General features: G+C 71.8%; 53 protein-coding genes, 1 tRNA gene and 2 pseudogenes (1 of these 56 cut by a window edge). 14 read left to right on the top strand and 42 right to left on the bottom strand.

Annotation, left to right across the window (positions count from 1 at the left end; translation table 11 throughout):
- A protein-coding gene (locus tag H0H10_RS35200) for a GbsR/MarR family transcriptional regulator (protein WP_188185251.1) crosses the window boundary here: on the bottom strand, positions 1–298 show its 5' portion. The gene continues 209 nt to the left of window position 1, outside the view; the window shows 298 of its 507 coding nt (coding positions 1–298); its start codon is at positions 296–298; its stop codon lies off the left edge, out of view.
- A gap of 74 nt (positions 299–372) precedes the next feature.
- On the opposite strand from H0H10_RS35200, the gene H0H10_RS35195 reads away from it, so the two are divergent.
- From H0H10_RS35195 to H0H10_RS35185, 3 genes are all read left to right on the top strand, one after another.
- On the top strand, positions 373–1,281 hold the full coding sequence (locus H0H10_RS35195; RefSeq protein ID WP_188185250.1) for an ABC transporter ATP-binding protein: 909 nt from the start codon (positions 373–375) through the stop codon (positions 1,279–1,281).
- Positions 1,278–2,882, top strand: coding sequence for an ABC transporter permease (locus H0H10_RS35190; protein WP_188185249.1), 1,605 nt, complete (start codon positions 1,278–1,280; stop codon positions 2,880–2,882). Before H0H10_RS35195 ends, H0H10_RS35190 begins: the two co-directional genes overlap by 4 nt.
- A gap of 402 nt (positions 2,883–3,284) precedes the next feature.
- Positions 3,285–3,509, top strand: coding sequence for a hypothetical protein (locus H0H10_RS35185; protein WP_309141964.1), 225 nt, complete (start codon positions 3,285–3,287; stop codon positions 3,507–3,509).
- On the opposite strand, the gene H0H10_RS35180 is transcribed toward H0H10_RS35185, so the two are convergent.
- The 18 genes from H0H10_RS35180 to H0H10_RS35095 all read right to left on the bottom strand — a co-directional run bounded on the left by H0H10_RS35180 (position 3,489) and on the right by H0H10_RS35095 (position 22,587).
- Positions 3,489–4,712, bottom strand: coding sequence for a cytochrome P450 (locus H0H10_RS35180; RefSeq protein WP_188185248.1), 1,224 nt, complete (start codon positions 4,710–4,712; stop codon positions 3,489–3,491). The genes H0H10_RS35185 and H0H10_RS35180 overlap by 21 nt on opposite strands.
- Positions 4,713–4,771: 59 nt before the next feature.
- Positions 4,772–5,437 carry a response regulator gene (locus H0H10_RS35175; protein WP_188185247.1) on the bottom strand — a complete coding sequence of 222 codons (666 nt, stop codon included), beginning with the start codon at positions 5,435–5,437 and terminating at the stop codon, positions 4,772–4,774.
- Positions 5,434–6,786 (bottom strand): sensor histidine kinase, encoded by a 1,353-nt coding sequence (locus tag H0H10_RS35170; RefSeq protein ID WP_373566957.1) that lies wholly within the window; start codon positions 6,784–6,786, stop codon positions 5,434–5,436. The genes H0H10_RS35175 and H0H10_RS35170 overlap by 4 nt, the downstream gene beginning before the upstream one ends.
- A gap of 126 nt (positions 6,787–6,912) precedes the next feature.
- Entirely contained in the window at positions 6,913–7,587 is a 675-nt protein-coding gene (locus H0H10_RS35165; RefSeq protein WP_188185246.1) for a response regulator, read from the bottom strand.
- On the bottom strand, positions 7,584–8,927 hold the full coding sequence (locus tag H0H10_RS35160) for a sensor histidine kinase (protein WP_188185245.1): 1,344 nt from the start codon (positions 8,925–8,927) through the stop codon (positions 7,584–7,586). Before H0H10_RS35160 ends, H0H10_RS35165 begins: the two co-directional genes overlap by 4 nt.
- A complete protein-coding gene (locus tag H0H10_RS35155) occupies positions 8,927–10,135 on the bottom strand; it encodes an acyltransferase family protein (protein WP_309141963.1) in 1,209 nt (402 codons plus the stop codon). Before H0H10_RS35155 ends, H0H10_RS35160 begins: the two co-directional genes overlap by 1 nt.
- On the bottom strand, positions 10,128–11,117 hold the full coding sequence (locus H0H10_RS35150) for an alpha/beta hydrolase (RefSeq protein ID WP_188185244.1): 990 nt from the start codon (positions 11,115–11,117) through the stop codon (positions 10,128–10,130). Before H0H10_RS35150 ends, H0H10_RS35155 begins: the two co-directional genes overlap by 8 nt.
- Positions 11,118–11,415: 298 nt before the next feature.
- Positions 11,416–12,309, bottom strand: coding sequence for an alpha/beta hydrolase (locus tag H0H10_RS35145; RefSeq protein ID WP_188185243.1), 894 nt, complete (start codon positions 12,307–12,309; stop codon positions 11,416–11,418).
- Between the two features lie 158 nt (positions 12,310–12,467).
- On the bottom strand, positions 12,468–13,670 hold the full coding sequence (gene kynU / locus H0H10_RS35140; protein WP_188185242.1) for a kynureninase: 1,203 nt from the start codon (positions 13,668–13,670) through the stop codon (positions 12,468–12,470).
- The gene (locus H0H10_RS35135; RefSeq protein ID WP_188185241.1) at positions 13,663–14,493 is read right to left on the bottom strand and encodes a tryptophan 2,3-dioxygenase family protein; all 831 of its coding nucleotides are present in this window, start codon (positions 14,491–14,493) and stop codon (positions 13,663–13,665) included. Before H0H10_RS35135 ends, kynU begins: the two co-directional genes overlap by 8 nt.
- Before the next feature lie 145 nt (positions 14,494–14,638).
- Complete coding sequence (locus tag H0H10_RS35130; RefSeq protein ID WP_188185240.1) at positions 14,639–15,052, bottom strand: DUF3151 domain-containing protein; 414 nt, start codon at positions 15,050–15,052, stop codon at positions 14,639–14,641.
- Between the two features lie 308 nt (positions 15,053–15,360).
- Complete coding sequence (fbaA, locus tag H0H10_RS35125) at positions 15,361–16,392, bottom strand: class II fructose-bisphosphate aldolase (RefSeq protein ID WP_188185239.1); 1,032 nt, start codon at positions 16,390–16,392, stop codon at positions 15,361–15,363.
- A gap of 174 nt (positions 16,393–16,566) precedes the next feature.
- Entirely contained in the window at positions 16,567–17,115 is a 549-nt protein-coding gene (gene pyrE / locus H0H10_RS35120; RefSeq protein ID WP_188185238.1) for an orotate phosphoribosyltransferase, read from the bottom strand.
- Between the two features lie 20 nt (positions 17,116–17,135).
- A complete protein-coding gene (locus H0H10_RS35115; RefSeq protein WP_188185237.1) occupies positions 17,136–17,924 on the bottom strand; it encodes an aldose epimerase family protein in 789 nt (262 codons plus the stop codon).
- A 37-nt stretch (positions 17,925–17,961) separates the two neighbouring features.
- Positions 17,962–18,837: an SRPBCC domain-containing protein gene (locus tag H0H10_RS35110; RefSeq protein ID WP_188185236.1), complete on the bottom strand. Its 876-nt coding sequence runs from the start codon at positions 18,835–18,837 to the stop codon at positions 17,962–17,964.
- Positions 18,838–19,613: 776 nt separating this feature from the next.
- Positions 19,614–21,281, bottom strand: coding sequence for a polyamine aminopropyltransferase (locus H0H10_RS35105; RefSeq protein WP_188185235.1), 1,668 nt, complete (start codon positions 21,279–21,281; stop codon positions 19,614–19,616).
- An 88-nt stretch (positions 21,282–21,369) separates the two neighbouring features.
- The gene (locus H0H10_RS35100; protein ID WP_188185234.1) at positions 21,370–21,906 is read right to left on the bottom strand and encodes a DUF2617 family protein; all 537 of its coding nucleotides are present in this window, start codon (positions 21,904–21,906) and stop codon (positions 21,370–21,372) included.
- A 393-nt stretch (positions 21,907–22,299) separates the two neighbouring features.
- Positions 22,300–22,587: a hypothetical protein gene (locus H0H10_RS35095; protein WP_188185233.1), complete on the bottom strand. Its 288-nt coding sequence runs from the start codon at positions 22,585–22,587 to the stop codon at positions 22,300–22,302.
- A gap of 152 nt (positions 22,588–22,739) precedes the next feature.
- On the opposite strand from H0H10_RS35095, the gene H0H10_RS35090 reads away from it, so the two are divergent.
- A complete protein-coding gene (locus H0H10_RS35090) occupies positions 22,740–23,930 on the top strand; it encodes a pyridoxal phosphate-dependent aminotransferase (protein ID WP_188185232.1) in 1,191 nt (396 codons plus the stop codon).
- 142 nt (positions 23,931–24,072) lie between these two features.
- On the opposite strand, the gene H0H10_RS35085 is transcribed toward H0H10_RS35090, so the two are convergent.
- Positions 24,073–24,600, bottom strand: coding sequence for a YbjN domain-containing protein (locus H0H10_RS35085; RefSeq protein WP_188185231.1), 528 nt, complete (start codon positions 24,598–24,600; stop codon positions 24,073–24,075).
- A gap of 216 nt (positions 24,601–24,816) precedes the next feature.
- Between H0H10_RS35085 and H0H10_RS35080 the strand changes: the two genes are divergently transcribed.
- Entirely contained in the window at positions 24,817–25,251 is a 435-nt protein-coding gene (locus H0H10_RS35080; RefSeq protein WP_188185230.1) for a hypothetical protein, read from the top strand.
- A gap of 44 nt (positions 25,252–25,295) precedes the next feature.
- Here the strand turns inward: H0H10_RS35080 and clpB are convergent, their stop codons facing one another.
- Together clpB and H0H10_RS35070 are read right to left on the bottom strand one after the other, a co-directional pair.
- Positions 25,296–27,893, bottom strand: coding sequence for an ATP-dependent chaperone ClpB (clpB, locus tag H0H10_RS35075; RefSeq protein ID WP_188185229.1), 2,598 nt, complete (start codon positions 27,891–27,893; stop codon positions 25,296–25,298).
- A 281-nt stretch (positions 27,894–28,174) separates the two neighbouring features.
- Positions 28,175–28,510, bottom strand: a complete 336-nt coding sequence (locus H0H10_RS35070; protein WP_188185228.1) for a Rieske (2Fe-2S) protein — start codon at positions 28,508–28,510, stop codon at positions 28,175–28,177.
- 294 nt (positions 28,511–28,804) lie between these two features.
- Here H0H10_RS35070 and H0H10_RS35065 point away from each other — a divergent pair, with 294 nt between their 5' ends.
- Both H0H10_RS35065 and H0H10_RS35060 read left to right on the top strand, forming a co-directional pair.
- Positions 28,805–29,842, top strand: a complete 1,038-nt coding sequence (locus H0H10_RS35065) for a helix-turn-helix transcriptional regulator (RefSeq protein ID WP_188185227.1) — start codon at positions 28,805–28,807, stop codon at positions 29,840–29,842.
- On the top strand, positions 29,839–30,861 hold the full coding sequence (locus H0H10_RS35060) for a helix-turn-helix transcriptional regulator (RefSeq protein ID WP_309141962.1): 1,023 nt from the start codon (positions 29,839–29,841) through the stop codon (positions 30,859–30,861). The genes H0H10_RS35065 and H0H10_RS35060 overlap by 4 nt, the downstream gene beginning before the upstream one ends.
- On the opposite strand, the gene H0H10_RS35055 is transcribed toward H0H10_RS35060, so the two are convergent.
- The 7 genes from H0H10_RS35055 to H0H10_RS41350 form a co-directional block, all read right to left on the bottom strand.
- Entirely contained in the window at positions 30,824–31,858 is a 1,035-nt protein-coding gene (locus H0H10_RS35055) for a helix-turn-helix transcriptional regulator (RefSeq protein ID WP_188185226.1), read from the bottom strand. The genes H0H10_RS35060 and H0H10_RS35055 overlap by 38 nt on opposite strands.
- Positions 31,859–32,032: 174 nt before the next feature.
- Positions 32,033–33,151 carry a substrate-binding domain-containing protein gene (locus H0H10_RS35050; RefSeq protein ID WP_309141961.1) on the bottom strand — a complete coding sequence of 373 codons (1,119 nt, stop codon included), beginning with the start codon at positions 33,149–33,151 and terminating at the stop codon, positions 32,033–32,035.
- A gap of 259 nt (positions 33,152–33,410) precedes the next feature.
- Complete coding sequence (locus H0H10_RS35045) at positions 33,411–33,866, bottom strand: heat shock protein transcriptional repressor HspR (RefSeq protein WP_188185224.1); 456 nt, start codon at positions 33,864–33,866, stop codon at positions 33,411–33,413.
- A gap of 5 nt (positions 33,867–33,871) precedes the next feature.
- Entirely contained in the window at positions 33,872–35,053 is a 1,182-nt protein-coding gene (gene dnaJ, locus H0H10_RS35040) for a molecular chaperone DnaJ (RefSeq protein WP_188185223.1), read from the bottom strand.
- Positions 35,054–35,089: 36 nt separating this feature from the next.
- Positions 35,090–35,749: a nucleotide exchange factor GrpE gene (gene grpE / locus H0H10_RS35035; RefSeq protein ID WP_188185222.1), complete on the bottom strand. Its 660-nt coding sequence runs from the start codon at positions 35,747–35,749 to the stop codon at positions 35,090–35,092.
- Positions 35,746–37,593 carry a molecular chaperone DnaK gene (gene dnaK / locus H0H10_RS35030; RefSeq protein WP_188185221.1) on the bottom strand — a complete coding sequence of 616 codons (1,848 nt, stop codon included), beginning with the start codon at positions 37,591–37,593 and terminating at the stop codon, positions 35,746–35,748. The genes grpE and dnaK overlap by 4 nt, the downstream gene beginning before the upstream one ends.
- A gap of 94 nt (positions 37,594–37,687) precedes the next feature.
- Complete coding sequence (locus H0H10_RS41350; protein ID WP_373566956.1) at positions 37,688–39,805, bottom strand: hypothetical protein; 2,118 nt, start codon at positions 39,803–39,805, stop codon at positions 37,688–37,690.
- A 257-nt stretch (positions 39,806–40,062) separates the two neighbouring features.
- Here H0H10_RS41350 and H0H10_RS35020 point away from each other — a divergent pair, with 257 nt between their 5' ends.
- The 5 genes from H0H10_RS35020 to H0H10_RS35000 all read left to right on the top strand — a co-directional run bounded on the left by H0H10_RS35020 (position 40,063) and on the right by H0H10_RS35000 (position 47,047).
- Entirely contained in the window at positions 40,063–42,345 is a 2,283-nt protein-coding gene (locus H0H10_RS35020; RefSeq protein WP_188185220.1) for a (Fe-S)-binding protein, read from the top strand.
- Between the two features lie 151 nt (positions 42,346–42,496).
- On the top strand, positions 42,497–43,792 hold the full coding sequence (locus H0H10_RS35015; protein ID WP_223180915.1) for an FG-GAP repeat domain-containing protein: 1,296 nt from the start codon (positions 42,497–42,499) through the stop codon (positions 43,790–43,792).
- A 60-nt stretch (positions 43,793–43,852) separates the two neighbouring features.
- Positions 43,853–44,905, top strand: a complete 1,053-nt coding sequence (locus tag H0H10_RS35010; protein ID WP_188185219.1) for a Yip1 family protein — start codon at positions 43,853–43,855, stop codon at positions 44,903–44,905.
- Between the two features lie 220 nt (positions 44,906–45,125).
- Positions 45,126–46,547 carry a recombinase family protein gene (locus H0H10_RS35005; protein ID WP_309141960.1) on the top strand — a complete coding sequence of 474 codons (1,422 nt, stop codon included), beginning with the start codon at positions 45,126–45,128 and terminating at the stop codon, positions 46,545–46,547.
- An 80-nt stretch (positions 46,548–46,627) separates the two neighbouring features.
- Complete coding sequence (locus H0H10_RS35000; RefSeq protein ID WP_188185217.1) at positions 46,628–47,047, top strand: hypothetical protein; 420 nt, start codon at positions 46,628–46,630, stop codon at positions 47,045–47,047.
- 866 nt (positions 47,048–47,913) lie between these two features.
- Here the strand turns inward: H0H10_RS35000 and H0H10_RS34995 are convergent.
- Positions 47,914–48,114, bottom strand: a pseudogene (locus H0H10_RS34995) (DnaA ATPase domain-containing protein); the annotation flags it as partial.
- Between H0H10_RS34995 and H0H10_RS34990 the strand changes: the two are divergent.
- On the top strand, positions 48,101–48,403 hold the full coding sequence (locus tag H0H10_RS34990) for a hypothetical protein (RefSeq protein WP_188185216.1): 303 nt from the start codon (positions 48,101–48,103) through the stop codon (positions 48,401–48,403). The pseudogene H0H10_RS34995 and the gene H0H10_RS34990 overlap by 14 nt on opposite strands.
- 84 nt (positions 48,404–48,487) lie before the next feature.
- Here H0H10_RS34990 and H0H10_RS34985 read toward each other — a convergent pair whose 3' ends face one another.
- Together H0H10_RS34985 and dcd are read right to left on the bottom strand one after the other, a co-directional pair.
- Positions 48,488–48,997 carry a phosphoribosyltransferase gene (locus H0H10_RS34985; RefSeq protein ID WP_188185215.1) on the bottom strand — a complete coding sequence of 170 codons (510 nt, stop codon included), beginning with the start codon at positions 48,995–48,997 and terminating at the stop codon, positions 48,488–48,490.
- 36 nt (positions 48,998–49,033) lie between these two features.
- The gene (dcd, locus tag H0H10_RS34980) at positions 49,034–49,609 is read right to left on the bottom strand and encodes a dCTP deaminase (RefSeq protein WP_188185214.1); all 576 of its coding nucleotides are present in this window, start codon (positions 49,607–49,609) and stop codon (positions 49,034–49,036) included.
- 530 nt (positions 49,610–50,139) lie between these two features.
- On the opposite strand from dcd, the gene H0H10_RS34975 reads away from it, so the two are divergent.
- A tRNA-Gly gene (locus H0H10_RS34975) sits at positions 50,140–50,213 on the top strand.
- A gap of 49 nt (positions 50,214–50,262) precedes the next feature.
- On the opposite strand, the gene H0H10_RS34970 is transcribed toward H0H10_RS34975, so the two are convergent.
- From H0H10_RS34970 to H0H10_RS34925, 10 genes and pseudogenes are all read right to left on the bottom strand, one after another.
- Entirely contained in the window at positions 50,263–51,432 is a 1,170-nt protein-coding gene (locus H0H10_RS34970; protein ID WP_188185213.1) for a tyrosine-type recombinase/integrase, read from the bottom strand.
- Positions 51,432–51,644 carry a helix-turn-helix domain-containing protein gene (locus tag H0H10_RS34965; RefSeq protein WP_188185212.1) on the bottom strand — a complete coding sequence of 71 codons (213 nt, stop codon included), beginning with the start codon at positions 51,642–51,644 and terminating at the stop codon, positions 51,432–51,434. Before H0H10_RS34965 ends, H0H10_RS34970 begins: the two co-directional genes overlap by 1 nt.
- Positions 51,641–52,942 carry a replication initiator gene (locus H0H10_RS34960; protein WP_188185211.1) on the bottom strand — a complete coding sequence of 434 codons (1,302 nt, stop codon included), beginning with the start codon at positions 52,940–52,942 and terminating at the stop codon, positions 51,641–51,643. The genes H0H10_RS34965 and H0H10_RS34960 overlap by 4 nt, the downstream gene beginning before the upstream one ends.
- Positions 52,943–53,072: 130 nt before the next feature.
- Positions 53,073–53,330 (bottom strand): SpdD protein, encoded by a 258-nt coding sequence (locus H0H10_RS34955; RefSeq protein ID WP_188185122.1) that lies wholly within the window; start codon positions 53,328–53,330, stop codon positions 53,073–53,075.
- Positions 53,331–53,344: 14 nt separating this feature from the next.
- Positions 53,345–53,539: a hypothetical protein gene (locus tag H0H10_RS34950; protein WP_023588145.1), complete on the bottom strand. Its 195-nt coding sequence runs from the start codon at positions 53,537–53,539 to the stop codon at positions 53,345–53,347.
- A 10-nt stretch (positions 53,540–53,549) separates the two neighbouring features.
- Complete coding sequence (locus H0H10_RS34945; protein WP_188185121.1) at positions 53,550–53,741, bottom strand: mobile element transfer protein; 192 nt, start codon at positions 53,739–53,741, stop codon at positions 53,550–53,552.
- Complete coding sequence (locus H0H10_RS34940; RefSeq protein ID WP_019527053.1) at positions 53,741–53,932, bottom strand: RING finger protein; 192 nt, start codon at positions 53,930–53,932, stop codon at positions 53,741–53,743. Before H0H10_RS34940 ends, H0H10_RS34945 begins: the two co-directional genes overlap by 1 nt.
- Positions 53,933–53,950: 18 nt before the next feature.
- Positions 53,951–54,579 (bottom strand): annotated as a pseudogene (locus tag H0H10_RS34935) (DUF2637 domain-containing protein).
- A gap of 81 nt (positions 54,580–54,660) precedes the next feature.
- Positions 54,661–56,034: an FtsK/SpoIIIE domain-containing protein gene (locus H0H10_RS34930; protein WP_188185120.1), complete on the bottom strand. Its 1,374-nt coding sequence runs from the start codon at positions 56,032–56,034 to the stop codon at positions 54,661–54,663.
- A gap of 5 nt (positions 56,035–56,039) precedes the next feature.
- The coding region (locus H0H10_RS34925) for an SCO3933 family regulatory protein (protein WP_188185119.1) at positions 56,040–56,362 on the bottom strand (323 nt) is incomplete at its 5' end.

Below are 56,362 nucleotides of genomic sequence, written 5' to 3'. Positions count from 1 at the left end.
GGTTGCTGTGCACCCGGTACCGCTCGCGCCGCGAGCCGGGTTCCCGTTCCCGCGCCACCATGTGCTGCTGGGCGAGGTAGCGCACGGCTCCGGAGACGGCGGCGGGGCTGACCTGGAGTTGTTCGCCGAGCTGGGCGGAGGTCAGCGAGCCCGAGTCGGAGGCCAGCAGCGCGGCGAAGACCCGGGCCGGCATCCGCTGCATCCCCGCCTCGACGAGCTGTGCCGCGAAGCCCTCCACGAACTTCGACACCGCCTCGGGGTCGCGCTCCGGTCCTGCTGCTTCCGCTCGTTCCGTCATGGTCCGATCATCCCTCACACCCTTGACGCTTTCTTAACTTCACAAATTTCTGAAAGTAGCGTACGTTCCAAAGCATGACGAAGGCAATCAGCGTCTCCGGCCTCCACAAGTCGTTCGGAGGCACGCACGCGCTCGACGGCCTCGACCTGGACGTCGAGTCCGGCGAGGTGCACGGCTTCCTCGGTCCCAACGGCGCCGGGAAGTCCACCACCATCCGCGTCCTGCTCGGCCTGCTGCGCGCCGACTCGGGCGCCGCCCACGTACTCGGCCGGGACCCCTGGACGGACGCGGTGGAGGTGCACCGCCGGATCGCGTACGTCCCCGGCGATGTGACCCTGTGGCGCAACCTCTCCGGCGGCGAGGTCATCGACCTCTACAGCCGCCTGCGCGGCGGCCTGGACGCCCGGCGCCGGGCGGAACTGATCGAGCGGTTCGAGCTGGACCCGACCAAGAAGGGCCGGACGTACTCCAAGGGCAACCGGCAGAAGGTCGCCCTCGTCGCCGCGTTCGCCTCCGACGTCGACCTGCTGATCCTCGACGAGCCGACGAGCGGTCTCGACCCGCTGATGGAAGAGGTCTTCCAGCGGTGTGTGGCCGAGGAGCGGGAGCGCGGGCGGACCGTCCTGCTCTCCTCCCACATCCTCAGCGAGGTCGAGGAACTGTGCGACCGGGTCAGCATCATCCGCAAGGGACGCACGGTCGAGAGCGGTTCGCTGGCCGACCTGCGCCATCTGACGCGGACCAGCGTGACGGCCGAGCTCGCCGGTCCGCCCGACGGGCTGGCCCGGCTGCCCGGCGTGCACGACCTCGACCTCCAGGGCAACCGCGTACGGCTCCAGGTCGACACCGACAAGCTGGACGCGGTGCTCAGGTCCCTGAGCGAGGCGGGCGTGCGGTCGCTGACCTCGACACCGCCGACGCTGGAGGAGCTGTTCCTGCGGCACTACCAGAACGAGGGCGCCGAGGAGGTGGCGTCGCTGTGACCGCCACGGCCTTCGCGGTACGGTCGGGCGGCTCCCGCCAGCTGGCCGGCACCGGCACGCTGCTGCGCTTCGCCCTGCGCCGGGACCGGGTGATGATCCCGGTCTGGGTCGCGGTGAACGCACTCATGGTGCTCTCCATGCCGAACACCCTCAAGGGCCTGTACGGCACGGCGGCCGAGCGCGCCGACCTGATGCGGCAGATGGAGACCAACTCCTCCCTGCGGGCCATGGTCGGCCCCGTCTTCGACGACTCCCTCGGCGCGCTCACGGCCTGGCGCGTCGGCGTGTACGCCGCGGCGCTCGCCGCCGTGATGAGCCTGCTGATCGTCGTACGCCACACCCGGGACGAGGAGGAGAGCGGCCGGCAGGAACTGGTCGCCTCCGGGATGGTCGGCCGGCGGGCCTCGCTGACGGCCGCCCTGCTGACGGCGGCGGTCGCCGACGGCGTACTGGCGCTGCTGGTGGTCGCCGGGCTCGCCGGTCAGGGGGCGGCCGGCGCGCTGGCCCTCGGGCTGGGCGTCGCGGGCGTCGGGATGGTCTTCGCCACCATGGCGGCGATCGTCGCCCAGCTGACGGAGAGCGCACGGCTGGCAAGGGGACTGACGGCGGCCGTGCTGGGTGCGGCGTTCGTGCTGCGGGCGGCCGGGGACTCCGCGACGACCGACGGCTCGTCCGTGCTGACCTGGGTGTCGCCGCTGGGCTGGCTGGAGAACCTGCGGGCGTTCGCCGCCGAGCGATGGTGGGTGCTGCTGCTGATCGCCGGGGCGGCGCTGGCGCAGGGCGCGGTGGCGTACGAGCTCGCCGGGCGGCGGGACATCGGCATGAGCTTCCTGCCGACCCGGCCCGGACCGGCCGCCGGGCGGCTGGGCACGGCCGGTGCGCTGGCCTGGCGGCTGCAGCGCGGTAGCGTGCTCGGCTGGAGCATCGGCTTCTTCCTCGCCGGGGTGGTCTACGGCGGGATGACCGAGGGTGCGGCCGATCTGGTCGGTGACAACGAGCAGGCCCGGGAGATCATCGAGCGGATGGGCGGGCAGGCCAGGCTGACCGATGCGTTCGTGTCGGCGATGGTCGGGATGCTCGGGCTGATCGCCGCGCTGTACGTGGTGGCGTCGGTGCTGCGGCTGAACGGGGAGGAGACCTCGGGGCGGGCGGAGCCGGTGCTGGCGGCGGCCGTCGGGCGGCTGCGGTGGGCGGCCGGGCACCTGGTGATCGCCTTCGGCGGCGCGGCGCTGATCATGCTGCTCGCGGGGGCCGGGTTCGCGGCCGGGTACGGCCGGGACGCCGGGGCGATCCTCGGGGCGTGCCTGGTGCAGCTGCCCGCGGTGTGGGTGATCGGCGGGGCGGCCGTGCTGCTGCACGGGGTGCTGCCCCGGGCCGCGGTGGCGGCGTGGGGTGTGGCCGGGGCGGTGCTGCTGCTCGGGTGGGTCGGGCCGGCGCTGGACGTGCCGCAGGCGGTGCTGGACGTCTCGCCCTTCGGGCACCTGCCGAAGCTGCCGGGCGGGGAGATGAGCTGGTCACCGGTGCTGGTCCTGACGGGGCTTGCCGTGGTGCTGGTCGGGGCGGGGCTGGCCGGGCTGCGGCGACGTGACATGACGACGTGAGCGTCCGCGGGGGCGGTGGCGGGGCGGTGACGCAACCCGGCGCCACCCGAGGCGAGGGCGAGGGCGGGGCGGGTGACGCGGCCCGGCGCCGGCGGGGTGCCGCCCGTGCCCACCCTTGCCGCCCCTGGGGGTACCTCCCAGGCCGTTCAGGCACTGGGGGGAGGCACGACCGCCCGCGGTCACGGCGGCTGCGGCGGCGCAGGCGCGTCCCCGGCGGCTGCGAACGGGTGCCGTGGAAACGGCGTCCGCGGCGACGAGCTCCGCGGCGTCAGGAGAATGCGGCGGACGTGGCAACACAGCCGTGCGCTGCGGTTACGGCCGCGCGTGCCGGAAACCGGGGATCGGGTCGTCGGCGTCCTGGGCGGTATGGGGCGGGACGTGGTGACGTGTGGAGGGTGTGTCGTGTCGGCCGTGGGGGCTGCCGGGGCAGTGCTCTGGTGGGGGTCCTCGTCACGGACGCAGCGGCATCTGGGCAACGGGTTCGAGGGCGAGGGCATCGACCTCGGGGCCGTCTTCGTCGAGCTGCCCCTCGTCTTCCTCGCCGGAGCCCTTCTGCCCGCCGTCGTATGGGGTCTGGGCGCCGCTCTGTCGGCACGCAGGCGGCGGTCAGGCCACCTCCACCGATAGACCCGTCAGCCCCCTGATCACGAAGTTCGGCTTCCGTACCGGCTCCGCCGCCAGGCGCAAGGTCGGGGCCTTGCGCAGTAGGGACGTCATGGACGCGGCCAGCTCGATGCGGGCCAGCGGGGCGCCGATGCAGTAGTGGATGCCGGCGCTGAAGGAGATGTGGGGGTTGTCCCGGCGGGTGAGGTCGAGGCGGTCGGGGGACGTGAAGACCGCCGGGTCGTGGTTGGCGGAGCCGAAGAGCAGGGCGAGTTCCGCGCCGCGCGGGATCACCGTGCCGTCGATCTCGATCTCGTCCAGCACCCAGCGTTCGAAGAGCTGGAGCGGGGTGTCGTAGCGCATCAGCTCCTCCACGGCGGAGGGGACGAGGGAGTGGTCCGCGCGGAGGGCGGCCAGCTGGCCGGGGTTGCGGAACAGCGCCCACCAGCCGTTGACCGTGGCGTTCACCGTGGCCTCGTGGCCCGCGTTGAGCAGGAGCACGCAAGTGGAGATCATCTCCTGCTCGGTGAGGCGGTCGTCGTCCTCGTCGTGGGCCGCGATCAGGCCCGAGATCAGATCGTCGCCGGGGGCCTTGCGGCGCCGGGCGATCAGCTCGCGGAGGTAGTCCGAGAACTCGACCGAGGCGCGGACCGCCTTCGCCGCCGTCTCCTTTGACGGGTTCAGCTCGTACATCCCGCAGATGTCCGCCGACCAGGGGCGCAGCGGGGCCCGGTCGGACTCCGGGATGCCCAGCATCTCGGCGATCACCGCGACCGGAAGCGGCTCGGCCACGTCCGTCAGCAGGTCGCCGCCGCCCGCCGCCACCAGCCGGGACACCAGATCGTCCGCCAGCCCGTGCACATACGGCCGCAGCCGCTCCACCGTGCGCGGCGTGAACGCCTTCGACACCAGTCGCCGGATGCGGGTGTGGTCCGGCGGCTCCAGGTCCAGCATCCCGTGGTCGTTGAGCGTGTGGAACGGCTCGTGCTCCGGCGGCGGTGCCGTCCGCCCGAACTCCTCGTGCGAGAAGCGGTGCTGGTACGTCCGCCCCAGCCGGCGGTCCCGCAGCAGCGCCGAGACGTCCGCGTGGTGCGGGACCAGCCACTGGTCCGTGGGCGCGTAGTGGAGCACCCGGCCCCTGGACCGCAGCTCGGCGTAGGCGGGGTACGGGTCCGCGAGGAACGCCGGGTCCCAGGGGTCGAAGGCGAGGTCGGAAGCGTCTGCCATGCAGGGACGCTAGCCCGGCACCACCGTCGTCGGCCAGGGGTCCACGGCCCACGGCCCGCTCAGGCCGGCGTCACCAGCCGCGCCTCGTACGCGAACACCGCCGCCTGCGTGCGGTCCCTGAGCCCCAGCTTCACCAGGACCCGGCTGACATGGGTCTTGATCGTCGACTCTGCGACCACCAGCCGCTCGGCGATCTCCGCGTTCGACAGGCCCTGCGCGATGAGCACCAGCACCTCCGTCTCCCGCTCGGTCAGATCGCCGTACGCCGCCTGCGCGGAGGACGGCAGGCGCGGGGCGTCGGACAGCTTCGAGAACTCGGTGATCAGCCGCTTGGTGACGGACGGCGCGAGCAGCGCCTCCCCCGCGGCCACCACCCGCACCCCGTCCGCCAGCTGACGGGCCGAGGCGTCCTTGAGGAGGAAGCCGGAGGCGCCCGCGCGCAGCGCCTGGTACACGTACTCGTCGAGGTCGAAGGTGGTCAGCACCAGCACCTTCGCCGCGCCGTCCGCGGCGACGATCTCCCGGGTCGCCTCGATGCCGTTCAGCTCGGGCATGCGGATGTCCATCAGGACGACGTCAGGGGCGAGTTCGCGGACCTTGGCGACCGCCTCCCGCCCGTTGACCGCCTCTCCGACGACCTCGATTCCCGGCATGGCGTTCAGCAGGACCGAGAAGCCCTCGCGCACCATCATCTGGTCGTCGGCGACCAGTACCCGGATGGTCATGCGTCACCTTCGAGCTGGGCCGCCGTGACCGGCAGGAACACGGAAACCTCGTAGCCCCCGTTGGCGACCGGACCGGCCGTCATCTCGCCGTTCAGCATCGACACCCGCTCCCGCATGCCCGTGATGCCGTGCCCGGCGCCGGGCGAGGGCTTCACCAGGGACGACGGCGGTATCGGACCGTTGACCACGCGCAGGCCCAGGCCGCCCAGGACGTAGGAGATCTCGACGCGGGCGGTCGCGCCGGGCGCGTGCCGCAGGGTGTTGCTCAGCGCCTCCTGCACGATCCGGTACGCCGACAGCTCCACACCGGGCGGCAGCTCGCGCACCGCGCCGGTCACCGCCTTGTCGACCGTCAGGCCCGCGTCGCGCACGTTGGCCAGCAGTGCGTCCAGGTCGGCGAGCGTGGGCTGCGGGGCGTCCGGGGCCTCGTAGTCCTCGGCGCGGACGACGCCGAGGACGCGGCGCAGTTCGGTGAGGGCGGCCACCGCGTTCTCCCGGATGGTGGCGAAGGCGCGCTCCAGCTCCTCCGGTGGATTCTCCACCCGGTAGGGCGCGGCCTCGGCCTGGATGGCGACCACCGACATGTGGTGGGCGACCACGTCGTGCAGCTCGCGGGCGATGGTGGTGCGCTCCTCCAGCAGCGTGCGCCGGGACCGCTCGTGCTCGGTGACCGTCCGCTGGGCGGTGACCTCCTGGCGGGCGTCGCGACGGACGTGCCAGACGGAGACCGTGAGCAGGGCGAGGGCCGAGAAGACCAGCATCGGAGCCGAGTTCGTGGTGTAGTGGCCGCCGCCCAGGACGGACTCGGTGAAGAATCCGTAGACCGCGGTCAGGGCCCACATCCACGCGGCCGTGCGCGGACGGGTGCGTATCGCCACGACGACCAGCACCGTCAGGTGGCAGATGAACGCCCCGGGCAGCCACGGCCAGTCGCCCCAGCTGCTGCCGAGCACCGCGGCCACCGGGGTCGCCGCCATGGACATCCAGAACGCGCCGACCGGCCGGACCAGCGTGGCCAGCACCGGGATCGCGCTCAGCAGGCCGGCCAGCGCCACGAAGGCGCCGCCGTAGACTCCGCTGGCCATGGAGCCGCCCCAGAAGGCCACCAGGGCGGCCGCCACGACCACCGCGTGCGGGAGGCGGCCCGCGTACGTCCGCAGCCGGCCGGGCAGGCGGCGGGTCATCGGGCCGTCCGTGGCCATGCGGGGCAGCGGGCGGTAGGCGAAGGCGTCGTGGAACAGGTCCTGGCGCAGCCCGCCGAGGGCGTCCATGGCCAGCCTGTACTCGGGGCTGCGGGGCGCGCCGGCGTCCGCAGGGGGCGGGGTCGGCATCTGTGTCGTCTCGGTCACGCTCGCAACGGTAGGTGCCGCCCGGGGGCACGGTCGTCACCAGTGAGAGGGGTCCTTCCGGGTCCGTCTCAAGTACTACGCGGGCTACGGACGGCCCCGTCCCGTCACCGTCCCGTCACCGCGGAGTCAGTACCCGGACGGCCGCACCAGCCCCGACTCGTAGGCGAACACCGCCGCCTGCGTCCGGTCCCTCAGCCCCAGCTTCACCAGGATCCGGCCCACGTGCGTCTTCACCGTCTGCTCGGCCACGAACAGGCGCTGGGCGATCTCCGCGTTCGACAGGCCCTGTGCGATCAGGGCCAGCACCTCGGTCTCCCGCTCGGTCAGATCGCCGACGCGCTCCTTCAGCGGGGCCCGCGGCCGGTCGTCGAGGCGGGAGAACTCGGCGATCAGCCGCCGGGTGATGCCCGGCGCGAGCAGCGCGTCCCCGGCCGCCACCACCCTGACCGCCTCGGCGAGCTGGTCGGCGGAGGCGTCCTTGAGCAGGAACCCGGACGCGCCGGCCCGCAGCGCCTCGTACACGTACTCGTCGAGATCGAAGGTGGTCAGCACCAGCACCCTGATCTCCGGAGTGGCCCGCGTGATGCGGCGGGTGGCCTCGATACCGCCCAGTTCGGGCATGCGGATGTCCATCAGCACGACGTCCGGGGCGAGCTCGGCGACGCGGGCCACGGCGTCCAGGCCGTCGACCGCCTGGCCGATCACCTCGATGTCGGGCTGGGTGTTCAGCAGCACGGTGAAACCCTGCCGGACCATCTGCTGATCGTCGGCGATCAGTACGCGGATGGGGCCTCTCGTCATGGGCTGTCGTCCTCGGGAACGTAGGGGTCGGAGTCCTGGGCGAAGCGATCGGGGCCGTCCGAGGGCAGGAACGCGCCCACCTGGAAGCCGCCGTCGGGGAGCGGGCGCGCCGTCAGGTGGCCGTCGAGCATCGCCACCCGCTCCCGCATGCCGAGCAGCCCGTGCCCCGCCCCCTGCGACGGCGGCGCGGGCCGCGCCGGGCGGGTGTTGAAGACGTCGACACGCAGACCGATCGGAAGGTACGTGAGGTGGACCCGGGCGCTCGCGCCGGGTGCGTGACGCAGGACGTTGCTCAGCGCCTCCTGCACGATCCGGTACGCCGACAGCTCCACGCCGGGCGGCAGCGGCCGGCGCACCCCGCTCACCTCCGTGGTGACGGTCAGCCCGGCGGCCCGGGTGTTCTCCACCAGCGCGTCCAGCCGGTCCAGGGTCGGCTGCGGGGCGTGCGGGGCGGTGCCGTCCGCGTCGGCGGTGGTGCCGGACGGCCCCGGTGCGTCGGGGTGCTCGGAGCGCAGCACGCCGAGCACCCGGCGCAGTTCGGTCAGTGCCTCCAGCGCGTTCTGTCTGATGCCCGCGAGGTTCTCCTTGAGCTCGTCGGGCGGGTTCTCGACGAGATGCGGGGCGACCTGGGCCTGGATGGAGATGACGGACATGTGGTGGGCGACCACGTCGTGCAGCTCGCGCGCGATGCGGCTGCGCTCCTCCAGCAGCGTGCGCCTGGCCCGCTCCTCGGCGGTGAGCGAGGTCTGCTGCACCAGCTCGGCGCGGGCCTCACGGCGTCCGCGCAGGGCGATACCGAGCAGCACCACCACCGCGAACAGGATGGCGGCGACCACACCGGTGGGCTGGTAGTTCAGCCCACCCACCAGGCCCTGGACGACGTACGTCGTCAGCATGGTCAGGGCCAGCGCCTCGGCGGACACCCGGGTGCGGACCCGCAGGGCCAGCAGCAGCAGGACGAACAGGTGCCCGATGATCCCGGCCGCGGTCCACGGCCAGGTGAACTTGTAGCCGTCGGCGACCATCATGGCGCGCACACCCACGGCCCCCACCAGCATGGCCGCCATCGACAGCCACCACGCCGGGACGGGCCGCCACAGCGCCAGGACCATCGCGCCGGCCTGGCCGGCCGCGATCAGGAAGGCGAACCCGAACCCGAGACGGCCGTGCTCATGGAGCTGGGGCAGATCGCCGAGGAAGACCCCGAGAGCGGCCAGGCACACGATCCCGTGCGGCAGCCAGCGCAGCCAGGTGGACGGAGGCAGCGGATCGGGCCGTGCGGTCCACAGGTCCTCGCGCAGCACCCCCAGCCACTGCCGGACCAGATTCCCCCCTCGCATCACACCTCCACCCTAGGACCTGTGCCGCGGTGCGCCTGCGGTCGATGCGTCCGCACCACCCGCGAGCGGCGCCGCGCACCACCGTGCTCCCAGGAGCGGAACGCGGTCCAGCAGCACGCCAGGGCCAGGGCGAACACCGGCAGCCAGGCGAGCCGGGCGGCGACCCAGTCCAGGCCGTCGGGGAGCGTGTGCAGGCCGGGCAGGCGGCCCGCGAGGAGTCCGGTGGCCGTGGTCGCCATCAGGGCCGTCTGGTGCCACAGGAAGATCGTCATCGCGGAGAGGTTGACCAGCGCCACCGCCGCCCACGCGACCGGCCTGCGCATCGCACGACGCAGCGGCTCGCGCATCAGCAGGGCGAGACCGCACTGGGCCAGGCCGAAGGTGACGGCGGCCAGCGTCGGCGGGTTGAGGTTGGAGACCTCCGCGCCGGGGACGCCGACCATCGACGCCGGGTAGCCCGCCAGGGCGACGAGCGCCGCCGTCTCCGCCGTACCGCCGACGAGCAGGAACCACCCCGCGCGGCGGCCGTCCAGCTCGCCGCGGGTCCAGGCGGCGCCGAGGGCGTAGGGCACGAGCCAGCCGGCGGCCAGGTTGGCCCAGCCGAGCCAGGACGGGGCGCCGAGCCCGAACCGCAGCAGGTCGACGTGGAGGACGACGGCCAGCGGCCACAGCGGGTGCAGCCGGGCGAGCCAAGGGGTCGCCGCCGTCAGCGCGGCGAAGACCAGAAGGAACCACAGCGGGGACAGGGCCAGTTTCACCAGGGTGTGGACCGTCGCCTGATCGGCGCCCCTCAGGAGCAGCAGGACCGCCGTCACCGTCCACAGGACGAGGACGGCCGCGACCGGCCGGAACAGCCGGGACAGCCGGGCGGCCAGCCAGCGGCCGTACGGCGTGCCCCGGTTCCGTGCCGCGGCCCAGCCGCGGGTGGCGACGTGACCGCCGACCAGGAAGAACACCGCGAGGGTCTGGAAGACCCAGGAGATCGGGGCCAGCCAGGCCATGTGCTGCAGGGGGCTGGCCGTGCGCAGGGCGGAGCCGTCCGCGACCAGGGCGGTCACCAGCCAGTGGCCGAGGACGACGCCGAGGATCGCGAAGGCGCGCAGGGCGTCGACGGCCCGGTCCCGCCCGGCCGGGGTGGCGGCGTCGATCCGGGCGGCCGCACGCCGCAGCGGGGCCGGGGTGCCGCGCGGTCGCGTCACGTCAGTCACGGGTCACCTCCGTGATCTCGCCCAGGGCGATCCGGGCGAGGTTGGTCAGGGAGCGGGAGCCGGGGTCGAAGTAGTCGCTGTGGCCGCCGTCCCCCGCGTCGAAGACCCGGGCGCCGAACGCCGGGGACATGGGGTCGGTGCCGAAGCCGACGGTGGTGCCGACCAGGTCGGCGCTGAGGTGCGGGACGTGTTCCACCCAGTCGCCGGCGCCACGGCCGGCCCAGACGCGGGCGGTGGTGCCCAGGTCCGCGACGGAGTCGGCGCCGGTGCCCGGGCTGCCGACGAGGGCGATGTCGGCGACGTCCAGTCCGTCGGCGGCGCGGGCGCAGACGACGGAGCCGTAGGAGTGGCAGAGCAGGGCCACGTTCGTGTCCGGGCCGGTCGTACCGCGCAGAGCGCCGACGAGGGCGCGCAGTGCCGGGGCGGCCTGTTCGGCACGGCCGGTGGTGGCGACCGTGGTGCTCACGGTGCCCGGAGTTTCGTAGCCGAGCCAGGCCACGACCGCGGTGCGGGTGCCCTCGGGGGCCTCCTCGGCCAGTCGCCGGTGCAGGGCGAGGGCGGCGGCGCGGAACCGGTCGTAGGTGTCGAGGCTGGTGTCGGAGCCGGGGACCAGGACGGCGACGCGGTCCGCGCGGGCCAGGTCGCCGAAGACCTCCGTGGCGAGACCCGCGCCCCGGCCGTCGAAGGCGAGCAGATGCCGGGCCGGGTCGGCCAGCGAGCGGTCCGCCGCCGCCCGGTGCCGGTCGCCGTGGGCGGCGGCCATCCGGGACGCCTCGGCGGCGTTGGCCCGGTTGGCGGCGTACGCCTCCTCCAGCGTGCCGGCCGTCGGGGCGGCGAGCGCGGCGGGCGCGGGGGCGGGGATGCCGGGCCGCGCCGCACCGGTGAGCGGGAGGACCACGGCACCAGCGATGAGCGCGGCGAGCCCGGCCCGGCGCAGACCCCCCACTCGATGCCGCCAACGTGCCGTCGTCCCGCGGCCCATGGCCGTCCCCCCTCCGGCGAGCCCGCCCATCGGGCTCGTACGGAAGCGAAGTTACGAATCGGACGACGTCACCCGCGTCCCGCCCGGGAGCGAACCCGCGAGGTAGCTCTCAGGTATGACGGGTATGACCGGGCCGCCTTCACGGGCACGCCGCCGCCCACGACAGGCCAGGCACGCCCCCAAGTCACGGACCGCTCCAAAGCCACGGACCGACCTAAAGCCACGGACAGTCCCAAAGCCACGGTCGCCCCAAGGCCACGGACGCCCCAAAGCCACGGACCGCCCGAAGGCACCCGACTCACCAGGCCAGTTGTGCGATCTCCTCCGCCACCACGGCGCACGCGTCCGCCGCCGGGTCGATCAGCGGGAAGTGGCCGACGTCCTCCAGCAGGGTCACGCCCACCATTTCCCCGGCCTTGGCCGCCGCGTCGGCGTACGCCTCGGCGACCGCCTGCGGAACGTCCACGTCGGTGCGGCCCTGGACGAGGGTGGTCGCGATGCCGGTGGGCAGCAGCAGGGACGGGTCGGCGTACGGCCGCCGCTCGGCGAACAGTTCCTCCCCGCCCAGCAGTTCCCGCGCCGCGCCCCCGCAGACCTCCAGCTTCCCGGCGACCTCGAAGTCGGCGATCGGCGCGAGCGCGACCACGCCCCGCAGGGGAGCCGGACCGTCGGTGCGCCAGGGGGCGTCGGCGGGCAGCACGTGCCGGGCCGCCGCCCACAGGGCCAGGTGGCCGCCCGCCGAGTGGCCGGTGAGCACCATGCGGCGGACGTCGGCCCGGGGCAGGCGCTCCCGCACCAGCGCGGGCAGCGCGTCCAGCGCGGCGGCCACGTCGTCGAAGGTGTCGGGCCAGCGCCCCGCGCGAGGACCGTCCGCTCCGCCGCCCTCCGCCCCGCGCCGGTACTCCACGCTGGCCACGGCGAAGCCCCGGCGGGCCAGGAAGGCGGCGAACGGGCTCACATGGCGGCGGTCGTACGGGGCCCGCCACGCGCCTCCGTGCAGGACCACCACCAGCGGGGCGGGGCCACCCGGGCCACCCGCTCCGCGCGGCGCGTAGAAGTCGATCACCTGGTCGGGATGGTCGCCGTACGCGGCGGTGCCGTCGGGGTCGACGGCCGGGTGCGAAAGGGCGGACTTCTCCTCCGCCTCGGCCCTCGCAGCGGCGTTGCCCGGTTCTGCGGCGGCGTCCGGCATGCTCCAACCTCTCAGGGACGAAACGGTGTTGGGGGACCAGGGATGAGAATCGGCCGTTGGCGGGACGGTATCAGGCCGATGACGTGCGCGGACACGGGGATGTCACGCAGGGTGAGGGCCGGCCGATCGGCCCCGCCCCCACCCCGCGGACCCGCCCGTCACGCCAGGATCCCGCCCAGCACCCGCGCCGCCCGCTCCACGTCGGCGAAACCGACGTACAGCGGGGTGAAGCCGAAGCGCAGCACGTCCGGTGCCCGGAAGTCCCCGACCACCCCGCGCTCGATCAGCCGCTTCATCACGTCCCCGGCGTCCTCGCAGCGCAGCGCGACCTGGCTGCCCCGCTCTGCGTGCGCCACCGGGGTCAGCGACTCCACCCGGCCCTCGGGGACGTACTCCCCGACGCACCGCAGGAAGAAGTCCGTCAGCGCCAGGGACTTGGCCCGCACCGCCTCGACCGGCACGCCGTCCCACACGTCCAGGGCCGCCTCCAGGGCGAGCATGGACAGGATGTCCGGCGTACCGACCCGGCCGCGCACCGCGCCCGGGGCCGGGGCGTACGCGGACCGCATGCCGAACGGCTCGGCGTGCGAGTTCCAGCCCGGCAGGGGCGAGTCGAAACGGTCCTGGAGGTCCCGGCGGACGTACAGGTACGCGGGCGAACCGGGGCCGCCGTTGAGGTACTTGTAGGTGCAGCCGACCGCCAGGTCGACGCCGTGCTCGTCCAGCCCGACCGGCAGCGCGCCCGCGCTGTGGCACAGGTCCCACACCGCGTACGCCCCCGCCGCGTGCACCGCGGCCGTGAGCGCGGGCAGGTCGTGCAGCCGGCCCGTGCGGTAGTCGACGTGGTTGAGCAGGACGGCCGCGGTGCGCTCGCCCAGCGCCGACGGCACCTCGGCCGGGGTCACCGGGCGCAGCTCGCACCCCGTCAGGCGGGCCGCCGACTCGGCGATGTACCCGTCCGTCGGGAAGGTCGTCGCGTCGACCAGGATCTCGTCCCGGCCGTCCCCGGCCATGCGCACGGCCGCCACGACCGCCTTGAAGACGTTGACGCTGGTGGAGTCGCCGACCACGATCTGCCCGGCCGCCGCCCCGACCAGCGGGGCGATCCGGTCGCCGATCCGCTCGGGCGCGGTCCACCAGCCGCTCTCCTCCCAGGACCGGATGCGCAGCTCGCCCCACTGGCGGCGTACGACGTCCTCCACGCGCGCGGGGACATGGGCCGGGAGGGCGCCCAGCGAGTTGCCGTCCAGGTACACCACGTCGTCGAGCACGAACCGCTCGCGCAGCCCCGCCAGCTCGTCCGCGGCGTCCAGCTTCTCCGCCGCCACAGCCAGTTCGGACAGTTCGGACAGTTCAGACATAGGACCGCGCCGTCCACAGCTCGGGGAACACGTTGTTGCGGGCCCGCTTCTCCAGCCACGCGACCCCGGCCGAGCCGCCGGTGCCGGTCTTCGCGCCCATCGCGCGGCGGGTGGCGACCAGGTGGTCGTTGCGCCAGCGCCACACCAGCTCGGCCACGTCGGTGAGCGCCTCGCCGAGGCGGGCCAGCTCGCCGTTCTGGTCACCGGAGTAGACGGCCGCCCAGGCGGCCTCCACCTCCGGCACCGCCTCGTACCGCTGGGTCACGTCGCGCCGGAGCACCGCGTCGGGGATGTCGTAGCCGCGCTTCGCCAGCAGCCGGACCACTTCGTCGTACAGGCTCGGCTCGTGCAGCGCCTTCTCCAGCTCGGCGTGGACGCGCGGCGCGCCGCGGTGCGGTACGAGCATGGACGCCGACTTCTCGCCGAGCAGGAACTCCATACGGCGGTACATCGCGGACTGGAAGCCGGAGCCCTCGCCGAGGGCGCCCCGGTAGGAGTTGAACTGCGCCGGGGTCAGCTGCCCCAGCGGCTTCCAGGAGGCGTTCAGCGCCTCCAGCTCCCGCACCGAACGCTTCAGCGCGTCGGTCGCCAGCTGGACCCGGTCCTCGCGCAGGGCGCGGGCCGCGGTCTCCCACTCGTGGACGATGACCGTGAACCACAGCTCCATGACCTGGGTCGTGACCAGGAAGACCATCTCTCCGGGATCGTCCGAGAGGGTGTGCTGGAGGTGGGTGAGCACGTCCGCCTTGACGTAGTCCTCGTACGGCGTCGTGCCTTGGAAATCGAGATGCGGGGTCTCGGGCTCGTGAGCCTCGTGGGACATCGCTGTCTCCTGATGTGCACTCCGGGTAGCGGTCCGCCCTGCCGTTACCGGCACGGGGCCCCGGTCCCCACCGGCATCCTCCGTAATGCTGCCAGGAAACCGCAAGGCCCGCCTGGTCACAGGCGGGCCACGCGCGGCGGGGCCGCTATCCGAGCACCTCGGCCGCGGTCGGCGAGGAGTCCTTCAGGAACTGGGAGCAGCGCTCGTACTCCTCCTTCTCGCCGATCGCCTGGGCGGCGCGGGCGAGGGCGTGCAGGGCGCGCAGGAAGCCGCGGTTCGGCTCGTGCTCCCAGGGCACCGGGCCGTGGCCCTTCCAGCCGTTGCGGCGCAGCGCGTCCAGGCCGCGGTGGTAGCCCGTACGGGCGTAGGCGTAGGACTCCACGACGCTGCCCCGCTCGTACGCCTCGTCGGCCAGCCGGGCCCAGGCCAGCGAGGACGTCGGGTACTTCGCGGCGACGTCGGCGGCGGAGGTCCCGCCCGCCAGCAGCTCGCGCGGCCCGGGGTCGTCGGGGAGGTGGGTCGGGGGCGGTCCCCCGAGAAGGTTCTCGTGAATGGCCATGGGCACCAGTCTGCGCCATGCCGGAGGCATACGTACGCGGACCCGGCACGCCAGCCCCACGACGGACCCGGCACGGCGGACCCGGCACGCCAGCCCCACGACGGACCCGGCACGGCGGACCCGGCACGACAGCCGTACGACGGACCCGGCACGGCGGACCCGGCACGACAGCCGTACGGCGGACCCACCCGCGCGGACGCGCACGGCCCGCACTGCCGCCCCCCGCCCCCGGACAGGCCCCGGACACGCGGGAGCCCGGCACCGCGAGGTGCCGGGCCCGTCGTGCGCTCCGGGCCGTGCCCGATCCGTTACTTGATCTTCTGGCCGGCCGACCGCAGGTGGCCGCAGGCCTCGACGACCCGGGCGGCCATCGACGCCTCGGCGAGCTTGCCCCAGGTGCGCGGGTCGTAGGTCTTCTTGTTGCCGACCTCGCCGTCGACCTTCAGGACGCCGTCGTAGTTGCGGAACATGTGGTCGGCGACCGGACGCGTGAAGGCGTACTGGGTGTCCGTGTCGATGTTCATCTTGACCACGCCGTTGTCCAGCGCGGTGGCGATCTCCTGCTCGGTGGAGCCGGAGCCGCCGTGGAAGACGAAGTTGAACGGCTTGCTGCCGGCCGGCTGGCCGTACTTGGCGGCGACGCCCTCGTTGAGCTCCTTCAGCAGCTCGGGGCGGAGCACCACGTTGCCCGGCTTGTACACACCGTGCACGTTGCCGAAGGACGCGGCCAGCAGGTAGCGGCCCTTCTCGCCCAGGCCCAGGGCCTCGGCGGTGCGGATCGCGTCGTCGACCGTGGTGTAGAGGGAGTCGTTGATCTCGTGGGAGACGCCGTCCTCCTCGCCGCCGGTCGGGGTGATCTCGACCTCAAGGATGATCTTGGCGGCGCGGGCGCGCTCCAGCAGCTCCTGGGCGATGGCCAGGTTGTCCGACAGGGTCTCCGCCGAGCCGTCCCACATGTGGGACTGGAAGAGCGGGTTGCGGCCGGCCTTGACGCGCTCCTCGGAGACCGCCAGCAGCGGGCGCACGTACCCGTCGAGCTTGTCCTTCGGGCAGTGGTCCGTGTGCAGGGCGACGGTGACGTCGTACTTCTCCGCGACGATGTGCGCGAACTCGGCCAGCGCCACGGCGCCGGTCACCATGTCCTTCTTGTGCTGGCCGCCCAGGAACTCGGCACCACCGGTGGAGATCTGGATGATGCCGTCGCTCTCCGCCTCCGCGAAACCGCGCAGGGCCGCGTGCAGCGTCTGGGAGGAGGTCACGTTGATGGCCGGGTAGGCGAACTTGCCTGCCTTCGCCCGGTCCAGCATCTCGTTGTAGACCTCGGGAGTTGCGATGGGCATCTGTCCGCTCCTTGTATGTGCGGGTGGGCACGGTTACGTGTCGATACGCGCCGATACGTTTCGGTTCGACTCAGTACGTATCGGTACGTCCATTACGGCCCTGACCTGAACCTTGGGTGCGACGTCATCGTCGGCCCCATCTTTCCAGACGAAGCGGGATACTCCGAGTGGACCTCAGTCCAGTCCCAGCTCGTCCTTGGAGTACGCGTACAGGTAGGGCACCCCGGCGCCCTCCTGGATCTTCTCGGCGGCACCCGTCGCCCGGTCGACGATCGTCGCCACGGCGACGACCTCGGCACCGGCCTCGCGCACCGCCTCGACGGCGGTGAGCGGGGAGCCGCCGGTGGTGGAGGTGTCCTCGACCACCAGGACCCGGCGGCCCTTGATGTCCGGGCCCTCGACCCGCCGCTGCAGACCGTGCGCCTTGGCGGCCTTGCGGACGACGAAGGCGTCCAGGCGGCGGCCCCGCGCGGCGGCCGCGTGCAGCATGGCCGCCGCGACCGGGTCGGCGCCCATGGTCAGCCCGCCCACCGCGTCGAAGTCGAGGCCGGCGGTCAGGTCCAGGAGCACCTGCCCGACCAGCGGCGCGGCCTCGCCGTCCAGGGTGATGCGGCGCAGGTCGACGTAGTAGTCGGCCTCCAGACCCGAGGAGAGGGTCACCTTGCCGTGTACCACGGCCTTGTCCTTGATCTGCTGCAGCAGCGCGCCGCGTACGTCCGTCATGCCTGCCAGACTAAACGGCTCTACAGGCGCCGCCAGCTCCAGGTGGTCGTCGCCTCCAGCGGCTCCAGGGGCGTGACCAGGCGCGGGAGGGTGTTGAGCCCGTTGGGCGGGCCGGTCTGCGGCTCCACGCACACGGCCGCCTCCTGCTCGTCGTAGACCACGACCCACTGCTCCGGGCTGGTCACCTTCAGCTCCAGCCGCTCCGGCCAGGTGAGGGTGACGTCCACGCCGTCGGGCATGCCGAAGCAGTCGTCCCAGGGGCCGGGCCTCGGCTCGACGCGGTTGCCGGTGGGCAGGTGGTCCTCGCCGCGCTCCTCCTGCCAGGCGGGGGAGAAGTCGAGGCGTACGGCGCTGCCGTCGAGGGTCCGGTTGAACCACGGGTGCCAGCCGATCTGGGCCGGGAAGGACGACTCGTACGTCTCCACGGACATGGTGAGCGTCAGGGCGTCCGGGGCGAGGCGGACCACCTGGGTGATGCGGCCGGAGTACGGCCACGGGTCGACCAGGTCGTACGTGATCACCGCCTCGTCGGTGGTGGCGCGTGCGGTGCTCCAGGCGCCGTCGCGGGCGGTGCCGTGGATGGCGTTCGGGCCGGCGTTGAGCGGCATCTGGTGGACGGTCGCCCCGTCCCGGAACCGGCCGTCGCGGATCCGCCCGCACCACGGCACCATCGGGAAGCTGCCGTAGCGCTCGCCCTGGCGCAGCAGCTCGGTGCCGCCGATGCGCAGTCCTCCGATCCGGCCGCCGTTGCCCGGCTGCACGGTCACCTCCGCGTCGCCCGCGGTCAGCGTGATCTCCTTGTTGCTCACGGCACGACCCTACTGGGCGATCAAGGGCGTACCGGGGTCAGCGGCGCCGTCGCAGCGCACGGCCCACCACGATCGCCGACGCCACGGCCAGCGCCGCGGCGGGTGCCGCCCAGCGCAGGGGCGTGCCCGACGCGTTCGCCTGGGGCGCGGGGACCGGGGCGTACCGGCCGCGCGGCGGGGCGTGGTCCACCTCCTCGGCGCTGCGCCCGATCATCGTCCGCCGGGCGTGCGCCGCCTCGGCGGGGGGCTGCGCGGTGCCGGCGAGGTCCGCCTCGTCGGCGGAGGGGTCGAGGGAGGACGGAGGGATCTCGGTGTCGAAGACGGAGGCGCGCCCGGGGGGTTCGTCGGCGGCGGGCTCGGGCGGGGCGGGGGGCGCGGGCGGCGCGGGTGGTACGGGGGCGTCGTCGGCGTCCGGGCCCGCGTCGAAGTCGCCCGCGGCCGCGGGCTCGAAGTCCTCGGTGGCCAGGGACTCGGCGGTCGGCGCGTGTTCCTCGGCCGCGGTGCCCAGGTTCTCGGCGAACCGGTTCAGCAGGCGGGTCGTGGCCGACTCCACCGTGTCCGCCGGCAGCTCGGTGACGCGGCCGTCCGCCCTGGCCGTACCCGCGAAGATGAGGGTGGAGCCGCCTTCGGCGCCGGCGAGTCGCAGCGTCAGTTCGAGCCGGACCGTGCCGTTGCCGCGGGCCTCGGTGGCGTCGCCCTCGACGGCGTACGTGCCGTCGTCCCGGGCGGACAGGCGCAGGGCACCCCGGTAGGTGATGGAGTGGCTGCCGATACGGACCTTCAGCCGGCCGGCGACGGGCTCGGCACCCGCGTCCTGCTGGAGCCCCGGGACCGCGCGGGCGACCCGGACGGGGTCGGCCAGCACGTCCTTGAGCCGCTCGGCCGGAACCGGAACGAACACCTCATGCTCCATGTCACGCCACCATACCGTTCCGGCACTGCCCAGCACCGGCCAACGGCCATTCCGACCCACCCGGGTCGCCCGGCCGCCTCGGACACGGCCACATCTGGGAACACCCGCCTCGGACACAACCACCTCGGGCACGACCACCTCAGGCACGCCCGCCTCGGACACGGTCGCCTCGGACACGCCCGCCTCGGAAACGGCCGCCTCAGGCACGTTCGCGTCGGGCACGCTCGCCGCGGACACAGCCAGCCCGCGCACGGCCACCTCGGACACGTCCCCCGGGCACGCGCGCTCCAGGCCCGCTCGCCCAGGCCCAGCCACATCGGACACCTCAGCCTCGGCCGCCTCGGAAACGGCCGCCCCGGGCACAGCCACCTCGGACACGTCCCCCGGGCACGCGCGCTCCAGGCACGCTCGCCCAGGCCCAGCCACCTCGGCCACGCTCGCCCCAGGCACGCCCCGCCTCGGACACGGCCACCTCAGGCGCGCCCGCCTCGGACACGCCCGCCTCGGACACGGCCGCCCCGGACACGCCCGCCTCGGACACGGCCGCCCCGGACACGCTCGCCCCATGCACCGCCGCCCCCCACGCACCGCCACCCCAGGGGCACGGCCGCCTCACGCACGGCGCCCCACGCACGCCCACCCCAGGCACGGCCACCTCGGGCACGCGCCCCACGCACGCCCGCCCCACTCACGCCCACCCCACGCACCGCCACCCCGCGCACGCCCGCCGTCGGCAAGTCGCCGGGGCCCGTGTGCCGGGCCGGGGCCGGGGGCGTTCAGTAGCGGGGATGGAGCAGGGTCGACGCGGGCAGGGCGGGGACGTGGGTGTGGGTGGCGGAGCGGGCGGCGGCTCGCAGGGTCGCCGGGGTGAGGGTGTGCGGGCGGGGGCCGGACGGGTCGAGGGCGAGGGCGGGGGGCCGGCGGGCGGCCAGGACGAAACCCCAGTCGCGGGGCGCGTGGGACGGGCCCGCGGCGCGGTCGGGCCCCGCCGTGAAGCCGTCGGTCCCGGCGCGGACGCGGTAGGCGGCGGTGCGCAGTCCGGCGGCGCGGAGCGTCGACTCCACCGTCCAGAAGGCCCGGGGCCGGGAGGACACCGGCCCGGCGTGCACGACGAGGCGGCCGCCGGGCGCGAGCACGCGCCGGGCGAGGCCGTAGAACTCCTGCGAGTACAGCTTCGTGCTCGCCGTGATGCCCGGATCGGGCAGGTCCGAGATCACCACGTCGTACGACGCGGGGGGCGTCGTACGCAGCCGCGCGAAGGCGTCCGCCGGCGTGAGGCGGACGCGGGGGTCGCCGTAGGCGTGGTCGTTCAGCTCGGACAGGCCCGGGTCGTGCCGGGCCAGCCGGGCGAGGCCGGGGTCGAACTCGACGATGTCGACCCGCCGTACGCCCGGGTGGCGCAGCACCTCCCGGGCGGCGAGGCCGTCCCCGCCGCCGAGGATCAGCACGCGCGCGTGCCGTCCGGTCATGGCGGGGTGGACCAGCGCCTCGTGGTAGCGGCGCTCGTCGCCGGCGCCGACCCGCAGCCGTCCGTCCAGGAACAGGCCGAGCGGCCGGCCGTCGGTGTCGCCGGTGAGGACGACCTCCTGCACGTCGGTCTGGACGGCCACGCGGACGTCCTGGCCGTACACGGCGTGCCGGGCGGCCCGTTCGAAGTCGTCGGCGAGGACGGTCGCCGTGGCGAGGACGGCGAGGACGACGGCGTTGGCGGACAGCAGCAGCCACCGGGCGCGGCGGCTCAGGTCCCGCCGGAACAGGCCGAGCACGAGGGCGGCGCCGACGACCGCGTTGACGGTGCCGGTGAGCAGCGCGCCGGTCAGCTGGCCGAGGAAGGGCAGCAGCACGAAGGGAAAGGCCAGGCCGCCGACGAGCGCGCCGACGTAGTCCGCGGCGAACAGGTCGGCCACGGCACCGCCCGCGTCCTGGCGGCGGATGCGCTGGATCAGCTCCATCAGCAGCGGGACCTCGGCGCCGATCAGCAGGCCGATGGCGAGGGAGAAGGCGACCAGCAGGAAACGGGGGCCGTCGGCCCACAGGCCGCCCCAGTCACCGGTCCAGGCGAAGACGGCGTACAGCACCATGGCGCTGGAGCCGCCGACGAGGGCGAGCACGGCCTCCACCGCGCCGAAGCCGGCCGCCGCGAACCGGCGCAGCCGCTTGGCGGCGAGCGAGCCGACGCCCATGGCGAAGACCATGACGGACAGCACGACGGACGCCTGGGTGACCGAGTCCCCGATCAGGTACGAGGCGAGCGCGACGAGTTCCAGTTCGTACACGAGCCCGCAGGCCGCGCAGACGAAGACTCCCGCGAGGACCAGGAACCGCCCGGTGCCGGGCCGGACCGGCAGGGGCGCGGGGGCGCCCGCGCCGGGGCCGAGGGGGCCGCCGGGGCCGCCCCAGGGCGGCGGGGAGCCGGGCGGGGCGGGCGCGTGCGGTTCGATCACGCTGTGACGTTACGTCACTCCTCGGGCACGGCTCGTCACCCACGCGTGTGAATCTGTCGTTCAGATGGGCACCGCAGGTTTATCCCGTTCACACCCCGGCCGGGCTGAGCTGCGGCGTCGGCACCCGGGCGCCCACCCGGGTCCTGGTCGCCACCAACTGGCCGTCCTGCGGGTAGGCGTGCCAGGTCCGCCAGTGCACCTGCCCCTCGTGGCGCTGGGCCAGCAGCGCGGTGAAGGCGTGCGGGCTGCCGGGGAAGACGCCGGCCAGCCCGTGCGGGTGCTCGGAGACCAGGGCCAGCAGTTCCTGGGCACGGCCGGCGAAGGAGCCCGGCGAGAGCACCTCCACCCGGGCGGCGAACTCGTACTCCCAGTCGCCCACCCGCTTGGCGACGCCCAGCGGGAGCGGGGTGCTGCTGCCCGGAATGCACGCCACCGTCTCCGAGCAGTTCCCCCGCTCCTCCTCCAGGAGTACCTGGTGGGACGCCCCGAGCAGTCTCAACTGGAGCTTGGCGTCCGTCAGTTCGACGTCGAGGGTGGCCAGCGCGGGCAGCGGTTCACGCCCCAGTGCCCAGGCCAGGTCGGCGGCGCTCGTGTCGGTGTAGGCGGTGTTCAGGGTCGTGAGCATGGATCGGCTCCGCAAGCACACAAAGGAGAAGAGGGTGTGGGGCCTGCGCACCCCGGTCCCGTTCGGGAAATGCGGCCCGGTCAGCCGGTCGGGGAGGGGTTCAACAGGGCGCCCGAGGGGCTGCGTTGATGACTGAGAGGGAATCATGAACGGTGGTCCCGCCACAGCGTTTTTACCCAACTTCGTGGCGTTTCCATCCCTCAGAGGGCTCCACAGCTCAACTGTTCAACCATGGCGCACGCCCCCGCCCGACCGGCGTGCGCCGGAGCGCGGAAGCGCCCGCCGGGTGTGTCTCCCGGCGGGCGCTCGGCGCGGGGGCGCACAGGGCCCGGACCCAGGTGCGGGCCCTGTGACGGATGCGGTTCCCCCTGGGCGGAGCTCAGCTGCCCCGTGTCAGCTGCCTCCACCGCATCCGCCGCCCCCTCCCCCGCCCCCGCAGGACGAGCCGCCTCCGCAGGACGACCCGCCACCGCAGGAGTGGCCCCCGTGGTTCCCGCCGGAGGTCGAGCCACCGCCGGCCCACCAGCTGCTGCTCCCGCCGTCACCGCCACCGCCGCCGTACGACCGCGAGGTCCGGCGGCGCGGCCGGGGCCGGGGTGCGTGCGCGGTGCTGCGCGCGGCGGCCACGATCGCGGCGATCACCAGTACGAAGACGACCATCAGGATGATGCCGGCGACCATGGCGTCACCCTCCTTCCGTTCCCCCGGGCATCCACCCGGAAGTCCCCCGAAGCGACCCCCCGTTGGGCGCCTCACTCGTTGCGTGACCGGGAGATGCCCCCGGCCGCCGGCGCCCAAAGCAGAGTTGAGGAAGTCCAGAGCTTCGGCGCAGGATGGCCGGCATGACCTCCACCGCGCGCCCCTTCCTCAACCGCCGCCTCGCCGAGTTCGGGACGACGATCTTCGCCGAGATGTCCGCGCTGGCCGTGCGGACCGGGGCGATCAACCTGGGCCAGGGCTTCCCCGACACGGACGGCCCCGAGGAGATCAGGGAGGCCGCCGTGCGGGCCCTGCGCGACGGGCGCGGCAACCAGTACCCGCCGGGCCCGGGCGTCCCCGAGCTGCGCGCCGCCGTCGCCGCCCACCAGCAGCGCCGTTACGGGCTGTCCTACGACCCGGACACGGAGGTCCTGGTCACGGCCGGCGCCACCGAGGCCATCGCGGCCGCCCTCCTCGGCCTGCTGGAGCCCGGCGACGAGGTCGTCGCCCTGGAGCCGTACTACGACTCGTACGCGGCCTGCATCGCCATGGCGGGCGGCAGGCGGGTGCCGGTGACCCTGCGCCCGCACGAGGGCGCCTTCCGCCTGGACCTCGACGAGCTGCGCGACGCGGTCACCGACCGCACCCGCCTGCTGCTGCTCAACACCCCGCACAACCCGACGGGCACCGTGCTGACCCGCGAGGAGCTGGCGGCGATCGCCGAGCTGGCGGTGGAACGGGACCTGCTGGTGGTGACGGACGAGGTCTACGAGCACCTGGTGTTCGACGACGCCGAGCACGTGCCCATCGCGACCTTCCCCGGGATGCGGGAGCGTACGGTGACCATCGGCTCGGCCGGCAAGACGTTCTCGTTCACGGGCTGGAAGGTCGGCTGGGTCACCGCCGCCCCGGCCCTGGTCACGGCGGTCCGCTCGGCCAAGCAGTACCTGACCTACGTGGCGTCCGGGCCGTTCCAGTACGCGGTCGCCGAGGCCCTGGCGCTGCCGGAGACGTACTTCACCGCCTTCCGCGACGACATGCGGGCCAAGCGGGACCTGCTGGCGGCCGGCCTGACCGAGGCGGGCTTCGGGGTCCACCGCCCCGCCGGCACCTACTTCATCACCACCGACATCCGCCCCCTCGGCTTCGGCGACGGCTTCGCCTTCTGCCGCGCCCTGCCGGAACGCGCCGGGGTCGTCGCCATCCCCAACGCGGTCTTCTACGACCACCGCGAGGCGGGCGCGCCCTTCGTGCGGTTCGCGTTCTGCAAGCGGACGGCGGTGCTGGAGGAGGCGGTGCGGCGGCTGAAGGCCCTGGCGGGCTGAGCGGCGCCGGGCGGGGCCCCGGAGACGGCGAGAGCCCGCCCCGGGGCGCGACCGTGCCGGTCCGCGCCCGGGCCGGGCTCTCCCTCACGTCGGCGCGCACCGGTCGTACGCGCCGACGCAGCGGCGTGGTGCCGTGCGGCGGCTACTCGCCGTCCTCGGGCTTCTCCGCGTCGTTGACCTCCTGCTCCAGGCCGAGCTGCTCCACGAGCCACCGGTCGAACTCGATGGCGGCCCGCACCCAGCTGACCGTCGAGGAGACGAAGTGCTCCAGGCTGACACCCATGCCGATCAGCATCTGGGCCTCGCCGATCAGGCGGACGGTGCCGTCGTCGTGGGTGTGGGTGTACACCTTGGGCCACAGGGTGCGCCGGTTCCAGTCGTCGACGGACTCCAGCAGCTGCGGCTTCTCGTCGATCTTGTGGGGCCGGTCGTAGAACGTCCGCACCGAGAAGACCTGCTGGTCACCCTCGCCGCGGAACATGAAGTACGTGCGGAACTGCTCCCACGGCGCCGCGAGGTCTCCCTCGTCGTCGACGACGTACTTGAGCTCCATCTGCTCCAGGAGCTGCTTCACGAGATCCTGATCCGGGACGACGGGGCCCGCCGGTCCTTGGGGCTGCGGCTCGGGCTGGCCCCCGAAGTTCGGAATCGAGGACGGGTCGATGCTCACCGTGTTTTTCCCTTCGTACGGATCTGGCCATCCTCCCTCATGCGGGGAGGGGGGTGGCAAGCCCCGACGGCGCCTGTCAGCCTTGGGCTGACATGATCCGGCCGGTCGGGTGGCGGGCCGGCGCACCGAGTGGGGGCGCAGTGGGGGCGAGGACCGGACCGGCAGGACGGCCGGGTGCGGAGGGGCGGACCCGGTGGTGGCTGGTCGCGGCCGTGGTTGGCCCTGCCCGCCCTGGTCCTGCTGCCGTTCCTCGCCGCCTTCGTGGCCGTCGTCTTCGACGACTCCGAGTACCCGCTCGGCGGCGGGCCGGAGAAGACCCCCTGCGCGGACGTCCTCCGCTTCGGCGGAGCGGCGCTTCCCCCCGGCGCGCAGCCGGTCGGGGCCTGTACCCGGCAGGGCTGGCAGGACCTCTACTACAGGGCGGTCTTCCGGATGCCCCGCGCGGACGTCCTGGACTGGCTCGCGCACACCTACCCGGCCGCGCCCGACCCCGAGACGGAGTCCTGCGCCGACGCCGACGCCGATATGTGTCTGGGTCTGGGCTACTCGCAGGGTCTGCCGGACGGGGTGGGAGCCGACTCGGTCCGCGTGAGCGTGGTCCACGAGGACGCCGGCACCTCGCTCGTGCGGTTCTCCGCGTCCACCGTGTGACGAAGGGCCCCTCCCGTTCCCGGGACGGGCCCTGCCGCCCGCTCCTACAGCGTCTTGCCCGTCGCCGGCCCCACGATCAGCTCGTCGCCGAAGCGGTCCACGCGGGCCGTGTCGCCGTCCTTGAGCTCGCCGGCGAGGATTTCGCGGGCGAGGCGGTCGCCGATGGCCGTCTGGACGAGGCGGCGCAGGGGACGGGCGCCGTAGGCCGGGTCCATGCCCTCGTCGGCCAGCCAGGCCAGGGCCTCGTCGGTGACCTCCAGGGTCAGGCGGCGCTCGGCGAGGCGCCGGGCCAGCGCGTCGATCTGGAGCCGCGCGATCCGGCTCAGCTCCTGCTTGGTCAGCGCCGAGAAGACCACCAGGTCGTCCAGCCGGTTGAGGAACTCCGGCTTGAAGGAGGCGCGGACCACCTCCAGGACCTGCTCCTTCTTCTCCGCCTCGCTCGTCACCGGGTCGACCAGGAACTGGCTGCCCAGGTTGGAGGTCAGGACCAGGATCGTGTTGCGGAAGTCGACCGTGCGGCCCTGCCCGTCGGTCAGGCGGCCGTCGTCGAGGACCTGGAGCAGGATGTCGAAGACCTCGGGGTGGGCCTTCTCCACCTCGTCCAGCAGCACCACGCTGTACGGGCGGCGCCGCACGGCCTCGGTGAGCTGGCCGCCCTCCTCGTAGCCGACGTAGCCGGGCGGGGCGCCGACCAGGCGGGCCACGCTGTGCTTCTCGCTGTACTCCGACATGTCGATGCGGACCATCGCCCGCTCGTCGTCGAAGAGGAAGTCGGCGAGTGCCTTCGCCAGCTCGGTCTTGCCGACGCCGGTCGGGCCGAGGAAGAGGAAGGAGCCGGTGGGCCGGTCGGGGTCGGCGATCCCGGCGCGGCTGCGGCGCACCGCGTCGGAGACGGCCCGTACGGCCTCGGTCTGGCCGATGAGCCGCTTGCCGAGCTCGTCCTCCATGCGCAGCAGCTTCTGCGTCTCGCCCTCCAGCAGGCGCCCGGCGGGGATGCCGGTCCAGGAGGCGACCACGTCGGCGATGTCGTCGGAGCCGACCTCCTCCTTGACCATGGTGTCCCTGGCGACCTCCTCCTCGGCCTCGGAGGCGGCCTCCAGGTCGCGCTCCAGGGCGGGGATCTCGCCGTAGAGCAGCTTGGAGGCGGTGTCGAAGTCGCCGTCGCGCTGGGCGCGTTCGGCCTGCCCGCGCAGTTCGTCGAGCTTCTCCTTCAGCTCGCCGACCCGGTTGAGGGACTGCTTCTCCTTCTCCCAGCGGGCGTTGAGACCACGCAGCTCTTCCTCCTTGTCGGCGAGGTCGCGGCGCAGCTTCTCCAGGCGCTCGCGGGAGGCCGCGTCGGTCTCCTTGCTCAGCGCCAGCTCCTCCATCCTCAGCCGGTCGACGGCACGCTGGAGTTCGTCGATCTCGACGGGCGACGAGTCGATCTCCATGCGCAGCCGGGAGGCGGCCTCGTCAACGAGGTCGATGGCCTTGTCGGGCAGGAAACGGGAGGTGATGTACCGGTCGGAGAGAGTGGCCGCGGCGACCAGGGCGCTGTCGGCGATCTGGACCTTGTGGTGGGCCTCGTAGCGGCCCTTGAGCCCGCGCAGGATCGCGATGGAGTCCTCGACGGTCGGCTCGGCGACCAGCACCTGCTGGAAGCGCCGCTCCAGCGCGGGGTCCTTCTCGATGCGCTCGCGGTACTCGTCCAGGGTCGTCGCGCCGACCATGCGCAGCTCGCCGCGCGCGAGCATCGGCTTGAGCATGTTGCCGGCGTCCATGGCGGAGTCCCCGCCGGCGCCGGCCCCGACGACGGTGTGCAGCTCGTCGATGAAGGTGATGATCTGGCCTTCGGAGTCCTTGATCTCGGCCAGGACGGTCTTCAGCCGCTCCTCGAACTCGCCGCGGTACTTCGCCCCGGCGACCATGGCGCCGAGGTCGAGCGCGACGAGCCGCTTGTTCTTCAGCGACTCGGGCACGTCACCCTTGACGATCCGCTGGGCGAGCCCTTCGACGACGGCGGTCTTGCCGACGCCGGGCTCACCGATGAGGACGGGGTTGTTCTTGGTGCGGCGGGACAGGACCTGCACGACCCGGCGGATCTCCTGGTCCCGGCCGATGACCGGGTCGAGCCTGCCCTCGCGGGCGGCGGCGGTGAAGTCGGTGCCGAACTTCTCCAGCGCCTTGTACTGCCCCTCGGGGTCGGCGGTGGTCACCCGGCGGCCTCCCCTCGCCTTCTGGAAGGCATCCAGCAGCTTCTTCGCGGTGGCGCCCTGTCCCTGGAGCACCTCACCGGCCGCTCCGCCCTTGGCGGCGACGCCGATGAGCAGGTGCTCGGTGGAGAGGTACTCGTCGCCGAGCTCCCTGGCGCGGGCCTGGGCGTCGGCGACCACGGCGAGCATCTCACGGTTCGGCTGCGGCGGCGCGACCGTGGACCCGGTCACGCTGGGCAGTCCGGCGAGGATGCGCTCGGCGCCGGAGCGCACGGCCGCGAGGTCGGCCTCGACGGCCGCGAGCAGGTCGGTGATGTTCTCGTTGTCCTGTCCCTGGAGCAGAGCCAGGAGCAGGTGGGCGGGGGTGAGGTCGGGGTGCCCCTCGGTCACGGCGCGGTTGCTGGCCGCGTTGATCGCGTCCCGGCTCCGGTTGGTCAGCTCGGCGTCCACGTTCGCGTTCTCCTCCTAGCGTCGGCTGTCGGCCACGTCTCCCAGTGCTGACTCAGACAACGTGCACAAAGTTGAGTCTATTCCACTCAAGGCAGTGCCGGGAGGCTCCACGGGCGAGATCGCGGACGACGGCTCTTTTCGGCCAGGACGGGTGCGGGGACGAACAGGCTGACACCCGGAAATGTCCCCAGAAAACTACAGCGGCGTCACCGTGTTCAGGTCACGGTGACGCCGCTGCGGGGGGAAGCACCTGAGCGATCTGTTACGACGGGGGAATCGCGTCAGGCACTGCGGGGGGTGGCAGAGATGGTCTGTATGTCGGAGGCCCCCGGCTGCACGAGCCGGTGGTCACGCTGGTCCAGGTTCACGAAGATCATTCCGTACCGGATGGCACACCGGACGGGCTGCGGCGCCCCCCGAGGCCGCCGCAGGCACCGGTACGCCCGTACGTCTCCGTCCTCGTCCCGGGTGACGACGACCGGCTCACCGAACACGGTCACCATCAGCGAGTCACCACTGTGGGGGATGGCGGTGACCAGGTCGATGAAGTGCCAGCCGGAGCGGTAGGCGGTGGCCATTTCACGGCGGAACGAGCGGTCGTCAGGTGGAGTAGTCATGTCAAGACCAAATGGTGTCATTCGTGCCGACATGGGTGTCCTCGCCGGCCGGCGGGGCGGACACCACGACTGACTCGACGCTGTCGGCTCGCCCGTCGCTCTGCGCAGTGAAGAGGCCATTCAGCGCTCCGAAGGCCACAACGGCGGAGAAGGCGGCGACAAGCACCGAGCGAAGCATTCTCTTAGGCATAGTCGGCTTCGTCCTCACTTGAAGGTCCCCTCTTCCCCCGTCGGATAAGACGATGTCTCATTCGGGCACGTCATGGCCACACGATCGGTGCATCATGTTCCTGCATGTTCAGGACCCTGGGGGGTGGAGATTTGACACTAAATCGGACCAACAAGACACATCCCCACTCCATTACTGAACTGTGCGAGGAGGGAGGGCGTCTCTACGCGAACGCACTGCGCACCGGACGTATCGCCCGCGCGGACGTGGAGCCCACCCCGTGCCTGATGGAGTTCGACCTCCTGCACCCCGATCCCGACGACCCGAACTGGCTGCGGCCGGTACCCCCCTCGGTCGCCCTGGCCCAGCGGCTCCACCCGATCGAGCGGGAGATCTCGGAACGCAGGCGGACATCGATCGAGCTGGCGGAAGCCTTCGAGCCGTTCATGGCCCTCAGCGCACAGGGCGCGGCGCCCACCCACTCGATCACCGTGCTGGAGGGGCTCGACCGCATCAACGCGGCTCTCGACCTGGCCACCAACCAGTGCCGGAACGAGGTGCTGACCGTCCAGCCGAGCGCCCGCCATCCCGAACGCAGGGTCATCGAAGGACTGGAGCGTGACAAGACCCTGACCGAGCGGGGTGTGCGGATCCGGACGCTCTACCAGCACACGGCCCGGTACAGCCCCGAACGGCTGGCGTACGTCGACCGCTTCACCAACGGCAAGGCGGAGTACCGGACCATCGACGAACTGGTCGAACGCCTCATCATCTGCGACGAGACCGTCGCGTTCATCCCCGTCCGCGACGACCGCCAGGTCGCCCTGGAGATCCGCCACCCCGGCCTCGTCGCCTATCTGATCAAGGTGTTCGAGTTCATGTGGGGCCGCGCCGTCCCGCTGAGCGCCGGCGCCCCCTACGAGACCGCCCCCGACGGCATCACCGACATCCAGCACTCCATCGCCAAGCTCCTGGTGGAGGGACACGTCGACGAAGCCATCGCACGCCGCCTGGGCATGAACGTGCGCACCTGCCGGGCCCACATCGCCAAACTGGCCAGTGCCCTGGGCAGCGGCAGCCGCGCGCAGCTCGGTTACCTCATAGCCCAGTCGGGAATCCTGGAGCAGGAACAGCGGAGCATCGGGGGTGGGAGTCACTCGTGACCGGCGAGCCGGACAGGCACGAGACCGCGGACGCCGTGGCACCGCATGCCGAGCACGGACCGGAGGACCTCTGCACCGCGGGGACGGCGCTGTACGCACGGGCTCTGCGCGAGGGCCGGCTGCACACCGAGGAGGCGGCTGCGGCACCCTGCCTGGCGGCCTTCGGCCTGCTGCAGCCCGCCGTCTGCGACCTGGCCTGGCTGGAGCCCGTCGCCCCCGCCGTCGCGCTGCACCGGCTGCTGCGCGCCTCGGCGCAGCGCGTCGCCGAGGAAAGACACCGGGAGTCCCGGCTGGCCGAGACGTTCGAACCGCTCATGCGGATCGACGGCCCCCTCACGGCGGGCACGGACGCCCCGGCCCTGCGCGTGCTCAGCGGCATCCCGGAGATCAACCAGTCCATCAGCGAGGTCATGGACGACGCGGCGAGCGAGCTGCTGTGCATCCAGCCCAACGCCCACTACGGCGACCGGCGCGGCAAGCTGGCCCAGAACCTCTCGCTGGAGCGGGACCAGGCCCTGCTCGACCGGGGTGGCCGCATCCGCACCCTCTACCAGCACACGCAGCGTCATCTGCCGCTGGTCCGCGCCCGCTACGAGCAGCTGCGCGGTGACGCCGAGGCCCGCTCCCTGGACGAGGTGACCCGCCGCCTCATCGTCGCGGACCGCAAGGTCGCCTTCATCCCGGCCGACGAGGAGGCCACGATGGCCCTGGAGATCCGCCACCCCGCGTTGATCGCCTACTTCGTGTCCACTTTCGAGCGCCTGTGGCAGCTCGCCACACCCATGTTCCCGGAGGCCGCCCGGCTGCCCTCCCTGAACGGCGTCACCCCCCGCCAGCGCGCCATCGCGGCCCTCCTCGTCGAAGGGCACACCGACACCGCGATAGCCGACCGCCTCGGCATGAACGTCCGCACCGCGCGCGTCCACATAGCCAAACTCGCCGCCACCCTCGGCAGCGAGAGCCGGGCCCAGCTCGGCTACCTCATCGGGCGGTCGGGGATTCTCGATCCGCAAGGCTGACGGATGCCGCGGGCCGCGGCGGGCCGTCCAGGCCCACCTGGGCGATGCGCACGCCCAGCTGCGTGCGACTGGCCGCGCCGAGCGTCTCCGACAGCCGGGCGATGTGCGCCCGGCAGGTCCGCACGCTGATGCCGAGCCGTTCGGCGATCACCGCGTCCTGGTGGCCCTCCGCCAGCAGCGCCGCGATGGACCGCTCGCGGTGCGAGATGCCCTCGATGCCGGTGTCCGGGAGCGGGGCCGTCAGGGGCAGCGCCAGGCGCCACAGGCGCTCGAAGACCGTCACCAGGTAGGCGACCAGCCCCGGGTGGCGCAGCTCCAGGGCCATCGTGCGGTCCGCGTTGGCGGGAATGAAGGCCACCGTGCGGTCGAAGAGGATGAGGCGGTCGATGACCTCGTCCAGGGTCCGCGCCTCGACCGCGTCGCCCATCAGCTCCAGGTAGTTGAGCAGACCCTGGCCGTGCCGGGCCACGTGCGTGTACAGGTCCCGCATCCGCACCCCGCGCCCGCGCAGCGCGAGCGCCCGGTGCAGTCCCTCCGACAGCTCGTGCTCGCGCCGGATGCCGCCGGGCTGGACGGTGAGCACCTCCGTCGTGCACGCCTCCGTCGCCTCGTCCATCGCGGCCTGGATCCGGGCCAGGCCGTCCAGTACGCGGATCGCGGTGCCCTCCGTCGCGGCCGCGGCCGGGACGCGGCCGCCGAGCCCGGCGTACCACTCGAAGGCCGCCACCGCCGAACCCACCCGTCGCTGGCTGGCGCTGACCTCGTCGTACACCCCGCGCAGCAGCCGGGTCATGACCTCCTGGGGAGAGGTCGGCACGAGCCAGTCCATGTCGTCGGGGTCGGGGTGCAGCAGGGCCAGCTCCAGCAGGCAGGGCACCGGCTCCGCGTCCCGGCGCGGCACGCGGCCGCGTCGTACGGCCCGGGAGTACACGCGGTCCCCGGCCTCGCACAGTCGGTCGGCACCGTGTGGATGCTCCTCCGCCCCGTGCCCGGCCATCGCCCATCCCACCCCCGGTTCCGGCTGTTTCCGCAGCGCAACTATGCGCGGCCGGGACCGGGTCCGCAACACGGCTCTCCGCGGGGCGACGACCGGTAACCACCGGTCCGCCCCTCTATGTCCCGACCACTGCACGGCGCACTTGCAGGAAGCTGAGGGGGCGGACGGAACGGGCTACTTCAGCCCGATCTCCGCACAATCGGACGCGATCCGGGCGGTGCAGATGTCGGAGACCTTGTGGATGCCGTCCGCGACGACGGTCTCCTCGATGTTCTCCTTCGTCAGGGCGACGACGGGCACGAGCTGCGCCGGGATGTCCTTGTGCGTGGGGCTGTCGACCCTGTCACGGGTGAGCGCGTCGAACTGGATGTCCCGCCCCTGGACCCGCGCCACGGCCATCTCCGCGGCGTTCTCGGCCTCCTGCGGGTAGGACTTGTACACGCTCATGTACTGCTCGCCGGTGACGATCCGCTGCACCGCCGCCAGCTCCGCGTCCTGACCGGTGACCGGCGGCAGTTCGGTCACGCCCGCGGCCTCCAGCGCCTTGATGACGCCGCCGGCCATGCCGTCGTTGGCGGAGTAGACCGCGGCGATGTTGTCCTTGCCGATCGACTGGATCGCCTGGGCCATGTTCGCCTCGGCGTTCACCGGCTTCCAGTCCTTGGTGTCGAAGCTCTCGGCGATCGTCACCTTGCCGTTCAGCTGGGACATCGCCCCCGCCTTGAACTGCTTGGCGTTGGGGTCGGTGGGCGAGCCGTTCATCATGACGATCTTGTCGGAGCTGTCGATGTCGTCGCCCAGCGCCTCGATGAGGGAACGGCCCTGGACCTCGCCGACCAGCTCGTTGTCGAAGGAGATGTAGGCGTCGATCGGCCCCTCGGCCAGCCGGTCGTAGGCGATGACCGGGATGCCGGCGTCCTTGGCCTTCTCCACACCGCTCGCGATGGCGTGCGAGTCGACGGCGTCCAGGACGATCACGTCGACCTTGTCGTCGATCATCTGCTGGAGCTGCTGGGTCTGCTTCGCCGCGTCCGCACCGGCGTTCGCGTACTCGACCTTGCCCTGGTCGCGGGTGAGGGAGGCCACCTTCTGCTTGAAGATGGGGTAGTCGAACTGCTCGTACCGCGTGTTCTCCGTCTCCGGGAGCAGCAGCCCGACGGTGATGTCGTTGCCCTTGGTCGGGCTCGCGCCGTCGCCGCTCTCCGAGGCGTTCAGCACGCTGCACGCTGCCAGCGAAAAGGTCATCGTGGACGCTGCCACGGATATGGCGATACGACGCATGCAGGAGCTCACTTCTGGTGCCTTCCGGACGCGGGTGCCGCATTGCAACCCAGGTGACTGAAAAGCCAACGCGGCGGCGGCAACAGCGTCAAGCGGAACCACTTAACGAGATGACAACACCACGCTCCGCAGCCGACGTGAAGACGGAGCGGAATCGCCTCCCAACTCCCTTTACAGGCCCTCCATGCAGCGGTCATGCGCAGGGGCCCGGAGGTTCGTCCGAACCTCCGGGCCCCTGCGGCCACGTCCTGGCGGAAACCTTTACGCGCCGTCAGTCGGGCGACTGCTGCTGCCGCTTCGGCCGCCACACCACCAGTGCGCTGGTCTGCTGCACCTCCTGGTACGGCACCAGGTCCCGGCGGTACGAGGCGTGCACCGCCGCCTCGCGCTGACGCATGGCCGAAGCCGCGCCGTCCAGCGCGTCCTGCAGCTCCGCCACCCGGGCCTGGAGCGCGGCGACCTGGTTCTCCAGTTCGATGATGCGCTTGATGCCGGCCAGGTTGATGCCCTCGTCCTGCGACAACTGCTGCACCTGACGGAGCAGTTCGATGTCGCGGGCCGAATAGCGGCGGCCACGGCCGGCCGTGCGGTCCGGGGAGACCAGACCCAGCCGGTCGTACTGGCGCAGCGTCTGCGGGTGCAGACCGGAGAGCTGGGCCGCCACCGAGATGACGTAGACCGGGGTCTCCTCGGTCAGTTCATACGGGTTGCGTCGACGACCGTCCATCTCCCTCAAGCTCCCTTCGCGGCCTGGAACAGCTCCGCCCGCGGATCCTCGTCCGCGGTCGCCTCGCGATACGCCTCCAGCGCGTCACGAGCCTTCCCCGTCAGGTCCTTCGGGACACTCACCTCCACGGTGACCAGCAGGTCGCCGCGAGTGCCGTCCTTGCGGACCGCGCCCTTGCCCCGGGCACGCATGGTGCGGCCGTTGGGAGTGCCCGCCGGCAGCTTCAGGGTGACGGGCGGACCGCCCAGCGTCGGGACCCGCACCTCGCCGCCCAGCGCCGCCTCCGGGTAGGTGACCGGGACGGTGACCGTGAGGTTGTCGCCCTTGCGGCCGAAGACCGGGTGCTCCTTGACGTGCACCACCACGTACAGATCACCCGCCGGACCGCCCCGCTCGCCCGGCGCGCCCTTGCCGCGCAGCCGGATGCGCTGGCCGTCCGACACCCCGGCCGGGATGCGGACCTGCATCGTCCGCGAGGACTTCGCGCGTCCGGAGCCCTTGCACACGTCGCAGGGGTTCTCCGCGATCAGGCCGCGGCCCTTGCAGTCCGGGCAGGGATCGGTCAGCGAGAAGCCGCCGCCCGAGCCCCGGGCGACCTGACCGGTGCCGACGCAGGTCGGGCACACGCGCGGTGTGCCGTTCTTGTCGCCGGTGCCCGAGCAGGCCTTGCAGGGCTGCTGGCTCGACATGCGCAGCGGGACGGTCGCGCCCTCGATGGCCTCCGTGAAGCTGAGGGTCACCTCGGACTCGATGTCCTGGCCGCGCCGTGGCTGGGTCCGCGTGCCGGCGCCGGCGCCGCCGCGGTTGAACAGGCCCCCGAAGACGTCACCGAGCCCGCCGCCGAAGCCGCCGGCCCCGCCCCCGCCCTGGGCGCCGCCTCCGAAGAGGTCGCCCAGGTCGAAGTTGAAGGAGCCGCCGCCCGCCCCCGGCCCCGGGCGGAATCCGCCGTTGCCGAAGAGGGTGCGGGCCTCGTCGTACTCCTTGCGCTTCTTGGGGTCGCCGAGGACGTCGTTCGCCTCGGAGATCTCCTTGAAGCGCTCCTCGGCCTTGGCGTTGCCCTTGTTGGCGTCCGGGTGGTACTCGCGGGCGAGCTTCCGGTACGCCTTCTTGATCTCGGCCTCGGTGGCGTCCTTGGGGACGCCGAGGACCTTGTAGTAGTCCTTCTCGATGAAGTCCTTGGTACTCATCCCCGACGTCCCTCCTTCCCGTCTTCAGTGATTACGTCAGCCCTCCTCCGGGCCACCGTTCTCCTTTTTCTCCGCGGAGTCCGGCTCGGCCTCGGTGGTCTCCTCGGCCGGCTTGACCGTCTGCGCGCCCGGCTGCGGCTCGGCCACGGCCACCCGCGCGGGGCGGATGGTGCGCTCGCCGATCCGGTACCCGGGCTGCAGAATCGCCACGCACGTCGTCTCGGTGACGTCGGGTGCGTAGGAGTGCATCAGGGCCTCGTGCACGGTCGGGTCGAAGGGCTCGCCCTCCTTGCCGAACTGCTGCAGGCCCATCTTGGCCGCGACGGTCTCCAGCGACTCCGCGACGGACTTGAACCCGCCGACGAGCTCACCGTGCTCCCGGGCGCGGCCGATGTCGTCGAGGACGGGCAGCAGCTCGGTCAGGAGGTTCGCGACGGCGATCTCCTTGACCGCCACCCGGTCCCGCTCGACCCGCCGCCGGTAGTTCTGGTACTCGGCCTGCAGCCGCTGGAGGTCCGCCGTGCGCTCGTTCAGCGCCGTGCGCACCTGGTCCAGCTGGGCCACCAGGCCGGCGTTCTCGCTCGCGTCCCCGGCCGGGGCCGCCCCCTCTTCGGAGGCGGCCTTCGGCTCGGCGTCGTCGGTGGCGCCGGAGGGGACGTCGGGCTTCTCCTCGAAGCCCGGGGTCTCCTCCGTCACGCGGCACCGTCCTTGCGCTCGTCGTCCACGATCTCGGCGTCGACCACGTCGTCGTCGGCCGCCTTGCCACCGGCGGTGGCACCCTCGGGACCGCCCGCGGCCTGCGCGGCCTGGGCGTCGGCGTACATGGCCTGGCCCAGCTTCTGCGAGACGGCGGCGACCTTCTCCGTGGCCGTGCGGATCTCGGCGGTGTCGTCGCCCTTGAGCTTCTCCTTCAGCTCGGCGACGGCCTCCTCGACCTCGGTCTTGACCTCGCCCGGGACCTTGTCCTCGTTGTCCTTGAGGAACTTCTCGGTCTGGTAGACGAGCTGCTCGCCCTGGTTGCGGGTCTCGGCGGCCTCGCGGCGCTTGTGGTCCTCCTCCGCGTAGCGCTCGGCCTCCTCGCGCATGCGGTCGACCTCGTCCTTCGGCAGCGAGGAGCCGCCGGTGACGGTCATCTTCTGCTCCTTGCCCGTGCCCAGGTCCTTCGCGGTCACGTGCATGATGCCGTTGGCGTCGATGTCGAAGGAGACCTCGATCTGCGGGACGCCGCGCGGGGCCGGCGGCAGACCGGTCAGCTCGAACATGCCGAGCTTCTTGTTGTACGCCGCGATCTCGCGCTCGCCCTGGTAGACCTGGATCTGCACGGACGGCTGGTTGTCCTCGGCGGTGGTGAAGATCTCGGACCGCTTGGTCGGGATCGTCGTGTTCCGCTCGATGAGCTTGGTCATGATGCCGCCCTTGGTCTCGATGCCGAGGGACAGCGGGGTCACGTCGAGGAGCAGGACGTCCTTGACCTCACCCTTGAGGACACCGGCCTGGAGCGAGGCGCCGATGGCGACGACCTCGTCCGGGTTCACGCCCTTGTTGGCCTCCTTGCCGCCGGTCAGCTCCTTGACGAGCTCGGCGACGGCGGGCATACGGGTGGAGCCACCGACGAGGACGACGTGGTCGATCTCGCCGAGCTGGATGCCGGCGTCCTTGATGACGTTGTGGAACGGCGTCTTGCAGCGCTCCAGCAGGTCGGCCGTCAGCTGCTGGAACTGGGCCCGGGTGAGCTTCTCGTCCAGGTGCAGCGGGCCCTCGGCGGAGGCCGTGATGTAGGGCAGGTTGATCGAGGTCTCGGTGGACGAGGACAGCTCGATCTTCGCCTTCTCGGCGGCCTCGCGCAGGCGCTGCAGCGCCATCTTGTCCTTGCTCAGGTCCACGCCGTGGCCGGACTGGAACTGCTTGACCAGGTAGTCGACGACGCGCTGGTCCCAGTCGTCACCACCGAGGTGGTTGTCACCGTTGGTGGCCTTCACCTCGACGACACCGTCGCCGATCTCCAGCAGGGAGACGTCGAAGGTACCGCCACCGAGGTCGAAGACGAGGATGGTCTGGTCGTCCTTGTCGAGGCCGTACGCCAGGGCGGCGGCCGTCGGCTCGTTGACGATGCGCAGCACGTTCAGACCGGCGATCTCGCCGGCCTCCTTGGTGGCCTGGCGCTCGGCGTCGTTGAAGTACGCGGGGACGGTGATGACCGCGTCGGTCACCTTCTCGCCCAGGTACGCCTCGGCGTCCCGCTTCAGCTTCTGCAGCACGAAGGCGCTGATCTGCTGCGGGTTGAAGTCCTTGCCGTCGAGGTTGATCTTCCAGTCGGTGCCCATGTGGCGCTTGACCGACCGGATGGTCCTGTCGACGTTGGTCACGGCCTGGCGCTTGGCCACCTCACCGACCAGCACCTCGCCGTTCTTGGCGAAGGCGACGACGGACGGCGTGGTCCTGGCGCCCTCGGCGTTGGTGATGACGGTGGGCTCGCCGCCCTCCAGAACGCTGACGACGGAGTTAGTCGTGCCCAGGTCGATGCCGACCGCACGTGCCATGGTGGTTTCCTCCAGCTGACTTGAGTGGAACAGGCTCAAGTGTGCATGACGCCCACCGCTGGGTCAACAGAGGTGAGTCGGGAGGACTCAACTCTTATCTACTCCTTACACGCAACGGCGCGCTGACCTGCGGAAACTCGGCGCGGCTGGCCTGCCGAACCGGGAAATTCGCCGCCTGGAGGGACTCGGGCAACGACACTTCCGACGCCACCGACGCCTGGCGGGGTTCCCGAAGCGGGGGGTTCCGCGGCGTCCCGTGGGGGTCGGGGGGCTCAGGGAGGTCCGGCAGCCGGCGGGGGTCGGGCTGCGGGGGATCCGGGGTGCGGCCGGGGGCGTACCCGAGGGGGTCGGGGGGCGCCGTACGCCGGGACTCGTAGGCGACGTAGTCAAGGTATTCAACGTATCCACGGGGGACGGGCGGCATCCGCCAGGAGTCGTACTCCAGGGGACCGAGCGGCATCCAGTGGGGCGCGAACCCCAGGGGCTCCGGCGCCCGACGTGGCTCCTGTACCCGGACGTCCGGCGACCGATGCGGCTCATGCAGCGGAGCCGCATCGCGCGGCTGCGACACCGGAGCGTCCGTTCCGCGCCGGCGCTCGCGCACTGAAGTGTCCGGCCCCCGGCGGTCGCGCGCCGAGGTGTCCGGTCCCTGGCTGTCGCGCACTGAAGCGTCCGGTCCCCGGCGCTCGCGTACCGAGGCGTCCGGTCCCTGGCGCTCGCGCAGTGAGGTGCCCGACCCCCGGCGGTCGCGCACCGAAACGTCCGGTGCTCGGCGCTGCCCGCGCAGCAGCGCGCTCACGGCGCCGAGGGGCGCGCGGCCCGTCGCACTACCTGTCGTGCGCGGTGCGCGCCTCGCAATGCTCACCGCCTCGCGCGGTGCACGCCCCATAATGCCCGCCGCCTCGCGCGGCGCACGCGCCACTGCGCTCACCACGCCACGCGGCGCACGCGGCGCCTCATCCACCACGCCACGCGGCGCACGCGGCGCACGTCCCACGACACTCGCCACGCCACGCGCCCCCCGTCCCACCGCCTCCACCGCGCCCCGCGCCGCACCCATCGGCACACCCACCGCCCGCCGCGGCTCACCCGCCGAGAAACCCGCCGACCGACGCGACCCCTGCGACAGAGACCCCGCCGGCCGAGGCGACCCCTGCGGCAGAGAGCCCGCGGGCCGGCGCGAGCCGTCCGTCGCGGAGCCCGCCGGCCGGCGCAGTCCGTTCGTCGCGGAGGCCGTCGGCCGGCGCGGTTCGTACACCCGCACGCGCAGCAGCCCGAGCACCCCGACGGCCGCCGTGCCCGCCACCCACAGCACGGCCGACCCGCTCGCCCAGCCGGCGTGCGCCAGCACCCCGGTGAGCACCGCGGAGAACGCCGCGACACCGAGCAGCACCGTCGCGCCCTGCGGTGTGAGCCCGAGCCGCCGCAGCCGGTGGGCGAGGTGGTCGGGTCCGCCGCGCGCCGCGGGCCGCCCGGCGAGCCGGCGCGAGAGCAGGACGAGGACGGCGTCCGCGCTCACGACCGCGGTGAGCGCGAACAGCACCCCCGCACTGGCTCCGGGCTCGTGCGCCGCCCGGGTGAACACCGCCGCCCCGGCGATCACGAAGCCCGCGAACAGCGCCCCGGCCGCCCCCAGCGCGATCCGCGCCGGATGCCAGTTGTGCAGCAGAAAACCGGTGAGCGCGGCGGCCAGCACGCTCAGCAGCACCATGAGCCCGTCCATCACCTCGGCCGCCGCGCAGACGCCGACGCCGAAGGCGGTCACGACGCCCACCGTGCCGGCCACCCCGTCGGCGTGGTCGAGCGCCCGGAAGGCGGCGGCGACCAGCGCGATCCAGCCCACCGCCAGCACCCCGGCCCACAGCCCCGTCTCCTCGTACGGCACCACGCACGCCGCCGCGGCCGCCGTACCGACGACCACCCACCGGCGCCGCAGCCGCCACACGTCGGCCGCCAGACCGAGCACCCCGACGGCGATCCCGGCGACGAGCAGCCGGGACGCCCATGACCCGAGGGGCACGACACCCGTCCAGTCCCCGGCCCCCGCGACCAGTCCGGTGACGAGGACGACGGCCACGCCCCCGATCAGGGGCACGGGCCGGCGGCGGCGCCGGTCGACGAGGGCCAGGCGCAGGGAGAGTGCCCCCAGCACCGCGGTGAACAGGGCGGCGAGGAGGAAGGAGGCGGTGGCGGCGGCGATCCCGTAGAGCACGGGCCCTAAACTAAGCGGAACCAAGCCGAATATCACGATTTGCGATGAATGGCCTGTCCGGACCGGCGTGGCGGCGGCTCACGACCTCGCCCAGCCGGTCAGGGTTGCCTCAGCGACGCAGATCACCGCACTCCTGGCTACAGTGCGGCAGAAGATGCGGGTAGTCTCAGACGGACTGGGTAAGTTACCGCTTAGTAATTTCGACATCCCCTCAGCAGAACCGCTGCGGAATTGCCTCGCAGGCCCGAGGAGCCCTCATGCAACTCGCCGCGATCATCGTGTCGCTGGTGCTGACCGTGGTCGGCGTGGCGCTGCTCGCGCGCGCCATCGGTCAGTTCGTCCGGTACTTCAAACTGGGCCAGCCCGTACCCGCCGGCACCCGGACCGACAACCCCTACCAGCGCAGTGTGACCCTGGTGAGGGAGTTCCTCGGCCACACCCGCATGAACCGGTGGGGCATCGTCGGCATCGCCCACTGGTTCGTGGCGATCGGCTTCCTGACGCTGCCGCCGACGATCATCACCGCGTACGGCCAGCTCTTCCAGGCCGACTGGACGCTCCCCGTCCTCGGGGGCTTCCTGCCGTACGAGCTGTACATCGAGTTCATCAGCGCGATGACGACCCTCGGCATCCTCGCCCTGATGGTCATCCGCCTGCTGAGCCTGCCCTCGCGGCCGGGCCGCAAGTCGCGGTTCGCTGGCTCGAAGATGGGCCAGGCGTACTTCGTCGAGTACGTCATCCTCACCATCGGCCTCGCCATCTACGTCCTGCGCGGCCTGGAGGGTGCCCTGCACCACGTGGACCACTACGAGGCCGCGTACTTCGCCTCGTACCCGCTGGTCCTGGCCTTCAAGGGCCTGAGCGTGGCGGCGCTGCAGAACCTGGTCTACCTCTTCGCCATGATCAAGCTGGGCACGACCATGATCTGGATGATCACGGTCAGCCTGAACACCAACATGGGTGTGGCCTGGCACCGCTTCCTGGCGTTCCCGAACATCTGGTTCAAGCGCAACGCCACCGGCGAGACCGCGCTCGGCGCGCTGCAGCCGATGACGTCGGGCGGCAAGCCGATCGACTTCACCGACCCCGGCGAGGACGACGTCTTCGGCGTCTCCCAGGTCGAGCAGTTCTCCTGGAAGGGCCTGCTGGACTTCTCCACCTGCACCGAGTGCGGCCGCTGCCAGTCGCAGTGCCCGGCATGGAACACCGGCAAGCCCCTCTCCCCCAAGCTCCTCATCATGTCCCTGCGCGACCACGCGCACGCCAAGGCCCCCTACCTGCTGGCCGGCGGCGGCAAGACCATGGAGGGCGAGGAGAAGGCGTCCGAGGAGCAGCTGGCCGGTGTCCCCGCGGCGGCGCTGGCGGAGGCCGAGCGGCCGCTGATCGGCACGGTCGAGGAGAACGGCGTCATCGACCCGGACGTCCTGTGGTCCTGCACCACCTGCGGCGCCTGCGTCGAGCAGTGCCCGGTCGACATCGAGCACGTCGACCACATCGTGGACATGCGCCGCTACCAGGTCATGATCGAGTCCAGCTTCCCCTCGGAGGCGGGCACGATGCTCAAGAACCTGGAGAAGAAGGGCAACCCCTGGGGCCTGGCGAAGAAGCAGCGCCTGGAGTGGACCAAGGAGGTCGACTTCGAGGTCCCGGTCGTCGGCAAGGACATCGAGGACCTGACCGAGGTCGAGTACCTCTACTGGGTCGGCTGCGCCGGCGCCCTGGAGGACCGCGCCAAGAAGACGACGAAGGCCTTCGCCGAGCTGCTGCACATGGCGGGCGTGAAGTTCGCGATCATGGGCGGGGACGAGAAGTGCACCGGTGACTCCGCCCGCCGCCTCGGCAACGAGCCCCTGTTCCAGGAGCTCGGCATGGAGAACGTCATGTCCCTCAACGCCGCCTTCGGCGAGGAGATGGACGACGACGGCAAGGTCACCGAGGAGTCGAAGAAGCCCAAGTCGGCGAAGAAGATCGTCGCGACCTGCCCGCACTGCCTCAACACCCTCGGCAACGAGTACCCGCAGCTCGGCGGCGACTACGAGGTCATCCACCACACCCAGCTGCTCCAGCACCTCGTCGACGAGGGCAAGCTGATCCCGGTGACCCCGGTCGAGGGCATCATCACCTACCACGACCCCTGCTACCTGGGCCGCCACAACAAGATCTACACGCCGCCGCGCGAGATCATCGCCGCCGTCCCGGGCGTCCGCAACGAGGAGATGCACCGCCACAAGGAGCGCGGCTTCTGCTGCGGCGCCGGCGGTGCACGGATGTGGATGGAGGAGCGGATCGGCAAGCGCATCAACAACGAGCGCGTCGACGAGGCCCTGTCCGTCAACCCGGACATCGTCTCCACCGCCTGCCCCTTCTGCCTCGTCATGCTGACCGACTCGGTCAACGGCAAGAAGAACGACGGCAAGGCCAAGGAGTCCATCCAGGTCGTCGACGTCGCCCAGCTCCTGCTGGAATCCGTCAAGACGCCGGTCGACCCGGCCGGCGAGACGGAGACGGCGAGCGAGCCGGAGCCCGAGCCGGTGAAGTAGACCGGACCGCGACACCGCGTCGGACACCCCCAGGTTCACACCGGACCTGGGGGTGTCGCCGTATCTCGAACACGTGCATCATTGCCGGGGCCTCGGGGCGTTGCCGGTGATGCAGGTAATGCGAATGAGCTGGATGCGGAAGAAGGTGCCCATGCGGAGAAGCACTCTGGGGAGCACGGCGGTGATCGGCTGCCTGCTGCTCCTCGCCGCCTGCGGCCACGCCTCGTCGCACGCCAAGGACACCGAGGAGGGCGACCACACCCCCGTGCACGCGGCACAGGCCCCCGCCCTCCTGCCCGTCCCGCACGGCAAGGGCAGCCGCACTCCCGACGACTTCAACGGCGACGGCCACCGCGACCTCGTCCTGAACGACCTCGTCAAGGAGCAGAGCCACGCCGACGACGCCGGCCTCGGCATCGTCTACGGCTCGTCCCGCGGACTGGTCCCGGGTGCCCGGCAGTTGATCACCCCGGGGAAGTACGCGGCCCGTACCCAGGGGCAGTTGCCGGCCGTCTTCGACGCGGAGGCGAGCTGCGACCTCGACGGGGACGGCTTCACCGACCTGGTGGTCACCACCGACCCGCCCTACGACGGCCAGGGCCGGCCCCCGGTGCCCCTCCAGCTCCTCTTCGGGTCCCCGGACGGCCTGACCGGCCGCGCCGTCCAGCTGACCGTCCCCGAGCGGGCCCGGTTCGGCAACGACTGGCCGGACCGGCCGGTGTGCGGCGACTTCGACGGGGACGGCGCCGAGGACCTGGTGCTGCACGCCTCCGCCGGGCACCTCAGCCATCTGCGCGGCCCGTTCAGCCGCAAGGGCTCCCCGCGCGCGGCGAGCGCCCCCATCGCCTCGCCGGGCGAGGTCCCCACGGGTCCGTCCGCCGACGTGAACCGCGACGGCTACGACGACCTGGTCGTCCGTACCTCGACGGGCACCGCCACCGCCGCCGTCGTCCTCGGCGGCCCCTCCGGCCCCACCCGCACCGGCACCACCCTCCCCTCCGGCACCGATGTCGCCCTGGGCGCCTTCGGCAGGGGCGAGGCCCTGGACGCGGCCGTCGGCTCGGCGCACGGCACCGCCCTGCGCTACGACCTCCCCGACGCCACCCGGGGCACCCTCGACGCCCCCGGTTCGATGCTCGACGCCGCCGACTTCGACGGAGACGGCCTGAGCGAGCTGGTCTCCAGCGGCTCCGGGCTGCGCGTCCTGCCCGGCGGTGCCACGGGACCCGTGACCGACGCAGCCGTGACCCTCGCTCCGGACGCCCCCGGCACGACGCGCGTCCTGGCCACCGGCGACTTCGACGGGGACGGACGGGCGGACCTCGCGGTACGCACGTACCAGGGCGAGACGAAGGACACCGTCGGCGTGCACCGCGGGACGGCCCGCGGCCTGGTGGCGGCCGAGGCGGCGGTCACCTTCTCGACGGCGGAATTCCTCGCCCCCTAGGGGGAATCAGGCAGATCCCGGGCACGGACCGGACCGGGCCTCCGGGAACATCCGTAAGGGATGTCACAGCTCGGCCGCAAAGCCGGGCCCATCCCCCCGGCCCCCGCACGTCACTCTCCGGGACCAGGTACGTTCGAAGGCGTGGCTGGATTCAGGATCGGACGCGGCCGGGACAACGGCGCTCCTCACGCGCGACCGCAACACCCTCCGTACGGACAGCAGACGCCGCAGGGACCGTCGTACGGCGGGCCCGCGGCGCCGCAGCCGTACCCGCAGCAGCCGTACGCGGGCGGCGGCCCCGGCGGCTCCCCGTGGCCGCAGGCGAACGGCGGCTACGGCGGCGGTCACGCCGGTGGTCACGGCGGTGGTCACGGCGGTGGTCACGGCGAGCCGGAGTACTTCGGTGACGGCGGCTACCCCCAGGGCGGTCCGCACGACCCGCACGGCCGTCCGCACGACCCGTACGCGGCCAACAACCCGGGCCACACCCAGGCGTTCTCGATCGGCGAGGACCCCTACAACCAGGGCGACACCTACCGCGCGGGCTCGGCCCCGCCGCCCGGCCCCATCGGCCCGCGCCTGCACTGGAAGGACCTGCTGAAGGGCATCGTCACCGCCCCCGACCGGACCTTCCTCCAGATGCGGGACTACACGATGTGGGGCCCCGCCCTCATCGTCACGTTCCTCTACGGCCTGCTCGCGGTCTTCGGCTTCGACGGCGCCCGCGAGGACGCGATCAACGCGACGCTCTCGAACGCGGTCCCGATCGTCCTGACGACGGCCGTCGCGATGGTGCTGAGCGCCTTCATCCTGGGCGTGGTCACCCACACCCTGGCCCGCCAGCTCGGCGGCGACGGGGCCTGGCAGCCCACGGTGGGCCTGTCCATGCTGATCATGTCCATCACCGACGCCCCGCGTCTGGTCGTCGCGATGTTCTTCGGCGGCGACGCGCCCTTCGTCCAGATCCTGGGCTGGGCCACCTGGGTCGCGGCCGGCGCCCTGCTCACCCTGATGGTCGGCCGCTCCCACGACCTGCCCTGGCCGAAGGCCCTGGGCGCCTCGGCGATCCAGCTGATCGCGCTGCTGTCGATCGTGAAGCTCGGCACGTTCTAGCCCGCGACCGGCCGCCCCGGTCACACAGGAGGCCCTCGGCGCATCACGCGCCGAGGGCCTCCTGCTGTCGTCTCCTGACCACCTCCGCGCGTCAGGCGTCGAGCACCTGCCCGGACCGCTTGACGACGGGCGGCTGGACAGAGCAGCTGACTTGACTCGATGATGGTAGTAGCCTGAGCCCTGCTCCGGAGGCAGGGGAGGCCCGATCTTGGCACGCAGGGTGGGGATCTACACCCGTATCTCGCGGGACGACGAAGGCGACGCTCTGGGTGTCGCCCGGCAGCAACAGGACTGCGAGCGCCTGGCGGACCTGCGCTCTTGGCAGGCCGTGAAGGTCTATGAGGACAACGACGTGTCCGCGTTCAAGCGCAACGTCGTGCGCGACGAGTTCGAGCTGATGCTGAAGGACCTCCGCGCCGGCCTGATCGACGGCATCGTGGCCTACGACCTCGACCGGCTCGCCCGGCAGCCGAGGGATCTGGAACGCCTCATCGAGATCTACGACGAGCGCCCGCGGCTGGAGTTCGCCACCGTCACCAATGACATCACCATCGGGACGCCGGACGGACGCACCATGGCCCGCATCATGGTCGCCTTCGCCAACAAGTCCTCGCACGACGCATCACGCCGCATCAAGCGAAAACACCTGGAGTTGGCCCAGCAGGGCAAGGACAGCGGCGGGCCGGCGCCTTACGGATGGCAGAAGGACGACCGGACCAAGGTCGACCCGGACGCGGCGAAGGCGATCCGCGAGGCACAGCGCGAGATCCTGGCGGGCGTCCGCATCGGCACCATCCGCACGAGGTGGCAGGAACAGGGCTTGGGCAACCCCCGCGAGGGCACCAAGCGCATGGCCCACCACCACGTCGAGCACATCCTGACCAACCCCAGGTTGGTCGGCTACCGGACCTATCACGGCGAGATCCTTTACGGGGAGGACGGCCAGCCGGTCATCGGCGAGTGGGAGCCGATCAATACGCTCGAAGAGTGGGAAGCCGTGCGCGCAGCGGTCGAAGAACGGAAGCAGAAGCGTCCCGGAACGTCACTCGCCCGTAAGTACCTGCTGTCCGGGATCGCCCGCTGCGGGCTGTGCAAGACCAAGATCCGAGGCCAGATCAACCAGCGTTGGACACCGGAGTCAAAGGCCGCCAGGTTCACGTACCAGTGCTCTGTGGTGAACGGCGGCTGTGGCAAGGTCGGTCGTACCGGAGAACCCGTCGACCGGCTGATAGCTCAACTCGTGTTGGAGGAGCAGCGCGCGCGGGCGTCGGTGACGGGTGTACCGATCGACCAGCGCTGGCCGAAGGAAGACGAGTTGGAGCAGATCACCCAGGACATTGCCCAACTGGTCGAGGCCGAGCGGACCAAGCAGATCACCGTGGCCACGCTCTTGCAGCTCTTGCCAGCGAAAGAGCGGGCGCGGGACGAGTTGAAGTTGGAGAGAGCCCGCTTCTACAAGGAGCAGAAGCAGGCGGAGGCGAAGGGACAGACGACGAACCTGACGGTCGAGGAGTTCTTCGGGCTACCGATCGAGCGCCAACAGGAGATCGTGTTGCACAGTCTCTCGGCTGTGCTCATCCATCCGGCCGGCCGAGGGCGTCGCAAGTTCGATCCCAGCTTGATCGAACCGGTCTGGCACTGAATCAGACTCGCTCCGCGGTCGCGTGAAGAGACAGGGGGAGGCTCTTCCCATGCGAGGAACGATGACGAACCTGACGATCGGTGAGCGAGTCGCTTGGTACCGCCGCCGACGCGGCATGTCCCAGCGCGTACCAGGACTCCCGGTACGGCTTCGCGACCCGGCGCCTTCCCCTCGTACTGGCCGACGCGCTCATCGGAGCCCGGGCCCACCAAGGCGGGGACCACGAGCGCGTATACGAGCTGCTGGCGATGACCTACCAGGGCGCTGCCATGGTGTTGACCAAAGTCGGCGAGACGGACCTTGCCTGGATCGCGGCCGACCGCGGATTGTCCGCAGCTCAGCAGCCTGACAACACGGCCGTGACCGGGTCGCTCTTCCGCTCCGTGGCTCACTGCCTCCTATCCAACGGCCGGTTTGAGGCCGCCGTGCAGTTGGTCGGCGAGGCCGCTGACTATCTGCGACCGGCGCTCAGGGACGCCGGCCCGGAGTTGGGTTGCTGATAAGCAGCCAGGAGTGTGCCGCTGCCAGATTGGACCAGCACACTCCTCGACACGGCTTACTGGTGGTGGTTCCACCAGTACAGCGCAAGCACTCCGATGCCGCTCAAGCTCGCCTTGACGGCGACGCGCATTAGCTCATCGCCAGCGGAATGCAGGAGCCGGCGGAAGTGTCGCCGGGCGGATCGTTCCGCAAGGTGGGCGTGCTTTCGGTCGTGCTTCCGCGACGTCTGCGTGATCTTCAAAGTAGGTCGATGTCCGACCTGGCGCCTACACTTCCTGTTGCTGGGAATCTCGGCCTCCCTTGGTTGATGTTCCTGACGGTGTTGGCGGCCTCCTGCGTAGGACCAGGGGGCCGCCGCCGTTTCCGGCGGAGGCCCTGACGGCCGCGGGTCTAGTCTGACGCGCCGCACTGACAGCAGGTGCCCTTGGATACCAAGAACGATCAAGGGCACCCCTTACGAACGCGGCCGAAACAGACACAGGGAACCTGCGCGGGGAAGAGCGCAACGGCAGGTAGCCGACGTCTAGCCCTGCACAGGCGGGCGAAGGAGGGCAGAGGAACCGTCTGACGCGAGTGACCCTCTTGCCGTCACTGACGTCGATGGCCCGCGCTGGCCAGCTCCTCCAGCACGCTCTGAAGAGTAGGACGCTGGCGCAGGCAAACGTCCTGCGATCAAAAAAACTTCAGTCCGCTAGGCAGGAAAAGTTGGTCGTGCGGCGCATAGATGTCGCTAGAGATGGGTATAAGGCGGCCTTCACTGTGGCGATGCCGGTTCTCCGCCTTCCTTGCTGGTATCCACGCCCAGCGAACGCATCGATCTCGCGCAAGACGTCCTTGATGCGGTTCGTCAGTTCCTTCGTCGACTCTTCTCCGCCAGGAAGTGGATGTCGTCAACGAGCGGGGTGTCCATCTCACGGTAGGGCTTGCGGAAGCTGTCACCCTTGCCGTCGCCGATGGAGTTGATGAACTCGTTGGTGAACTCCTCCGAGCTCCCGTACCGCGCGGCGCGGGACGGTACGAGTTCAGACCCAGCCCCCTGGAATGATCTCGCTGTGGCCGAATACACGATCAGCACTGCCAGTGGCGACGAGTGGCCTGTCCTGCCGCGGAATGAATTCGAAGCCGTCCTCCAGCCCCGATCGTTTGCGTGCGACGCCGTCGATGCTGTTGGCGATCACTCTTTCCGCACAGGCGACACCACCGTCTCGGCATCGTGGGAGCTTCCGAGCACGTGGTACGTGTACGTCGACGGCGCGCCATCCCTCAATGTGGCGGATGCGATCGTTGCGGAGATGGCCCAGCAGCTCGGCGAGGCGACCCGCAAGACCGCGAACTACTACCGGATCACCGATTGAGCAAGGGCGTCCCCAGCACATCGAACAGCGCGGAGCCCTTCGAATGATCTCCGAAGGGCTCCGCATATGTGCGACCTGCGGAGGTCAGAGCGCTTCCTTGTTCTCCTTGGGCGCCTCGCCCGACTTATGTACGGGAGGCAAGACACTCCACGGGAAGTTGATCCAGTCGTCGGTGCGCTTCCACACGTACTCGCACTGCACCAGCGAGTGGGACTTCTCATAGATCACGGCGCTGCGGACCTCGGCGACGGTGTCCAGGCAGAAGTCCCGCACCAGCTTGAGCGTCTTGCCGGTGTCGGCGACGTCGTCGGTGATGAGGACCTTCTTGTCGGAGAAGTCGATGACGTTGGGCACGGGCGCGAGCATGACGGGCATCTCGAGCGTGGTCCCGACGCCGGTGTAGAACTCCACGTTGACCAGGTGGATGTTCTTGCAGTCCAGGGCGTAGGCGAGCCCGCCGGCCACGAAGACGCCGCCGCGTGCGATGGAGAGCACGATGTCGGGCTCGTACCCGTCGTCGGCCACGGCCTGCGCGAGCTCACGCACGGCGACGCCGAACTGCTCGTAGGTCAGATTCTCCCGTACATCACTCATGCGTCAGTCCTGCCTGCGTCCTGGCTGCGTCCCGGCTCACACCTGGGTCCGATGGAAATTGATGAAGGACCGGGAGGCGGTCGGCCCCCGCTGCCCCTGGTACCGCGACCCGTACCGCTCGCTCCCGTACGGGTGCTCGGCCGGCGAGCTGAGCCGGAACATGCACAGCTGCCCGATCTTCATGCCGGGCCACAGCTTGATGGGCAGCGTCGCCAGATTGCTGAGCTCCAGCGTCACGTGCCCGGAGAAGCCGGGGTCGATGAACCCGGCGGTGGAGTGCGTGACGAGTCCGAGCCGCCCGAGCGAACTCTTCCCCTCCAGCCGGGAGGCGAGGTCATCGGGGAGGGTGATGACCTCGTACGTACTGGCCAGCACGAACTCACCGGGGTGCAGGATGAACGGTTCGTCCCCCTCCGGCTCCACGAGCCGCGTGAGGTCCGCCTGCTCGACGGAGGGGTCGATGTGCGGGTACCGGTGATTCTCGAACACCCGGAAGAACCGGTCGAGACGCACGTCGATGCTCGACGGCTGCACCATGGAGTCGTCGTAGGGATCGATGCGGACCCGTCCGGCGTCGATCTCGGCCCGGATGTCCTTGTCAGAGAGAAGCACGCACCGAGGATACGCAAGGCGCGCGGAGCAGCCACAATCGCCACCGCTCCACGCGCCCGGTCCCGCTGGCCTCCCTGCCGGGAGTCTGCTACCGCTTCCCTACCGCTTCTCCATGGCCACCGGCACGACACTCCGCAACCGCGCACACCGCGGACAGCGGACGAGCCGACCAGGACCGAGTCGCTCGGCCTGCTGCATCGGGAACGAGGCGGCGGTGAACACGTGCCCATCGGCACAGCGGACGACGGTGCGCTCCATCAAGTCCCTTAAGTCCCTTCCCCAAGAGCCGCGTCTGGCTTAACTACCCTGACGACAAAAGCCACACTACGGGATCAAAGAGACGGCCCTCCAGGCGGCACTCCGCCCCCGCGCACCCCTCTTCCGCCCCACCACCGTACGCCCCAACTCCGGTTCCCCGCAGCCGCGTCACGCCCCCGAAAACCACACGGGCCCCACGGCGTGAACACCGGGGGCCAGCGATGAGGTACAGTAAGCGAGCGTCCGGACACCGGTTCCGACCGGCGTCTTACGCGGGTGTAGTTTAATGGTAGAACATCAGCTTCCCAAGCTGAGAGCGCGAGTTCGATTCTCGTCACCCGCTCCATGGAGGAGGCCCAGGTTATCGACCTGGGCCTTTTTGCTGTGCATGGTGATCACTCGCCGCGTGCCAGATCCGTGCCAGAACGCTCCCCGGCAGCCTTCCGGGCAGCGGCAGCCCGAGCCTTCCGGACGGTCGCGTCGAGGCCGGCGGCCACCTCTTCCTGACGCTCCTCGTCGGAGTGCTGGTAGATCAGCGCGGCCTTCTCGGACGACTGCCCGGCGCGGACCATCGTGTCCTTCAGCGTGGCGCCCGACCGCGTGGAGAGTGTGTGCCCGGTGTGCCGGAGGTCGTAGAACCGGAAGCCCACGGGCATACCGACGACCTCCCGCGCCCGCCGCCACTTCCGCCCGAAGGTGCTGCGCCGGAAGGGTGCCCCCTTCTCCCCCACGAAGACCAACCCGTCCGGCCCCGGCTCGGCGTACGACTCCAGGTGCCACCGGAGCTCCCGGCGGAGGAACGCGGGAAGAATCACAGTCCGAGTGCCTGCCTCGGACTTGGTGTCGCCCTGGACCCGCCGCCCGTTCATCCGCTCCGGCTCGGCGAGGCGGATCCGGACGCGCAGGTTGTCGACGTCGACGTCCCGACGACGGAGGCCGGCCAGTTCCTCCGGCCGCATCGGGCCGTAGGCACCGAGGTACACCATCAGCCGCCACCGCATCCCCACCGCGTCGGCGAGGGCGTCGACCTGGGCGACGGTGGCGATGCGCCGCTCGGCCGCCTTCTCCTTGCCGGCGCCCTTGATCCGGCACGGGTTGCGCTGGATCAACTCGTCGTCGACGGCCGTCTCCATGATGGCTTTCAGGAGCCGGTACGCCTTCGCGGTGATCGTCTTGGCACCCGTGATCCGCAGCCGCTCGGCCCGCCACTCACGGACACGGGGCGCGGTTATCTCGTCCAGGTCCAAGTCCGCGAAGGCAGTCAGGTGCTTGTCGAGGAGGTAGCGGTAGAGATCCCGGGTCAGTGGAGCCAACTCGCGCTCCTCCACCCACTTGTCGGCGTAGGCCCGGAAGCCCACCGCGCCGGCCTCCGGGTCCCTCCACTCACCCCGGCGGATCTCCGTCTGCTTCTCGGCGAGCCAGTCGTCCGCGTCGGCCGTCGTCTCGAAGGTGAAGGGAGCTGGGCGCATCACGCCGTCCGGGCCGGGATAACGCGCCTGGTACCGACCGGAAGGCAGCCGTCTGATCGCTCCGAAGCGGCGGCGCCTGCCCTTGCTGTTGGCCATCAGGCAGCCCTCCCGTACCGAGCACGGGGCCGCCGACGCGGCTCCACCGTGTGGGACGCGATGAACTCCTCCACCGCACTCGCCGGGATACGGACGTGTCGGCCGACCTTCACGTACCGGATGCGCCGCTCCTCGACGAGCCGCCGCGGAAAGCGGACGGTCGTTCCCAGCAGCTCGGCAACCTGGTCCACGGACAGATAGCGGTCGTTCATGCGGTCGGCTCTCCTTCCGTTCCGGGAGCGGGTTCGAGGGTGGCGGCGAGCCAGCTTTCGGCACTGGAGAGGCCCGTTCCGGCGAAGACCCAGTGCGCGAGGACGAGAGTCGTTTCCTGGCCGGTGTCGACGGCCGGAGCGGCTTGGGCGCGGCGCCATGCGGCACGGGCATCGCGGAGGGCGCCGAGGGTGGTGGAGTAGCGGCGGGACTTGGTGGAGAAGTGGCCGCGGAAGCCGAGCATGTGGGCCCAGGCCCGCAGGCGCAGGTCTGCCAGCTCGGGGCGTGCGCCCAGGGTCCAGGCGGTACGGATCATGCGCCGGGCGTGGTCGGTGATCCTCGCTTGCGCCAGTTCGGCGAGGAAGCGGATCGGCCGGTCGAGGGTGCCGGTCGCCATCTCGGCGCCATTGGTGGCGTACTTGGCGACGTACGCCGCTACGGCCCGCTCGGTCAGGTCCTGGCCGTCGTTGAAGTCGGCGGAGCGGATCGTACGGACGTCGAGCTGTCGGCCGAAGACGAAGGTGTGCGGCCGGCCGTCGACCTCCGGGCCGTCGACGCGAGCGGCGGCAGCGGCGGCCCGGATGGCGTCGGTCAGCAGCTCGGCCGTCGCCCAGGCCGGAGGCGCGGTCTCGCCGCCCTCCGGGCCGTCGAGGCGGATGACCGCGTGGAAGTGGACGGCGCCCCGCTTCTGGTACTCGGCCACCTTCGCGAAGGAGACCCGGGCATGGTCACGGAAGGCCCGCTGGGTGAGGCCGGCTCGCTTGGCGACCTCCCGACGGAGGTAGATCGAGAAGCGCCGCCAGAGGACACCGGCGTGCGCGTTCCACAGCACGGCCGCTTCGTAGTCGTACGTATCCGGATCGAGGGGCGTGCCCAGGGCAGGGTCCTGATCGTCGTGACGGAGGCCACAGCGGCAGGGGCGTCCGCCAGCGGGGCGGTTGTGAACCGGGCCGAAGCCGGGGGCGGTGAAGGTGGCGAAGACGCGCGGGTGGGTGGCGACCCGTTCCGGGGTGCCCTTGCCGCCGCGGAGTCCGGCGGTGATCAGGTGGTAGGTGTCGCGGCGGTAGGTCTCGGCGCAGGCCGCGCACCGGGTGGCGCGGCGGTTGTTGCAGCGGAGGAGGAGCTGACCGGCCGGGAGGGCCGACGAGTCCAGGTGGCGCAGGACGCCGCCGATCTCACCGGTCGTCCGGTCCACCGCGTGTTCGGTGCGGTGGCCGTCGAGGCGTACGGGGCGGGTGCAGCCGCCCAGGCCGGACAGTTGGCGGGCCAGTTCGGGAAGGGTGCCGAGGGAGGCCAGCATGGAGAGTTCCGCCAGCGGAGGCGGAGTCTGCCGGGTGATGATGGGAGTTCCTTTCGGCTGTCGTGACGGTTGGGAGGGACAGCCCCGGGGCGGCGGGATGCTTGGCGGCGTTTGCCGCCCCGGCGGCCGGTCAGCGCTTGTGCGCGCCGTTGACGAGGGAGCGCAGGACCACGGCGGCGATCGCCACGGACACGGCCGAGACGGCGACCGCCGCAAGGAGCGCGGTGAGCACGATTCCGACGACGACCACGGCGGCGACCGCGCCGGCGCCGATGCCCAGGTACGGGGCGACCGGGCGGCCGGCCGAGGGAGCCGGAGCCTGCGTCTGCCGAGGCGTGACGGTTGTCGTCAGCAGAGTCGGGACGTCGGGCAGCTTGGGGCGGAACACGGTGGATCTCCTTGTCACTCGTGGGTGCCGTTGACGACGTCGACCCCGGAACGGGTGCCGGACTCGATGGCGGGGGCGAGGAAGGTGTGCGAGAGCCAGAAGCCGAAGAGCGCGATCACGACGGCGACCCAGAGCCGGACGCCGAGGAACTTGATCGCGGCCCAGGCGATGACGCCCAGGACGAAGACGAGCGGCAGCGAGACGGTCACGGGATCTCCTTCAGCGGACGGCGCAGCGATGGGTACGGGCGGCCAGCTCGGCGGCGGCGCGGCTGTCGTAGTCCGTGGCGAAGCCGCAGCGCGGAGCCGTGCAGGCGGCGGTGTGCTTCTCGCGGCCGCGGCCGTCGTAGTAGGTGGCGACCTGCACGGGGCCGATGCGGACGCCGCGGCGGAAGCGGCGGTTGGCGGTCATCAGGGGGTCTCCTTGAGGTCTTGGCCGGTGAAGTCGGTGACGTGCTCGGCCAGCCAGCGCAAGATCTCGTCGCCCTCGTAGCTGTCGGCGGCGAGGATCACGGGCTCGGCGATGAGCACGGCTTCGGTGAGGCGGTTCTGTCGGGTCAGCTCGGCGGCGCGCTTCAGCGCGCGGAGCGTGGACGGGCGCACGAGGAAAAGTCCTCCGGGTCAGGTCAGGTGGGCGGAGATGGCTTCGGCCAGCGGCAGCGGGACGCCGAGCCGGGCGCGAAGGGTCGAGGTGTCGATGGGCGTTCCGGTCCGGGCGCGGTGTTCGTCGGCGACCTTGCGCGCGAGCGTGACGAGCGCCGGCGGGACCGGGGCGTGGAGGGCGGAGCCGGTTCCAACTCCGCAGCGGACAACTCAGATGCAGACGCAGGCACTTCGGGCGCGATGGGTTCCGGGGCCGACTCGCGTCCCCCCGTCGAGGCGTCCGCGGTTGCTCCGTGGGCGAGCAGCGTTCCGCCCAGGAAGGCAATCGCGGGCCATCCGGCGACGAGGATGCGCAGCCAGTCCGGCACGTCGTTCAGGTCGAGCAGACCGGCCGTGGCGACGTTGGCGCCGAGTGAGGCGGTCAGGGCGACGAGGAACCAGCACCACCCGGCCGCTTTCGCCTCACCAAAGCGCAGCCGCCGCCAGGCCGCGACCAGCAGCAGGTCGACGGAGACCGGATAGGCCCACGCCTTCCAGCCGTCCTGCCCGGCGGCCAGCGCCAGGTCGTGCAGGTGGGCGAAGGACAGCGCGGCGGCGATCAGTGCTTGGACGAGTACGGCGTCGATGCGGACGGACAGGGCACGCACGGCGCAGCTCCTTCCGGTTCCAGGCATGGAGGGGGTAGGGACGTGGCACGGGACGGCCGTGCCGGCCGTGGGCGGGTGCGCTTACTCGGTGACCGGGCGAGCCGTGGCTACGAGCCCGGACGCCTCCACCGGCATCGGCGGGACGTACGGCCGGTAGGGGTCGAGCGCCGGGACGTCGGGGGCGAGGTGAGCCGTCGCGCGGCAGGTGACCGCAGCGTCGGCGAGGGAGAGGTAGGGGGTGCGGATGCGGGACCAGCTACCGGGGGTGTCGCCGACGACGGCCAGGCCTGGCAGCTCGGGGGCGATGGCACAGGCCGCGACGACGGCCTCAGGGGCGATGTCGCCGAGCGTCATCTTGGCCGAGGCTTCGTCGTTCACGCGGTGGCAGACGCGGCCGGTGAGCTGGGCACGGAGCATGGTCGCGCCCTTGCCCAGCTCGGCGCCGAAGCGCTGGCCGCAGACTTCGAGATAGATGCCAGCGGCCCGGCCGAGTTGGGCGAGCCGGATGAGGTGGGTGACCATCTCGTCCCGCCGTTCCTCCTCCTTCCGCGTGGCGACGAGGAAGAGTTCGGCCACCTCGTCGATGAACAGCACGATCGGGGCAGGTCGTTCGTCCTCCGGCAGTCCCCAGACGTCCGAGGTGATCAGTTCTTCCGGGGTGCCGGGCGCGATGCCCTGCCGGGCCTTGATCAGGTCGTATCGGTCCTCCATTTCCTTCACGAGCGCGGGAAGCAGCTCGGCCGCCTGGTCCGGGTCGGTCGCCAGGGCGGAGAGCCGAGGTGCGAAGGGCGCCAGCTCGACCCCGCGCTTGCAGTCGATGCCGACCAGGGCCACCGGCTGAGCGGCGAGCCCGGTCAGCAGGTTCCGCAGGTACATGGACTTGCCCGAGAGCGTGGCGCCGAGCACCAGCTCATGCGGCACGGCCCGGTAGTCCCGCACGAACGCGGTCGCGTCCTCCCGTAACGCCACCGGGATCCGAAGCGGACCACCGTCCAGCCGACGGGGCATCCGCACCTTCCGCAGCACGTCGAAGCCGACAAGCCGCAGCTCGACGACGCCCGGCTTGACGTCCCGCACGTGGACGGCGTGAACGCCCCAGGCGTGCCGGAGGCGTTCGGCGGAGGCCGCCACGTCCGCCGGCTCCTGCCCCGGAGCCAGCCGCAGTCGCATGCGCAGGCCGGTCGTGGTGGGACGGATGACGCCCCGACGAGGAGGCACCGGCCGGACCTCACGGCGGGTGGTCGCCCGGACGGCCAGCACCCGCCACCGGGACGGCTCGACGGTCAGGCCGCAGGCGTCCATGGTCGAGGAGTACGAGGCCAGCAGCCGGACCACCGAGAGCGGCAGCCCGACCGTGGACCAGTACGCCGCCGGGTGGGCGTGCCGGGTGTAGGCGGCGCCGCCTATCGCAGCGAGCGAACCGCCCAGCTCGGCCCACGTCACCAGATCCGTCACGGCGGTCAGCCCGCCTGAGCCATCGAGAAGGCACCCGGAGCGACGGCGGTCGCCCGGTAGGCGATGCCGTGCCGCTCCCGGCCGTTGAAGACGCTCTGCCAAGGCCGTGCCACCAGACCCGGAAGCGAGACCGGAGCACCGACCGTCAGGCCCTCGGTCACGCCGCTCTCCGCGACGGTGACCTGGATCAGCGACGACTCGCCCTCGTCGATGTAGACGACGCCGACGGTCATCAGTGCCTCACCGGTCATCGCATCCTTGGCGATCTCACCGGTCTGCCGGTCGCGCACCTTCGGCGCCGGAGCTTCGGTGAGCAGGATCGTGGCGG

The sequence above is a fragment of the Streptomyces griseicoloratus genome (assembly GCF_014534645.1).
GTDB classification, from domain to species: domain Bacteria; phylum Actinomycetota; class Actinomycetes; order Streptomycetales; family Streptomycetaceae; genus Streptomyces; species Streptomyces griseicoloratus.
Note: the sequence above shows the minus strand (reverse complement) of the source record. Positions and strands in the feature narration are given on the sequence as shown.

What these genes read in the sequence shown, in the direction of transcription:
- H0H10_RS35195 (WP_188185250.1), top strand. Translation starts at nt 373, where the DNA reads ATGACGAAGGCAATCAGCGTCTCCGGCCTCCACAAGTCGTTCGGAGGC.
- H0H10_RS35180 (WP_188185248.1), bottom strand. Translation starts at nt 4,712, where the DNA reads ATGGCAGACGCTTCCGACCTCGCCTTCGACCCCTGGGACCCGGCGTTC.
- H0H10_RS35175 (WP_188185247.1), bottom strand. Translation starts at nt 5,437, where the DNA reads ATGACCATCCGGGTACTGGTCGCCGACGACCAGATGATGGTGCGCGAG.
- H0H10_RS35165 (WP_188185246.1), bottom strand. Translation starts at nt 7,587, where the DNA reads ATGACGAGAGGCCCCATCCGCGTACTGATCGCCGACGATCAGCAGATG.
- H0H10_RS35160 (WP_188185245.1), bottom strand. Translation starts at nt 8,927, where the DNA reads ATGCGAGGGGGGAATCTGGTCCGGCAGTGGCTGGGGGTGCTGCGCGAG.
- H0H10_RS35150 (WP_188185244.1), bottom strand. Translation starts at nt 11,117, where the DNA reads ATGGGCCGCGGGACGACGGCACGTTGGCGGCATCGAGTGGGGGGTCTG.
- H0H10_RS35145 (WP_188185243.1), bottom strand. Translation starts at nt 12,309, where the DNA reads ATGCCGGACGCCGCCGCAGAACCGGGCAACGCCGCTGCGAGGGCCGAG.
- kynU (WP_188185242.1), bottom strand. Translation starts at nt 13,670, where the DNA reads ATGTCTGAACTGTCCGAACTGTCCGAACTGGCTGTGGCGGCGGAGAAG.
- H0H10_RS35135 (WP_188185241.1), bottom strand. Translation starts at nt 14,493, where the DNA reads ATGTCCCACGAGGCTCACGAGCCCGAGACCCCGCATCTCGATTTCCAA.
- H0H10_RS35130 (WP_188185240.1), bottom strand. Translation starts at nt 15,052, where the DNA reads ATGGCCATTCACGAGAACCTTCTCGGGGGACCGCCCCCGACCCACCTC.
- fbaA (WP_188185239.1), bottom strand. Translation starts at nt 16,392, where the DNA reads ATGCCCATCGCAACTCCCGAGGTCTACAACGAGATGCTGGACCGGGCG.
- pyrE (WP_188185238.1), bottom strand. Translation starts at nt 17,115, where the DNA reads ATGACGGACGTACGCGGCGCGCTGCTGCAGCAGATCAAGGACAAGGCC.
- H0H10_RS35110 (WP_188185236.1), bottom strand. Translation starts at nt 18,837, where the DNA reads ATGGAGCATGAGGTGTTCGTTCCGGTTCCGGCCGAGCGGCTCAAGGAC.
- H0H10_RS35100 (WP_188185234.1), bottom strand. Translation starts at nt 21,906, where the DNA reads ATGCTCACGACCCTGAACACCGCCTACACCGACACGAGCGCCGCCGAC.
- H0H10_RS35095 (WP_188185233.1), bottom strand. Translation starts at nt 22,587, where the DNA reads ATGGTCGCCGGCATCATCCTGATGGTCGTCTTCGTACTGGTGATCGCC.
- H0H10_RS35090 (WP_188185232.1), top strand. Translation starts at nt 22,740, where the DNA reads ATGGCCGGCATGACCTCCACCGCGCGCCCCTTCCTCAACCGCCGCCTC.
- H0H10_RS35070 (WP_188185228.1), bottom strand. Translation starts at nt 28,510, where the DNA reads ATGACTACTCCACCTGACGACCGCTCGTTCCGCCGTGAAATGGCCACC.
- H0H10_RS35065 (WP_188185227.1), top strand. Translation starts at nt 28,805, where the DNA reads ATGTTCAGGACCCTGGGGGGTGGAGATTTGACACTAAATCGGACCAAC.
- H0H10_RS35055 (WP_188185226.1), bottom strand. Translation starts at nt 31,858, where the DNA reads ATGGCCGGGCACGGGGCGGAGGAGCATCCACACGGTGCCGACCGACTG.
- H0H10_RS35045 (WP_188185224.1), bottom strand. Translation starts at nt 33,866, where the DNA reads ATGGACGGTCGTCGACGCAACCCGTATGAACTGACCGAGGAGACCCCG.
- dnaJ (WP_188185223.1), bottom strand. Translation starts at nt 35,053, where the DNA reads ATGAGTACCAAGGACTTCATCGAGAAGGACTACTACAAGGTCCTCGGC.
- dnaK (WP_188185221.1), bottom strand. Translation starts at nt 37,593, where the DNA reads ATGGCACGTGCGGTCGGCATCGACCTGGGCACGACTAACTCCGTCGTC.
- H0H10_RS35020 (WP_188185220.1), top strand. Translation starts at nt 40,063, where the DNA reads ATGCAACTCGCCGCGATCATCGTGTCGCTGGTGCTGACCGTGGTCGGC.
- H0H10_RS35015 (WP_223180915.1), top strand. Translation starts at nt 42,497, where the DNA reads ATGCGGAGAAGCACTCTGGGGAGCACGGCGGTGATCGGCTGCCTGCTG.
- H0H10_RS35010 (WP_188185219.1), top strand. Translation starts at nt 43,853, where the DNA reads ATGTCACAGCTCGGCCGCAAAGCCGGGCCCATCCCCCCGGCCCCCGCA.
- H0H10_RS34985 (WP_188185215.1), bottom strand. Translation starts at nt 48,997, where the DNA reads ATGAGTGATGTACGGGAGAATCTGACCTACGAGCAGTTCGGCGTCGCC.
- H0H10_RS34970 (WP_188185213.1), bottom strand. Translation starts at nt 51,432, where the DNA reads ATGGCCAACAGCAAGGGCAGGCGCCGCCGCTTCGGAGCGATCAGACGG.
- H0H10_RS34965 (WP_188185212.1), bottom strand. Translation starts at nt 51,644, where the DNA reads ATGAACGACCGCTATCTGTCCGTGGACCAGGTTGCCGAGCTGCTGGGA.
- H0H10_RS34960 (WP_188185211.1), bottom strand. Translation starts at nt 52,942, where the DNA reads ATGCTGGCCTCCCTCGGCACCCTTCCCGAACTGGCCCGCCAACTGTCC.
- H0H10_RS34945 (WP_188185121.1), bottom strand. Translation starts at nt 53,741, where the DNA reads ATGACCGCCAACCGCCGCTTCCGCCGCGGCGTCCGCATCGGCCCCGTG.